Source organism: Pseudomonas sp. PDM13, assembly GCF_025685765.1.
In the GTDB taxonomy this organism is placed as follows: domain Bacteria; phylum Pseudomonadota; class Gammaproteobacteria; order Pseudomonadales; family Pseudomonadaceae; genus Metapseudomonas; species Metapseudomonas solani.
Map to the genome: position 1 here is coordinate 1 of NZ_JAOTQU010000012.1, position 57,671 is coordinate 57,671.

At 65.5% G+C, this 57,671-nt stretch carries 52 protein-coding genes (1 of these 52 running past the window's edge); 42 read left to right on the plus strand and 10 right to left on the minus strand.

Annotation, left to right across the window (positions count from 1 at the left end):
- Positions 1–604 precede the first annotated feature (604 nt).
- The 5 genes from OEJ36_RS13980 to OEJ36_RS14000 form a co-directional block, all read right to left on the minus strand.
- On the minus strand, positions 605–1,702 hold the full coding sequence (locus OEJ36_RS13980; RefSeq protein ID WP_263402008.1) for an LLM class flavin-dependent oxidoreductase: 1,098 nt from the start codon (positions 1,700–1,702) through the stop codon (positions 605–607).
- Between the two features lie 77 nt (positions 1,703–1,779).
- Entirely contained in the window at positions 1,780–4,431 is a 2,652-nt protein-coding gene (locus OEJ36_RS13985) for a TonB-dependent receptor (RefSeq protein WP_263402009.1), read from the minus strand.
- 409 nt (positions 4,432–4,840) lie between these two features.
- On the minus strand, positions 4,841–6,409 hold the full coding sequence (locus OEJ36_RS13990) for an ABC transporter substrate-binding protein (RefSeq protein WP_263402010.1): 1,569 nt from the start codon (positions 6,407–6,409) through the stop codon (positions 4,841–4,843).
- Positions 6,410–6,526: 117 nt separating this feature from the next.
- Positions 6,527–7,738, minus strand: coding sequence for an LLM class flavin-dependent oxidoreductase (locus tag OEJ36_RS13995; RefSeq protein WP_263402011.1), 1,212 nt, complete (start codon positions 7,736–7,738; stop codon positions 6,527–6,529).
- A 17-nt stretch (positions 7,739–7,755) separates the two neighbouring features.
- Positions 7,756–8,829 (minus strand): PhnD/SsuA/transferrin family substrate-binding protein, encoded by a 1,074-nt coding sequence (locus tag OEJ36_RS14000; protein WP_263402012.1) that lies wholly within the window; start codon positions 8,827–8,829, stop codon positions 7,756–7,758.
- Positions 8,830–9,135: 306 nt separating this feature from the next.
- On the opposite strand from OEJ36_RS14000, the gene OEJ36_RS14005 reads away from it, so the two are divergent.
- From OEJ36_RS14005 to OEJ36_RS14015, 3 genes are all read left to right on the plus strand, one after another.
- Positions 9,136–10,215 carry a sigma-54 interaction domain-containing protein gene (locus OEJ36_RS14005; RefSeq protein WP_263402013.1) on the plus strand — a complete coding sequence of 360 codons (1,080 nt, stop codon included), beginning with the start codon at positions 9,136–9,138 and terminating at the stop codon, positions 10,213–10,215.
- 331 nt (positions 10,216–10,546) lie between these two features.
- Entirely contained in the window at positions 10,547–11,788 is a 1,242-nt protein-coding gene (locus OEJ36_RS14010; protein WP_263402121.1) for a glutamine synthetase family protein, read from the plus strand.
- 58 nt (positions 11,789–11,846) lie between these two features.
- Positions 11,847–13,151 carry an MFS transporter gene (locus OEJ36_RS14015; RefSeq protein ID WP_263402014.1) on the plus strand — a complete coding sequence of 435 codons (1,305 nt, stop codon included), beginning with the start codon at positions 11,847–11,849 and terminating at the stop codon, positions 13,149–13,151.
- A 215-nt stretch (positions 13,152–13,366) separates the two neighbouring features.
- Here OEJ36_RS14015 and OEJ36_RS14020 read toward each other — a convergent pair whose 3' ends face one another.
- The 4 genes from OEJ36_RS14020 to flgA all read right to left on the minus strand — a co-directional run bounded on the left by OEJ36_RS14020 (position 13,367) and on the right by flgA (position 15,988).
- Positions 13,367–14,116 (minus strand): flagellar brake protein, encoded by a 750-nt coding sequence (locus tag OEJ36_RS14020; protein ID WP_263402015.1) that lies wholly within the window; start codon positions 14,114–14,116, stop codon positions 13,367–13,369.
- A gap of 84 nt (positions 14,117–14,200) precedes the next feature.
- Entirely contained in the window at positions 14,201–14,668 is a 468-nt protein-coding gene (locus OEJ36_RS14025; RefSeq protein WP_043245560.1) for a flagella synthesis protein FlgN, read from the minus strand.
- A gap of 49 nt (positions 14,669–14,717) precedes the next feature.
- Positions 14,718–15,062, minus strand: a complete 345-nt coding sequence (flgM, locus tag OEJ36_RS14030; protein ID WP_263402016.1) for a flagellar biosynthesis anti-sigma factor FlgM — start codon at positions 15,060–15,062, stop codon at positions 14,718–14,720.
- 164 nt (positions 15,063–15,226) lie between these two features.
- Positions 15,227–15,988, minus strand: coding sequence for a flagellar basal body P-ring formation chaperone FlgA (gene flgA, locus OEJ36_RS14035; RefSeq protein ID WP_411861007.1), 762 nt, complete (start codon positions 15,986–15,988; stop codon positions 15,227–15,229).
- An 80-nt stretch (positions 15,989–16,068) separates the two neighbouring features.
- On the opposite strand from flgA, the gene OEJ36_RS14040 reads away from it, so the two are divergent.
- A complete protein-coding gene (locus OEJ36_RS14040; RefSeq protein ID WP_263402017.1) occupies positions 16,069–17,001 on the plus strand; it encodes a chemotaxis protein CheV in 933 nt (310 codons plus the stop codon).
- Positions 17,002–17,044: 43 nt separating this feature from the next.
- Positions 17,045–17,872, plus strand: a complete 828-nt coding sequence (gene cheR, locus OEJ36_RS14045) for a protein-glutamate O-methyltransferase CheR (RefSeq protein WP_263402018.1) — start codon at positions 17,045–17,047, stop codon at positions 17,870–17,872.
- A gap of 76 nt (positions 17,873–17,948) precedes the next feature.
- Here cheR and OEJ36_RS14050 read toward each other — a convergent pair whose 3' ends face one another.
- Positions 17,949–18,374, minus strand: a complete 426-nt coding sequence (locus OEJ36_RS14050; RefSeq protein WP_263402019.1) for an organic hydroperoxide resistance protein — start codon at positions 18,372–18,374, stop codon at positions 17,949–17,951.
- A 328-nt stretch (positions 18,375–18,702) separates the two neighbouring features.
- Here OEJ36_RS14050 and flgB point away from each other — a divergent pair, with 328 nt between their 5' ends.
- The 37 genes from flgB to fliH form a co-directional block, all read left to right on the plus strand.
- Positions 18,703–19,107, plus strand: a complete 405-nt coding sequence (gene flgB, locus OEJ36_RS14055) for a flagellar basal body rod protein FlgB (protein ID WP_043245562.1) — start codon at positions 18,703–18,705, stop codon at positions 19,105–19,107.
- Positions 19,108–19,121: 14 nt separating this feature from the next.
- The gene (gene flgC, locus OEJ36_RS14060; protein WP_021220627.1) at positions 19,122–19,577 is read left to right on the plus strand and encodes a flagellar basal body rod protein FlgC; all 456 of its coding nucleotides are present in this window, start codon (positions 19,122–19,124) and stop codon (positions 19,575–19,577) included.
- Positions 19,578–19,597: 20 nt separating this feature from the next.
- Complete coding sequence (flgD, locus tag OEJ36_RS14065) at positions 19,598–20,275, plus strand: flagellar hook assembly protein FlgD (protein WP_263402020.1); 678 nt, start codon at positions 19,598–19,600, stop codon at positions 20,273–20,275.
- A gap of 33 nt (positions 20,276–20,308) precedes the next feature.
- Positions 20,309–21,622, plus strand: coding sequence for a flagellar hook protein FlgE (flgE, locus tag OEJ36_RS14070; RefSeq protein WP_263402021.1), 1,314 nt, complete (start codon positions 20,309–20,311; stop codon positions 21,620–21,622).
- Between the two features lie 218 nt (positions 21,623–21,840).
- Positions 21,841–22,581, plus strand: coding sequence for a flagellar basal body rod protein FlgF (locus tag OEJ36_RS14075; protein WP_263402022.1), 741 nt, complete (start codon positions 21,841–21,843; stop codon positions 22,579–22,581).
- Positions 22,582–22,627: 46 nt separating this feature from the next.
- The gene (flgG, locus tag OEJ36_RS14080; protein WP_021220623.1) at positions 22,628–23,413 is read left to right on the plus strand and encodes a flagellar basal-body rod protein FlgG; all 786 of its coding nucleotides are present in this window, start codon (positions 22,628–22,630) and stop codon (positions 23,411–23,413) included.
- 20 nt (positions 23,414–23,433) lie between these two features.
- The gene (gene flgH / locus OEJ36_RS14085; protein ID WP_184488951.1) at positions 23,434–24,147 is read left to right on the plus strand and encodes a flagellar basal body L-ring protein FlgH; all 714 of its coding nucleotides are present in this window, start codon (positions 23,434–23,436) and stop codon (positions 24,145–24,147) included.
- A 7-nt stretch (positions 24,148–24,154) separates the two neighbouring features.
- On the plus strand, positions 24,155–25,264 hold the full coding sequence (locus tag OEJ36_RS14090) for a flagellar basal body P-ring protein FlgI (RefSeq protein ID WP_411861011.1): 1,110 nt from the start codon (positions 24,155–24,157) through the stop codon (positions 25,262–25,264).
- Between the two features lie 10 nt (positions 25,265–25,274).
- A complete protein-coding gene (flgJ, locus tag OEJ36_RS14095) occupies positions 25,275–26,489 on the plus strand; it encodes a flagellar assembly peptidoglycan hydrolase FlgJ (RefSeq protein ID WP_263402024.1) in 1,215 nt (404 codons plus the stop codon).
- 9 nt (positions 26,490–26,498) lie between these two features.
- Complete coding sequence (gene flgK / locus OEJ36_RS14100; protein ID WP_263402025.1) at positions 26,499–28,523, plus strand: flagellar hook-associated protein FlgK; 2,025 nt, start codon at positions 26,499–26,501, stop codon at positions 28,521–28,523.
- Positions 28,524–28,536: 13 nt separating this feature from the next.
- Positions 28,537–29,841, plus strand: a complete 1,305-nt coding sequence (gene flgL / locus OEJ36_RS14105; RefSeq protein ID WP_263402026.1) for a flagellar hook-associated protein FlgL — start codon at positions 28,537–28,539, stop codon at positions 29,839–29,841.
- 195 nt (positions 29,842–30,036) lie between these two features.
- Positions 30,037–31,032, plus strand: a complete 996-nt coding sequence (gene pseB / locus OEJ36_RS14110) for a UDP-N-acetylglucosamine 4,6-dehydratase (inverting) (protein WP_263402027.1) — start codon at positions 30,037–30,039, stop codon at positions 31,030–31,032.
- Between the two features lie 2 nt (positions 31,033–31,034).
- Complete coding sequence (gene pseC, locus OEJ36_RS14115) at positions 31,035–32,192, plus strand: UDP-4-amino-4,6-dideoxy-N-acetyl-beta-L-altrosamine transaminase (RefSeq protein ID WP_263402028.1); 1,158 nt, start codon at positions 31,035–31,037, stop codon at positions 32,190–32,192.
- A gap of 12 nt (positions 32,193–32,204) precedes the next feature.
- On the plus strand, positions 32,205–32,825 hold the full coding sequence (locus OEJ36_RS14120; RefSeq protein WP_263402029.1) for a pseudaminic acid biosynthesis-associated methylase: 621 nt from the start codon (positions 32,205–32,207) through the stop codon (positions 32,823–32,825).
- Positions 32,822–33,526 carry a pseudaminic acid cytidylyltransferase gene (gene pseF, locus OEJ36_RS14125; RefSeq protein WP_263402030.1) on the plus strand — a complete coding sequence of 235 codons (705 nt, stop codon included), beginning with the start codon at positions 32,822–32,824 and terminating at the stop codon, positions 33,524–33,526. Before OEJ36_RS14120 ends, pseF begins: the two co-directional genes overlap by 4 nt.
- A 1-nt stretch (position 33,527) precedes the next feature.
- Positions 33,528–34,607 (plus strand): UDP-2,4-diacetamido-2,4,6-trideoxy-beta-L-altropyranose hydrolase, encoded by a 1,080-nt coding sequence (gene pseG / locus OEJ36_RS14130; RefSeq protein WP_263402031.1) that lies wholly within the window; start codon positions 33,528–33,530, stop codon positions 34,605–34,607.
- Entirely contained in the window at positions 34,597–35,229 is a 633-nt protein-coding gene (locus OEJ36_RS14135; protein WP_263402032.1) for a formyltransferase family protein, read from the plus strand. The genes pseG and OEJ36_RS14135 overlap by 11 nt, the downstream gene beginning before the upstream one ends.
- Positions 35,226–36,290: a pseudaminic acid synthase gene (pseI, locus tag OEJ36_RS14140; RefSeq protein ID WP_263402033.1), complete on the plus strand. Its 1,065-nt coding sequence runs from the start codon at positions 35,226–35,228 to the stop codon at positions 36,288–36,290. The genes OEJ36_RS14135 and pseI overlap by 4 nt, the downstream gene beginning before the upstream one ends.
- Positions 36,287–36,898 carry an imidazole glycerol phosphate synthase subunit HisH gene (hisH, locus tag OEJ36_RS14145; protein ID WP_263402034.1) on the plus strand — a complete coding sequence of 204 codons (612 nt, stop codon included), beginning with the start codon at positions 36,287–36,289 and terminating at the stop codon, positions 36,896–36,898. Before pseI ends, hisH begins: the two co-directional genes overlap by 4 nt.
- Positions 36,895–37,701 (plus strand): imidazole glycerol phosphate synthase subunit HisF, encoded by an 807-nt coding sequence (gene hisF / locus OEJ36_RS14150; RefSeq protein WP_263402035.1) that lies wholly within the window; start codon positions 36,895–36,897, stop codon positions 37,699–37,701. Before hisH ends, hisF begins: the two co-directional genes overlap by 4 nt.
- Before the next feature lie 9 nt (positions 37,702–37,710).
- The gene (locus tag OEJ36_RS14155) at positions 37,711–38,904 is read left to right on the plus strand and encodes an N-acetyl sugar amidotransferase (RefSeq protein WP_263402036.1); all 1,194 of its coding nucleotides are present in this window, start codon (positions 37,711–37,713) and stop codon (positions 38,902–38,904) included.
- A gap of 18 nt (positions 38,905–38,922) precedes the next feature.
- Positions 38,923–39,933 (plus strand): class I SAM-dependent methyltransferase, encoded by a 1,011-nt coding sequence (locus OEJ36_RS14160; protein ID WP_263402037.1) that lies wholly within the window; start codon positions 38,923–38,925, stop codon positions 39,931–39,933.
- Positions 39,926–40,696 (plus strand): phytanoyl-CoA dioxygenase family protein, encoded by a 771-nt coding sequence (locus tag OEJ36_RS14165; RefSeq protein WP_263402038.1) that lies wholly within the window; start codon positions 39,926–39,928, stop codon positions 40,694–40,696. The genes OEJ36_RS14160 and OEJ36_RS14165 overlap by 8 nt, the downstream gene beginning before the upstream one ends.
- Positions 40,697–40,825: 129 nt before the next feature.
- Positions 40,826–41,338, plus strand: coding sequence for a hypothetical protein (locus OEJ36_RS14170; protein ID WP_263402039.1), 513 nt, complete (start codon positions 40,826–40,828; stop codon positions 41,336–41,338).
- Positions 41,339–41,343: 5 nt separating this feature from the next.
- On the plus strand, positions 41,344–45,276 hold the full coding sequence (locus OEJ36_RS14175) for a glycosyltransferase (protein ID WP_263402040.1): 3,933 nt from the start codon (positions 41,344–41,346) through the stop codon (positions 45,274–45,276).
- Positions 45,277–45,524: 248 nt separating this feature from the next.
- Positions 45,525–46,991, plus strand: a complete 1,467-nt coding sequence (locus tag OEJ36_RS14180; RefSeq protein ID WP_263402041.1) for a flagellin — start codon at positions 45,525–45,527, stop codon at positions 46,989–46,991.
- Between the two features lie 77 nt (positions 46,992–47,068).
- A complete protein-coding gene (locus OEJ36_RS14185; protein ID WP_263402042.1) occupies positions 47,069–47,446 on the plus strand; it encodes a flagellar protein FlaG in 378 nt (125 codons plus the stop codon).
- Between the two features lie 79 nt (positions 47,447–47,525).
- Positions 47,526–48,977, plus strand: a complete 1,452-nt coding sequence (gene fliD, locus OEJ36_RS14190) for a flagellar filament capping protein FliD (RefSeq protein WP_263402043.1) — start codon at positions 47,526–47,528, stop codon at positions 48,975–48,977.
- 127 nt (positions 48,978–49,104) lie between these two features.
- Positions 49,105–49,485, plus strand: coding sequence for a flagellar export chaperone FliS (gene fliS, locus OEJ36_RS14195; protein WP_263402044.1), 381 nt, complete (start codon positions 49,105–49,107; stop codon positions 49,483–49,485).
- A gap of 13 nt (positions 49,486–49,498) precedes the next feature.
- Entirely contained in the window at positions 49,499–49,798 is a 300-nt protein-coding gene (locus tag OEJ36_RS14200) for a flagellar protein FliT (RefSeq protein WP_184488937.1), read from the plus strand.
- Positions 49,799–50,020: 222 nt separating this feature from the next.
- A complete protein-coding gene (locus OEJ36_RS14205; RefSeq protein WP_263402045.1) occupies positions 50,021–51,493 on the plus strand; it encodes a sigma-54 dependent transcriptional regulator in 1,473 nt (490 codons plus the stop codon).
- A 109-nt stretch (positions 51,494–51,602) separates the two neighbouring features.
- Positions 51,603–52,817, plus strand: coding sequence for a sensor histidine kinase (locus tag OEJ36_RS14210; protein ID WP_263402046.1), 1,215 nt, complete (start codon positions 51,603–51,605; stop codon positions 52,815–52,817).
- Between the two features lie 4 nt (positions 52,818–52,821).
- Positions 52,822–54,249 carry a sigma-54-dependent response regulator transcription factor FleR gene (gene fleR, locus OEJ36_RS14215; protein WP_263402047.1) on the plus strand — a complete coding sequence of 476 codons (1,428 nt, stop codon included), beginning with the start codon at positions 52,822–52,824 and terminating at the stop codon, positions 54,247–54,249.
- A 233-nt stretch (positions 54,250–54,482) separates the two neighbouring features.
- Positions 54,483–54,815: a flagellar hook-basal body complex protein FliE gene (gene fliE, locus OEJ36_RS14220; RefSeq protein ID WP_021220596.1), complete on the plus strand. Its 333-nt coding sequence runs from the start codon at positions 54,483–54,485 to the stop codon at positions 54,813–54,815.
- 15 nt (positions 54,816–54,830) lie between these two features.
- Positions 54,831–56,624, plus strand: coding sequence for a flagellar basal-body MS-ring/collar protein FliF (gene fliF, locus OEJ36_RS14225; protein WP_263402048.1), 1,794 nt, complete (start codon positions 54,831–54,833; stop codon positions 56,622–56,624).
- Complete coding sequence (gene fliG / locus OEJ36_RS14230) at positions 56,617–57,633, plus strand: flagellar motor switch protein FliG (protein ID WP_263402049.1); 1,017 nt, start codon at positions 56,617–56,619, stop codon at positions 57,631–57,633. The genes fliF and fliG overlap by 8 nt, the downstream gene beginning before the upstream one ends.
- A gap of 10 nt (positions 57,634–57,643) precedes the next feature.
- Positions 57,644–57,671, plus strand: partial view of a flagellar assembly protein FliH gene (gene fliH / locus OEJ36_RS14235; RefSeq protein WP_263402050.1) — the start only. 797 nt of this gene lie beyond the right edge of the window; the window shows 28 of its 825 coding nt (coding positions 1–28); it begins with the start codon at positions 57,644–57,646; the stop codon falls past the right edge of the window.

Here is a 57,671-nt window from a genome sequence, read left to right on the forward strand (position 1 = left end):
GGCTGGCGTTCCAGCGATTGGAAAAGGGACTCGCCCGGGTGGGCGAAACCAGAAGCACCAACAAAACTCGGCAATCAGCTTGGCTCAAATCCTCTAGCAACACTTAACGCAGACAGAGCCACTTCAATCGCCAAGCAGCCCGCAGGGCTGCCATGCCTCGCGGTACTTCCGGGCTGAAGGTAAAAGCGGGCGAATGAATTCGCCCCTACACCCATTCCCCATCCTTGGTGTCTTGTGGTGGCACGTCTGTAGGGTGGATGACGCTTTTTTCATCCACCAGCGGAGTGGCCGGCGGGCACGAAAGGTGGACCGGTGGAGCGGGGTCCACCCTACGTGGCGAGGGCATCAGGAGTCGGTCGGTGGCAGGGCATCGCGAATGAATTCGCTCCCACAGGGACGCCGTCCTCCATCCGCGCCGTAGGGTGGATGGCGCTTTTTTCATCCACCAGCGGAGTGGCCGGCGGGCACGAAAGGTGGACCGATGGAGCGGGGTCCACCCGTGGCGAGGGTGTCCGGAGTTGGCCGGTGGAGAAGCATCGCGAATGAATTCGTAAGGGCGAGTGAGCTCGCCCCTACAGCCATTCCCATCTTTCGTGTCGTGGCCCTATGCGCTGGCCGCCTGGCGTTGCAGTTCACGGCGGCGGGCTTCTTCGCGGACGGCGGGGATGATCCAACGGCCGTAGTCGACGGTGTCGAAGTAGGGGTCGTAGCCGCGGTTGAGGAAGGTGGTGATGCCGAGGTCGACGTAGTCGAGCAGGGCCTGGGCGACGGTTTCCGGGGTGCCGACCAGGGCGGTGGTGTCGCCGTAGGCGCCGACGGCGGTGGCGGTGGGCATCCACAGGGCGCGGTCGTGGCGGTCTCCGGCGGCGGCTGCAGCGAGCAGGCGTTCGGAGCCGGTGCCCTTGATGCGCTTCTGCCAGGGGCTGCCTTCGGCGAACTGCGGGTTGGCCTTGATCTGCGCGAGGATCTGCTCGGCGCGCTGCCAGGCCAGCTCTTCGGTGGCGCCGAGGATCAGCCGCACCGAGAGGCTGACCCGGGGCGCGGTGACGCCAGCGTCCTTGGCGGCGGCCTTGAGCTTGGCGATCTGCTCGGCGACGCCGCTCAGGGGTTCGCCCCAGAGGGCGTAGAGGTCGGCGTGCTTGACCGCGATCTGGTAGGCGATGTCGGAAGAGCCACCGAAGGAGATGGGGATGTGCGGCTGCTGCAGCGGCTTGACCGGGCTGAAGGCGCCCTTGATCTGGAAGTATTTGCCGTCGAAGTCGAAGGGCTCTTCGGCGGTCCAGGTGCGGCGGACGATCTCCAGGTATTCGTCGGTGCGTTGGTAGCGCTCGGTCTTGTCCAGCAGGGTGTCGCCTTCCTGGGGCTCGGCGGTGATGCCGGTGATGGCGTGCAGGCGGATGCGCCCGCCACCAGTGGTGTGGTCGAGGGTGGCGAAGGCGCGGGCGGCGACGGTGGGCGCGGTGAGGGCCGGGCGGTGGGCGATCATGAAACCCAGGCGCTCGGTCTGGGCGGCGGCGTAGGCGGCGATCTGCAGGCTGTCGGCGCCGCCGGGGCCGCTGGCGATGAGCACCCGGTCGAAGCCGGCGTGCTCGTGGGCGCGGGCGTGGTTGCGGAGAAACTCCAGGTCGAAATCCCCGGTGCGCGGGCCGCGTGTCTCGGACCACTGGCGGGGGAAGATCATGCCGACGAATTCGATGGACATCGTCCACTCCTTAATTGCGTTGCGGGTTGAGGGCTGCGTTGCAGGTTGAGGGTTGCGCGGGCCAGGCCCGCGCGGGTTCAGAACTGGTAGTCCACCTGGGCCATGAGGCTGCGACCGGGCATGGGCTGCAGGAAGGTGTTGGTGGAGCCGGCGAGGCCGCTGACGAAGTTCAGCTCGTCGGTGAGGTTGAGCACGCGCACCGTGGCGCTCCATTGCGGCTGGCGGTAGTAGAGGGCGAGGTCGAGGTTGTATTCGTCGGGCACCTTCACCGTCTTGCTGAGGTTCAGGTACCAGCTGCTGGTCCACCAGCCGGAGAGCTCGGCGCCGAAGCCGGAGTCGAAGCTGTAGTCGACGAAGCCGCTGACGCTGTACTCGGGGACCTGCACCGCGTCGTAGCGCCCGGAGGGCCGCTGGTTGAGGGCGTTGTTGTCGCCGAAGACGGTGCCGTTGTCGGCGATGAAGCCGGCCGAGGCGAAGCCGGTCTGGGTGGTGAATTCGTTGTAGGCGGTGAGGCGGGTGAGGTTGAGCCCGCTGCGCAGGTGTTCGTCCGGTTGGTAGCGCGCGGTGGCTTCGACGCCCTTGATGATCAGCCGGGCGATGTTGTTGTTGCTGTCCGGCGCCTGGTCGCGTTCCTGCTTGAAGGCGGCGACGGAGAGGAACAGCCGGTCGGGAATGGCGTCGACCTTGAGGCCGACTTCGTGGAGCACGCTGAGGCTTTCGAACGACAGCGGGTTGAGCAGGTTGGCGCCGGCGCCGCTGCCCCAGCCGATGCCGTTGGAGAAGAAGCCGGTGTTGACCGCCAGGGAGCGGTCGAAGGTGTAGTAGAGGGTGCTGTTCTCGGTGGGCTTGATGTAGGGGCTGACCTGCACGGAGAACAGGCGGTAGCTGTCGCTGTCCTGGCGCTCGGTGCCGGCGCGCAGGACGAAGGGGTTTTCGATGCGAGCGTCGATCCAGCTGCGGCTGGCGCCGATGTTGAGGCCGTAGCGCTCGGCGAAGCGCAGGTTGTGCTGGGTGAACAGGGTCTTGGTGGTCCACACGCTTTCGGCGGTGTAGGGCGCCAGGGATTCGGCATAGAGGCCGTGCCCGGCGGGGTACATGGCGGCGAGGTTGAGCCAGCCGTAGTAGCTGGAGAACTGCGGCACGCCGGGCTGGCCGATCCAGGCGCCGTTGCCGCCGGCGGGGTTGGAGCCGGTGAGGCCGAGCAGGTCGCCGGGGTTCTTGGTGGACGGGTCCTGGGTCAGGTCGTAGGCGTTGATGGTGGAGCCGAAGCTGTTGTTGGCGGCGATGGACTGGTTGCTTTCGCGGCGGTAGATCAGGCCGCTGTTGCTTTCGTCGCGCAGCACCTGGCCGAACAGGCTGGCTTCGTTGCGCGAGCGGAATTCGAAGCGGTTGTCGAAGATGTTGTCTTTCGATTGCACCTGGAAGGCGCCGACCGCGTCCACCGTGTCTTCGGAGCGCTGGTAGAAGGCGCTGTTGGCCAGGGTGATGCTGGGGCTGAGGTCGAGCTCGGCGCGCAACTGGGTGGTGAAGCGGGTGGAGGTGCTCTTGTCTTCGGCGCGGTGGCCGGTCTGCGGGTCGAGGGAGACCAGGCCGTTGCCGGCCAGGCTGGGGTCGTAGACCCAGCCGCGCAGGGTGCCGGGGCTGCCCTGGGTGTTGGGCGAGGTGGCCTGGAAGCTGTTGTTGACCACCGCGTACTGGCCCTGGGCGTTGCGCTGGCGCTGCACCCAGCCGAGCACGGCGGAGTCGGCGGCGCCGGATTCGAACACCGGTGACCACAGGGTGCCGCCGTTCTGGATGATCGGCGTGGCGCGGCCGGCATGGTACTTGCCGCTGTCGGCCAGTTGCTGGGTGGCGCGGTTCCAGCCGTGGGCGATGTTCCAGTCGAAGTAGTCGTCGTAGGCGGCGTTCCAGTCCACGCGGATGCCGTCGCCACGCCAGGCGAAGGCGCCGTAGAAGGCATCGAAGTTGTTTTCGACGTTGTCGTAGTAATCCTCCTGGCGCTGGCGGGTGATGCTCACGCGGTAGGCCAGGCTCTCGCTGATGGGGCCGGTGTTGTCGACGGTGAAGCGGGTGGAGTCGCGGGATTCGCCATCGGGTATCCAGGTGCCGAGCTGGCCGCTGAGGCGGGTGCGGAACTGGTCGAAGTCGGGCTTCTTGCTCAGGTAGTTGACGTAGCCGCCACTGCCGCTGACCGAGCCGTACACCACCGAGGAGGGGCCGGCGACGATGTCGGCGCCCTCGACGGCGTTGAAGTTGGCCGGGTGGCGCACGGCGTAGGCGCGCTGGCCGTCCTGGAACACTTCCGAGTTCTGCGCGCGGAACTGCGGGGCGATGCCGGCGTTCTGGCCGCCACCGCGGGTGATGCCGGGGGCGTACTTGACCAGGTCGTCGGAGCTGCGGATGGGGTCGTTGGCGAGCTGCTCGGCATTGACCTGGGTGACCGAGCGCGGGGTGTCCAGCACGCTGGCGGCGGTGCCGCCGTACACCGAGCTGGGCGGGCGCACCGGCACCACCGAGGTGGCGGCATCGACGCGCTTGCCCTGCACCTGGACCACGCCGAGCAGCGGCGTATCGGCCTTGTCCTGCTGCTTCTGTTCCTGGCTGGCTTCCGCCTCGGGCTCGACGGGTTTTTCCTCGGCCCAGGCGGCGCTGGAGATCAGGGCCAGGATGGCCAGTGACAGGGTGTTGCGACGCAGGGCGGCGGCGGGTGGTGGCGCGAGGCTGAACATGCTGGGTGACTCTCCGGGCTGTGACTTTTCCAGCGCGCGGGGCTGCCGCGCACCTGTGCCAGTGGCTGATGGGGTTCCAGGCAGGGGTGGAAAAGCCCGGGCGCTTGGGCTCGGGAGTGGCAGTTGCCGATGCGCGCCAGGCGGCTTCGGCTGGTTCTCGTTATGGATGTATCGAGGTGGATACAGCACGGGGCATGCCAGCCATGAATGGGTGGCGAGAATTAATGGGTGGATGTTTTATATGGTTGATAAATAAGGAATTTATTTTCGGTATTGGCCGGCTTTCGACAGGCGATCGGCGGCCCGCGAACGCAGGCGGCGCGTGGGGGCGGAAGGGGGCGGGAAGGCTGCTGGGGGATACGCAGCGGGTTGTTGCCGGAGTGCTGGTGGGGCAGCACCCCGGGCGCGGTCAGGCGGTGCCGTTCAGCCAGAGGCTTTCGAAGCGCCAGGTGCTGAACAGGGTCTGTTCCTCGTGGGCGCCGCCGACCCGGGTGGAGAAGCCGTCGAGCAGGTCGGCGTAGCCCCAGATGAGCATGCCGCCGCGCTCGTACTGGACCTGCTGGGCGCGGTGCACCAGGGCCTTGCGCTGCTCCAGGTCGGGCTGGGCCATGGCCTGGAGGAACAGCTCGGAGAATTCGGCGTCGTTGAAGTTGGTTTTGTTGGCCACGGCGAAGGGGGCGTCGCTGTGCATGCCGCTGGCGAGGAAGGGCGCGCCGATGCTGCCGCCGGTGCTCAGGGCCCATTCGGTGCGCTGGGGCCCCTGGAAGGTGGCGAGGTCGACCTGGCGCACCTTGAGGGTGACGCCGATGCGCTTGGCCTGTTCGGCCAGCACCAGGGCCGAGGCGAGGCCGGGGCCGACGGTGGTGACCAGCTCCAGTTCGAGGTTTTCGTGGCCGGCTTCGCGCAGCAGTTCGCGGGCGCGTTGCGGGTCGTGGGGGCGCGGCGCGAGGGCGTGGTTGAAGGTGGGGTCGAAGGGCGCGTAGAGGTCGTTGGCGACGCGGCCCTGGCCGTTGAGGGCGCGGCGTACCAGCTCGTTACGGTCGGCCAGCAGGCGGAAGGCCTGGCGCACGCGCGGGTCGTCGAAGGGCGCCTTGGCGGTGTTCATGTCGAAGGACAGCCAGTTGCCGGTGACCGAGGTGACCAGCTTGATGCGCGGGTCGTTGCGCAGCAGGTCGAGCTGTTCGCTGGGCATGCCGTTGGCCATGTCGATCTGCCCGGCGCGCAAGGCGGCGAGGCGCGAGACCTGGTCCTTGAAGTCGATGATTTCCAGCTCGTCGGCGTAGGGCTTGCCGCTCTTGTAGTAGTTCTCGAAGCGGGTGAACAGCGAGCGCCGGCCGGGGGTGAAGCTTTTCAGCCGATAGGGCCCGGCGCCCACGGGGTTGGTGACGGGGTGGTAGTCCACCGGGACGATGCCGCCGAAGTTGACCCAGGTTTCCGCCAGGGGGAAGAAGCCGCGGCCTTCCTTGAAGCTGAGGCGGATGGTGCGGTCGTCGAGCTTGACCAGGTTGTCGCGGTCCACCCAGTGCAGCAGGGCGGCGTAGGGCGAAGCGAGTTCCGGGTCGGTGAGGCGGCGCACGGAGAAGATCAGGTCGTCGGCGTCGATGGTCTTGCCATGGTGGAACTCCAGGCCCTGGCGCAGGCGCAGGGTCCAGGTGCGGGCGTCGGGGCTGACCTCGGCCTCTTCGGCCAGGGCCAGGCGCGGCTGCATCTGCTCGTCCCATTCCCACAGCTTGGCGTAGAGGGCGAAGCCGCGGACGATGCCGCTGCCGATGGGCTTGTGGGCGTCGAGGTTGCCGCTCTGGTTGCCGTCGAGGATGCCCAGGCGCAGGCGCCCGCCGTGGCTGGGGGTGAGCAGGGCGGTGGCGGGGGCGGCGGCCTGCTGGTCACAGCCGGCGAGCAGGCCACCGCCCAGCAGCAGGCCGCTGCCGAGGGCGAGGCTGCCGCCGAGGAAGCGGCGGCGGGTCAGTTCATCGTGCATCGGTTCACTCCTTCGAGCCGGGGCGGGGGTCAGGCCAGGCCCAGCAGCGGCAGCCAGGAAAACAGCAGGACCAGGGCCAGGCTGGTGTCGATCAGGTAGCGCTGCTCGGCCATGGCGTCAGGCTCCGGCCGGGCCGCCGTTGACGGCGCGCAGTTCGATGGGGGCGTCGGTGCTTTTCACCAGGGCCGCGCGTTCGCCACGGAAGTGCGGCAGCACGTGTTCGCCCAGGCGGTAGGCCTCTTCCAGGTGCGGGTAGCCGGCGAGGAAGAACAGGCCGATGCCCAGTTCGTTGTACTCGCGGATGCGCGCCACGACGTTGGCGTAGCTGCCCACCAGGGCGCAGCCCGGGGGGATGCCGATGTAGCCGAAGCCGGCCCAGACGTTGGGGTGGATGAAGAAGTCGTCGAACTCCGGGGCGGCGTCCTTCTCGGCGTAGCCGTGCTCGTAGCTGAGCTTGCGCGCGGTGCGCAGGCCGGCGTGGGCGGCGACGGCCTTGACCGCGCCACGGGCGACGCCTTCGTCGAAGAAGCGCTTGGCTTCGGCCTGGGCTTCTTCCTCGGTCTCGCGGGTGATGACGTCGATGGACAGGCCGAAGCGGATGTCGCGGCGGCCGTACTTGAGGGCGCGCTCGCGCACGTCGGCGATCAGCGCGCGGACCTCGTCCGGGTGCTCGGCGCGCATCAGGTAGTAGTCGGCGTGCTTGGCGGCGAATTCACGGGCGGGGATGGACGAGCCGGCGGTGCAGATCAGCGGCAGCTCGGCCTTTTTCAGCGGGCCGCGCAGGCCACCGCCGTCGGCCTTGTAGTAGACGCCGTCGTAGTGGAAGTTTTCGTTGTGCCAGTAGCCCTTGACCACGTCCATGAATTCGATGGCGCGGGCGTAGCGGTCGTCGTGGCCGCTGTAGTCGCCGACCTGGCGCTGGATGGCGTCGGAGCCGCCGTTGATGATGTTCCACACCAGGCGGTTGCCGGTGGCGCGCTGGTAGGTGGCGGCCTGCTGCACGGCGACCCAGGGCGTGTAGTGGTAGGGCTGGAAGGCGGTGACGAACTTCAGCGTGCGGGTTTCGCGGGCCAGCAGCGAGCAGACCGTCCAGGGCTCTTCGCCGGTGGGGGCGTTGACCATCAGCGCGCCGCCGAAGCCGTTGATTTCGGCGGCGCGGGCGATCTGGCCGAGGTAGTCGATGTAGGTGAAGTGGTCGCCGACGGCGAAGCTGGAGACCGCCCCGGTGCTGGGACCGCCGCGGTGCCAGTCGCCGCGGTTGCGCGGGTCGCCCGGCAGGTACTGGGTTTCGCCGTGCAGCGGCAGGCGGGTGAAGAATTCGATGCTCATGGGGTTCCTCCTTGGATTCAGTCGCGGGCGCTGATCTGGCCCTTGAGGCTGGGCCAGTAGTCTTCGAGGTGCAGGTCGATCAGGGCCTGGTTGGTGAAGCGAGTGGCGAGGGACTGGCCGATGTCGACGTCCTCGCGGATCAGGCGGTTGTCCAGGGCGTAGCGGGTGAGGGCCTGGTAGTGGGCCTTGAGCTGCTGGTCGCTCTTGGGGGCCCAGCGGTCCTTCCAGGCCACGGGGTCGCCCTGGTCGTCGCGGCGCAGGACGCTTTCCGGGGTGCCGGCGCGGGAGGAGATGAGGTAGTAGGCGTCCTGGTTCTGCTCCTGGGAGATCCACCAGGCGGCCTTGACCCAGGCGGTGGCGAGCAGCTGGGTGACCTCGGGGTAGCGCTGGATGAAGTCGTCGGTGCCCCAGAGGTCGGAGACCAGGCGCCAGTCGTTGGAGCCCTGCTTGGTGGACCAGATGATGCGGCCTACGCCCTTGTCTTCCAGCAGGTAGGACTCGCTGAGCAGCACGGCGGCGTCGACCTTGCCGGCGGAGACGGCGGCGGCGCCGACCTGGGGGTTGAGGTTGGCGATCTTGAAGTCGGTGAGGGCCAGGTTCTTGCTGGCGAGGAAGTTGCTGAAGGCGAACTCCCAGGGGCGGCCACGGTGCAGGGCGATGCGCTTGCCCTTGAGGTCTTCGATGCTCTTGGCTTCGGAGTTGGCCGGTACCACGAGGTAGACGTTGTTGCCGTTGCCGCCGGGGACGATCAGCTTGCCGGGCACGCCACCGGCGGCGCCGATGACAGAGGGCAGGTCGCCGCGCACGGCGAAGTCGATGCTGTTGTTGGAGAAGCCTTCGTTGATCTGCGGGCCGGCGCCGGCGTGGGGGAGGGCGATCCAGTCGAGCTTGATGCCGCGCTTGTCGAGCTCCGCGGCGAGCCAGCCGTCTTCGATGACGCGCCCGGGGATGCCGCCGAATACCGGCTTGCCGCCCTGGGTGTAGGCGACGATGGCGATCTTCACCGAGGCGGGGGCCTCGCTGGCGAACGCGCCGAGGCTGAAGGCCAGGGCGGCGAGGGCCACCAGGCTGCTGCGCCAGATTCTGTTCATGGTTCCACTCCTTGCAATACGGGCCGGTGAGCCCGGCTGATGGAGCGGCGGGAGCAGGATGCATGCCATGGAATGGGCGATTGGCGTTGGCGCCAGTGGTGGCGCGGGATTCGCCGTGCAGGCGGTGTGGCGGGGCGGCCGCTGCATTGCTGGTGTCGACGCAGGGGGCTGCTGACGCGTTGCTGCTGCAGCAGCAATCCGCCGCCTTATATCTTTTATGGAATATATAAATGCTAATTAATAATTTTTTAGTCTATTCGGATTGATGCACTATGGCGGCGCGCCCATCTCTGCCAGGAATGCATCATGTCGCTGCTCACCCACCCCAATGCTCGCGAGCTGACCAAGTCCGTGCGTGCCACGGTGCTGGTCTTCAAGGACCCGCGCTCGCAGGAGCTGCTCAACCGTATCGAGCGGCTGGCGCCGAGTGAGGCCAATGCCCTGATCATCGGCGAGACCGGTACCGGCAAGGAGCTGGTGGCCCGCCATATCCATCACCTCAGCCGACGCGGCAAGGAGCCCTTCGTGGCGGTGAACTGCGGCGCCTTTCCCGAATCCCTGGTGGAGAGCGAGCTGTTCGGCCACGAGAAGGGCGCCTTCACCGGTGCCACCAACAGCAAGGCCGGCTGGTTCGAGGCGGCCAATGGCGGGACGCTGTTCCTCGACGAGATTGGCGACCTGCCGCTGAACATGCAGGTGAAGCTGCTGCGCGTGCTGCAGGAGCGCGAGGTGGTGCGCCTGGGTTCGCGCACGCCGATCCCGATCAATGTGCGCCTGGTGGCGGCGACCAACGTCAACCTGGCCGACGCGGTGGTGGCGGGGCATTTCCGCGAGGACCTGTTCTACCGCCTGCACGTGGCGACCATCCGCCTGCCCCCGCTGCGCGAGCGGCCGGGCGATATCCTGCCGCTGGCCGAGTTCTTCCTCGAGGAGCATTGCCAGCGCCTGGGCTACAACCGCGCCTCCCTGAGCGTGGAGGCCGAGCGCAAGCTGCTGACCCACAGCTGGCCAGGCAACATCCGCGAGCTGGAGAACGCCATCCACCATGCGCTGCTGGTGTGCCGCAACCAGCAGGTGCAACCCAATGACCTGCACCTGGTGGACATGCGTCCCGCCGGCGTGCGCCACGACGCACCCCAGGGCGTGCTGCCCGGTCCGGCCGCGCCGGTGGACCTGGAGGCGGCGCTGACGGCGCTGTTCGAACAGAACCGCCCGGACCTTTACGAGCACATCGAGGAGACGGTGTTCCGCACCGCCTACCGCTTCTGCCACGGCAACCAGTTGCAGACCGGGCGCCTGTTGGGCATCAGCCGCAATATCGTGCGGGCGCGGCTGGAGAAGATCGGCGAGCTGGAGGTGAGCCCGAGGAGTGCGCGTATCGCCTGAGTGGCGGCAGGAATTCCCGGGCTGAAGCCCGGGCTACGGACGGATGGACGAGAAAGGGGCGCAACGAAGGTTGTGCCCCTTTTTTATGGCGGTGTGGGTAGCGCGCAGCGAAACCCATGCGGAGATCCAGTGCGGTTTAGTGGTGGTGCTTGAAATATCGAACAGTCGGTGCGTATTTTGTGCACGCCGCCATTTCGGCGTGACCGCAGTACCCACAAGGATAATAAGCATGACTACCGACGTCCCAGGTTCCCTCGCAGAACGACTGGCAGGCATCGACGAGATCGAGTGCGTCACCCCCGACCTGAACGGGGTGATGCGGGGCAAGGTGATGACCGGCGAGGGCTTCCTTTCCGGCCGCCGCTTGCAGCTGGCGCGTGGCGTGCTGCTGCAATGCATCATGGGTGGCTACCCGGCGGCGAAGTATTACGGCAGCGATGACGGCGACCTGGCCCTGGTGGCCGAGCCGAGCCAGGTGCACCGCCTGCCCTGGAGCTCCAACCCCCGTGCCCTGGCCATCTGCGATGCCCAGGAGCTGGATGGCCGCCCCTCCGGCCTGTCGACCCGCGGCCTGCTGCGCCGCGTGCTGGAACGCTACGCCGCCCATGGCTGGGCGCCGGTGGTGGCGACCGAGCTGGAGTTCTTCGTCTTCGCGCCCAACCCCGATCCGCACCAGCCGTTCCTGCCGCCGCTGGGCCTGGACGGGCGCCGCGAGGACGGTTGCTCGGCCTTCAGCGTGACCTCCAACAATGGCCTGCGGCCGTTCTTCGAGGAGGTGTATGCCTGCATGGAGCTGTTGGGCATGCCCCGCGATACCTTCATGCACGAGATGGGCGTGAGCCAGTTCGAGATCAACCTGCTGCACGGCGATGCGCTGCTGCTGGCGGACCAGACCTTCCTGTTCAAGCACATGCTCAAGGAGGTGGCGCTCAAGCACGGGGTGACGGTGGTGTGCATGGCCAAGCCGCTGGCGCATACGCCGGGCAGCTCGATGCACATCCACCAGAGCGTGGTGGAGATCGACGGCGGGCGGAATATTTTCAGCGATGGGGCGGGCGAGGCGACCGATGCCTTCTACCATTTCATTGGCGGACAGCAGGCGGCGATGGCGGATTTCACCGGGCTGTTCGCGCCGAACGTGAACTCCTACCAGCGTCTCTGTCATCCTTACGCGTCGCCGAACAATGCCTGCTGGTCCCACGACAACCGTGCGGCGGGGTTGCGCATTCCGGCCAGCGCACCGGTGGCACGGCGGGTGGAGAACCGCCTGCCCGGCGCCGACGCCAACCCGTACCTGGCCATTGCGGCCAGCCTGGCGGCGGGACTGCATGGCCTGGAGCAGCGGATTGCGCCGAGCGCGCCGATGCAGGGCGAGTTCGATATTCCCGACTCCCTGGTCCTGCCCTGTACCCTGCACGCGGCGTTGGAGCGTCTGAAACGCAGTGATCTGGCCCGGGAACTGTTCGGGGAGGAGTTCATCGAAGGCTACATCGCCACCAAGACGATGGAGCTGACCAGCTTCTTCGATCAGATCACCCCCTGGGAGCGGCGCGTATTGGCCTCCCAGGCGTAGCACCCCCTTGCGGGCCGCGCGTTGCGGCCCGCCCTGTTCTAGGAGCGCATGGAAAGCAATGGGTCGTGTCTTGAAGTCGTTTCGTGCCCTTTACTTCGCCACGCTGTTGATGCTGATCGGCTCCGGCCTGCTGAGTACCTACCTGGGCCTGCGCCTGGCCGCCGACAAGGTGGACGGGCTCTGGGTCGGTGCGCTGATGGCGGCGAACTACCTGGGCCTGATCCTCGGCGGCAAGCTGGGGCATCGGCTGATCGCGCGGGTGGGGCACATCCGTGCCTATGTCACCTGCGCCGGGCTGGTGACGGCGGCGGTGCTGGGACACGGCCTGGTGGATTGGCTGCCGGCCTGGCTGTTCATGCGCATGCTGGTGGGCCTGGGGATGATGTGCCAGTACATGGTCATCGAGAGCTGGCTGACCGAGCAGGCGGAGGCCGGCCAGCGTGGCCAGGTGTTCGCCGGCTATATGGTGGCGTCCTACCTCGGCCTGGTGCTGGGCCAACTGGTGCTGGTGCTGCACCCGGGGCTGGGCCCGGAGCTGCTGATGCTGGTGGCGATGTGCTTCGCGCTGTGCCTGGTGCCGGTGGCGGTGACCCGCAAGATCCACCCGGCGCCCTTGCACCCGGCGCCCCTGGAGCCGCGCTTCTTCATCAAGCGGGTGCCGCAGTCGATGACCACGGTGCTGATCTCCGGCCTGATGCTGGGCTCCTTCTATGGCCTGGCACCGCTCTATGCCACGCGCCAGGGGCTGAGCACCGAGCAGATCGGCCTGTTCATGGGCTTCTGCATCCTCGCCGGGCTGCTGGTGCAATGGCCGCTGGGCTGGCTGTCGGACCGCCATGACCGCGCCATGTTGATCCGCACCATCGCCGCGCTGCTGGTGCTGGCGGCGCTGCCCCTGGCGCTGATGCCGCAGGTGCCGATGGAGATGCTGTTCCCCATGGGCTTCCTAGTGTGCATGCTGCAGTTCACCCTCTACCCGCTGGCGGTGGCCTTCTCCAACGACCATATCGAGGCGGAGCGGCGGGTCTCGCTGACCGCCATGCTGCTGATCACCTTCGGCGTGGGCGCGAGCATCGGCCCGCTGGTGACCGGCGCGCTGATGAAGCAGGTGGGGCCGAACATGTTTTATGCCTTCGCCAGCGTCTGCGCCCTGGTACTGGTGCTGCGGGTGCGGCCCGACAAGGTCACCGGCCTGCACCGCGTCGACGAGGCGCCGTTGCACCACGTGGCGACCCCGGAAGTCAGTTCGCCCCTGGTGGCCGCCCTCGATCCACGCGTGGACGAGCAGGTGGTGCACGACCAGATGGGTGGCGACAGCTTCACCCCGCCACCTCCCGCACCCGAGGAGCCCCGTCCCAGCTGAGGGTGACGGGGACCCCTGCGGCCCCGTTCGTACCTTGGGGCCGCCATTCGAATCGTTACAGGCAGACGCCATGATCCACGGGCAGATCCCGGGGGCGTGGTTGCCTGCGCCTCATGACAACGGTTGCCAGTGTTGGGACGCTGGGTCGGCTGGAGGCTTGCAGGGGTGTGTGGAGAGGGGGGGCGCCGGTCGCGGAGGCGAGCGGCGCGGGGGGGCTAGAACAGGTCGTCCTTGTCGAAGCGGCGGGCTTCGCGCTGCAGCTGGTAGACGAAGCGTTCGATCAGGCGTTGCTCCTGGCCGCTGGAGCGGTAGAAGCGCATGCCGACGAAGGTCATGTCGAGCTTCTCGTCATAGCTGGCGTGGCGCAGTTCGACGGCGGCGAGCAGGGTGCCCACCGGCAGCTGGGCGCTGAAGCGTTCGTAGACCTGGCCGGGTTGCAGGCGGCTGGAGAGGTCACCGGAGAAGCGCAGTTTGCAGCCGGTGGCGGAGATATCCAGCATGTGCCCGGGCAGGCCCTTGGGCAGCTTGTCGCCAGCCAGTTCGATGACCACCAGCTGGCTGAGCATCAGCGGTGCGCGGAAGGCGTTGCGGCGCTGGTGGTAGATCACCTCTTCGGGCAGCGGGCACCAGTAGCAGGCGTCGCCTTCGAACTCACCGACACGGACCGGCTGCGGGCATTCCCAGGCGATACGCACGCCGTCGCGGAAGCCTTCCAGGCGGAAGCTTTCGCCGTTGCGCAGGAAACGCTCGCCATCGTTGGGGATCATTTCGTCGAGGGCCAGCAGCTTCTTGTCCTTGTCGATTTCGACGAGGTAGGTCTGGAAGCGCTGGCTGCGCTCGTGAAAGGTGATGATCAGCGGGTCGTGGTTTTGCTGCAGCAGACGAAGATTGGCCTGAATCTCCACCGGTGCCTTCAGCACCTTGGGCGGTTGCGGCCCATCTTCTTCGATAAACGCATTGGACACGGTCCAGGACTCTCCAAGCACGAAAGACTTCCGGCACTAGCATACTGGCAATATGCCGGTAATGTCGTCGTGCCGTTGTTGTTATCAGGCCTGGCTGAGCGGGCGCTGTCGCTGGATTTTAGCGGCACCGCCACGGCTGTCATAGAGGCTGGGCGCATCCTGACCGCGGAGAATCGCCAAGGTGCTGCCAACCGAGGCCTGGTTCGCACGAATCAGCCGGCCATTGCGCTGGTTGGCGTTCTGGCACTGCTCGAGCACGGCGCTCAGTTCTTCGCTGCGGGCGATGAGATCGGCCCCCAGTGGCGAGGTTTCGGCGAGGGTGTGCAGGCCGGTGCGGTCGGCGCTGAGGCCAAGGGCCACGAGTGCTTCGGTGCGCTGCTTGCCATGGGCATCGAGCAGGGCGAGCAGGGGCTGCTTGTCGGCGAGGATTTTTTCGAGGTGGCCCAGGTCACGCTCGGTGAGGGCCTTGAATTCGGTATCGATCAGCTCAAGCAACTGCTGGGCGTGGCCGATATCGTGGGTGAACAGGTCGAGCAGGATAGTGTCTTGCATCGCGGGCTCTGGGGATTGGGCGTCCAATATCCCCAGCGCTGCCCTGAGACTAGCGCTGGGATTCGAAGTCGAGCAATTTGCTGGCCACGCGCTGACTGTCTACCTGATAGGAGCCGTCGGCAATGGCCTGTTTCAGTTTTTCGACGCGTTCCTTGTCCACGGTGGGCAGGTCACGCAGCTTGTCGGTGACTTTCTGCAGGTTCTGCGCATCGCTGCTCAGCTGCACGTTTTCACCGGTCTTGGCGGTCTTGGCCGCATCGACGCTGGCCGCCTGCGACGGAGTCGTGGTCGAGCTTGCGACGGCTTCGTTCTTGCCGCCGGACTGGGCATTGCTCGTACGGCCCGTACCGGGCGGCGTAGCGGCGTTATTCAGCCGGTTGAAGTCGATGACCATGATGCAAAACCTCTGGGTGTTTGGACGCTTACCGACGCTATCGGCCATACGGAAATAAACTTTAGGGCAGATTTCCGATTTTTTTCCGGCCCCCGGAAGCGACGTTGGAACGGCACTCTACACGAGATGGCGTATTTGCATACAAGACTCGTGCCTATATACAGCTACATGGCCACTTCGACCTGGCCCGGGCCGGTGACCCGCGCCTTGACCACCCGTTTGGACTGCAGGTTGCGCACCCTGATCTGCTGCCCGGGGGAGCCGTCGGAGAGCGCTTCGCCGGGCATGCGCACGCTGATGCTGGAGCTCTTGGCGATGATCACCACCTGGTCGCCCTTGCGGATCACCTCGGCCATTTCCAGGTGCACCGGTGCCAGCACCTGGTCGGCGACCACGGCGCGGGTGAGCTTGTAGCCTTCGGCCTGCGCCGGGTCGGTGAGGTAGCCCTGGTTTAGCAGGCCGACCTCGCGTTCCACCAGGTTGTAGTCATCCGCACTGACGACTGCCCCACGCCGCAGCGGACGGGCTACTACTATTACTTCGCGGAACAGCCGGACCTGCGCGGGGACGTAGACGCTCCATGGCGTGCTGCCTTCACAGCGCACGCCGACGGTGACCCGACCGATGGGTTGTGCCGGGCTTTCGAGTGTGACCGTCAATTCCCTGTCGCAAGCCGCCAGGCGCAACCTCGGGTCGAGCCGGTTGATCTGAATGTCGTAACGACCGGGGATATTGTTGGTCTGCAGATAATCCTCCACCGTGAACTCAAGAAAGCCTTGGGTGGAGCCGATAAGGACTTCGGGCGATGTGAGTTCCTCCGCCGAGGCGCCGTTGTGGCCGAGGCAGAACAAAATAGGTAAAACGGCCTTAAAAAGATGGCGGCGTTGTGCCATCGTGTGTCGGAAAATCGTCGTCATAGCGTTCATATCAAGATCAAAAGCAAGGCCCGTGCCGCCTGCTACTCTAAGGCGAAGCGTGCTGAAGCTAATAACGGGAGAGTCCTGGCATGGCCGGTGTATTGGATTCGGTTAACCAGCGTACGCAACTGGTCGGTCAGAACCGATTGGAGTTGCTGCTGTTCCGGCTGGATGGGACCCAGCTATACGGGATCAACGTGTTCAAGGTGAAGGAGGTGCTGCAGTGCCCCAAGCTCACCATCATGCCCAAGTCGAGCCCTGTGGTTCGCGGCGTGGCCAATATCCGCGGGGGCACCATCCCGATTCTCGACCTGGCCATGGCCACCGGTCGACGCGGCCTCGATGACCTGAAGAACAGCTTCGTCATCATTACGGAATACAACACCAAGGTGCAGGGCTTCCTGGTGCGCTCGGTGGAGCGCATCGTCAACATGAACTGGGAGGAGATCCATCCGCCACCCAAGGGCACCGGCCGTGAGCATTACCTGACCGCAGTTACCCGGGTCGACAAGAACCTGGTGGAGATCATCGACGTGGAGAAGATCCTCGCCGAGGTCGCACCGACTTCCGAAGTGATTTCCGAGGGCGTGATCGACCAGAACACGCAAGCCAGTGCCGTGACCAAGCGGGTGCTGATCGTCGACGACTCGTCGGTGGCCCGCAAGCAACTGATCCGTTGTCTGGAGACCGTCGGCGTCGAGGTCACCGCGCTCAACGATGGCCGGCAGGCGTACAACTACCTGCATGACCTGGTGGAGCAGGGCAAGGCACCTGAGAAGGAGCTGCTGATGCTCATTTCCGACATCGAAATGCCGGAAATGGACGGGTATACGCTGACGGCGGAGATCCGAGGCGATGCGAGAATGCAGAAACTGCACATCCTCCTGCATACTTCGCTCTCCGGCGTGTTCAACCAGGCGATGGTGAAGAAGGTCGGCGCGGATGATTTTCTCGCCAAGTTCCGACCCGACGACCTGGCTGCACGTGTGATCGAGCGGATCAGAATCGCGGATGGCGGCTGAGGGATGATTCCCCCAGGAAACAGATATGAATGAGGCGGGCCTAGTGTCTTCAGGTAACTTGGATTTCGAGCAGTTCCGGATCTTCCTGGAAAAAACCTGCGGCATCCTGCTGGGAAGCAACAAGCAGTACCTGGTATCCAGCCGCCTTAACAAGCTGATGGAACAGAACGGCATCAAGTCGCTGGGTGAGCTGATACAGAAGATCCAGGGTTCCCCGCGTGGCGGCCTGCGCGAGCAGGTCGTCGATGCCATGACCACCAACGAGACCTTGTGGTTTCGCGACACCTATCCCTTCGAGGTGCTGAAGAGCCGGGTGTTGCCGGAAATGATCAAGGCCTCGCCGAACCAGCCGCTGCGCATCTGGTCGGCCGCCAGTTCTTCCGGGCAGGAGCCGTTTTCCCTGTCCATGGCGATCGACGAGTTCGAGAAGGTCAACCTCGGCCAGCTCAAGGCCGGGGTGCGCATCGTCGCCACCGACCTGTCCAGCTCGATGCTTGCCGCCTGCAAGGCCGGTGAGTACGACAGCCTGGCGATGGGGCGCGGACTTTCCCAGGACCGCCTGACCCGCTACTTCGACCCCAAGGGGCCGGGGCGCTGGGTGGTCAAGCCGGCGATCCGCAACCGTGTCGAGTTCCGCGCGCTGAACCTGCTGGACAGCTACGCGGCGCTGGGCAAGTTCGACATCGTGTTCTGCCGCAACGTGCTGATCTACTTCTCCGCCGAGGTGAAGAAGGACATCCTCACGCGCATCCACGCCACGCTGAAACCTGGCGGCTATCTGTTCCTCGGTGCTTCCGAGGCGCTCAATGGCCTGCCGGAGCTGTACCAGATGGTGCAGTGCAGCCCGGGGATCATCTACAAGGTCAAATGACCGGGTAGCGCGACACGAGAAAGGGAGGCGAAAGCCTCCCTTTTTATTGGCCTGCTTTATTTGCCTGCGGGCGGGCTCAAACCAGCGTGCGGGTGACCTTGATGTTGCCCTGAGTGGCGTTGGAATAGGGGCAGACCACGTGGGCCTTGTCGACCAGGTCCTGGGCCACGGCCTTGTCGATGCCGGGCAGGGAGATGCGCAGCTCCACTTCGATGCCGAAGCCGGTGGGCAGGGTGCCGATGCCGACTATGCCTTCGATGGAGGCATCGTCCGGCAGGCTGACCTTCTGCTTGCCGGCGACGAACTTGATGGCGCCGAGGAAGCACGCCGAGTAGCCGGCGGCGAACAGCTGCTCCGGGTTGGTCCCTTCGCCGCCTGCGCCACCCAGCTCCTTGGGCGTGGTGAGTTTCACATCCAATACCCCGTCGGACGATACGGCGCGGCCTTCACGGCCGCCGTAGGCTTCGGCGTAGGCGCGATACAGGGCTTTTTCGATGGGCATTTCGATCTCCTCGGGTTCGTCGATTCAAGGGGTGATGGCGGCGTTGCGCAGCGGCTGCCGCCAAACGGAAACCAAAGCCTAGACCACACAGATGAAGGAGAGGGCAGGGCGGCAATCACCGCTGCCGGCCATTGCCGCTCAGCGGCAACACCGCTCGTCCGCGTTGCCGCCGGCACCGGCAAAAGCGGTAACGCCTTGCCGTTGCCGCCTCGGTTGCGCTGCGGATTTATCGCAAGCTATTGAAAATAAAGGGATTTAAAAGTTGGCACAGCCTTTGCTGAATATCATGCAGGTAAACCGACATTGCCAGCCGGCAAAGGTTAGAGACATGAGCATCAGCTTCGAAAGCGCCCTCGGCATCCATGAAAAGGCCCTCAGCTTCCGCACCCAGCGTGCCGAAGTGCTGGCCAACAACATCGCCAACGCCGACACGCCCAACTACAAGGCGCGTGACCTGGACTTCAAGGCTGTGCTCCAGCAGCAGGTGGAGAACAGCAAGGGCACCTTCCATGCCAACCTGACCAACCAGCGTCACATCGCTGCCGAAGGCGCCAGCCTGTTCGACGAAAGCCTGAAGTACCGGATTCCGTTCCAGCCCTCGATCGACCAGAACACCGTCGACCTGCAGCAGGAGCAATCGACCTACACCGAGAACTCCATGCAGTTCCAGGCCAGCTTCACCATGCTCAATAGCAAATTCAAAGGGCTGGTCGCTGCCCTGCGCGGCGAATAAGGGAGAACACCACCATGTCACTGTCCAGCGTCTTCAACATTGCCGGCACCGGGATGAGCGCCCAGAGCACTCGCCTGAACACCATCTCCAGCAACATCGCCAACGCCGAGACGGTGTCCTCCAGCCTCAATCAGACCTACCGTGCCCGCCACCCGGTGTTCGCCACCATGTTCCAGAGCCAGCTCAACAGCGAGAGCGGCAGTGGCAGCAGCTCGCTGTTCGCCGGCGAGGACGAATCCGGCCGTGGCGTGCAGGTGCTGGGCGTGATCGAAGACCAGAGCGCGCTCACCCCGCGCTACGAGCCGAACCACCCGGCTGCCAACGCCGACGGCTACGTGTACTACCCCAACGTCAACGTGGTGGAGGAGATGGCCGACATGATTTCTGCCAGCCGTGCCTTCCAGACCAACGTCGAAATGATGAACACCGCCAAACAGATGATGCAGCGCGTGCTGACCCTGGGTCAGTGAGTGCGTGAGGGAGCGACCAGATGAGCGTTGACGTAGGCGCCACTACCAGTACCTCGGTACTGGACCAGTACAAACTCAAGGACACCGCCAAGTCCAAGGAGCTGGGCAAGGACCAGTTCCTTCAATTGCTGGTGGCACAGATGAATAACCAGAACCCGCTGGACCCGCAGACCAACAGCGAATTCGTGGCGCAGCTCGCCCAGTTCAGTACGGTCGAGGGGTTGGACAACTTGAACAAGAGTGTGAACACCATTCTTTCCAGCACCCAATCTTCCCAGGCGCTGCAGGCTTCGTCCCTGGTCGGTCGCAAGGTCATCGTCACCACCAACAAGGCGGTGGTGGACACCAGCGAGACCATGAAGGGCAGCGTCAACCTCACCGGCGCCAGCACCAACGTCTACGTCAACGTGCTGGACAGCAAGGGCAACGCCGTCAACCGCATCAACCTGGGCGCCCAGAGCGCCGGCCAGGTCAGCTTCATGTGGGACGGCAAGGATTCGAGCGGCAAGGTCGCGCCCAATGGCACCTACACCTTCCAGGCCGAAGCGGCCATCGACGGCAAGACGGTGGCGATGTCCACCAACCTGCCGGCGAACGTGGACAGCGTCACCCTCGGCCTGAACGGCGGCGAGATGACGCTCAACCTCGCCGGGCTGGGCAGCGTCGCACTCTCCAAGGTCAAGGTCATCGGTCAATAATCGTCGGCGGCGCCGGCGTTACAGGAGCATCCCATGTCTTTCAATATCGGACTCAGCGGCATCCGCGCCGCCTCCAGTGACCTCAATATCACTGGCAACAACATCGCCAACGCCGGCACCGTGGGCTTCAAGCAGTCCCGTGGCGAGTTCCAGGACCTGTACTCGGCGTCCGTGCTCGGCTCCGGCAGCAAGACCATCGGCAGCGGCGTGCTGCTGGGCAACGTCGCCCAGCTCTACAACCAGGGCACCATCGACTACACCGAGAACGCCCTGGACCTGGCGGTGAACGGCAACGGCTTCTTCATCACCAGCAACAACGGCGCCATCAGCTACACCCGTGCCGGCTACTTCGGCACCGACAAGAACGGCAATATCGTCGACAACAACGGCTATCGCCTGCAGGGCTACTCGGTGGATGCCAACGGTGCGCTGCAAAGCGGCGTGGTGGGCGATCTGGTGATCCAGACCAACAACCAGCAGCCCAAGGCCACCACCACCATCACCCAGCCGTTCAACCTGAACTCCACCAACACGGTGCCCACCAAGACGCCGTTCGACCCGGCCGACCCGACCACCTACAACTCGTCGACCTCGGTGAACATCTATGACGCCCAGGGCAACGCCCACGTCATGACCCAGTACTTCGTCAAGTCGGCCACCCCGGCCAACACCTGGACCATGAACGTGCTGATCGATGGCCGCAGCCCGACCAACCCGGCCAGCGCCGCGCCGATGAGCACCACCGTGGGCTTCACCAGCTCCGGCCAGCTCGACACCAGCACCTTCACCGGTACTGGCGGCTTCACCGTCAACACCGACGGCACCCTGGGCATCACCGGCTGGGTGCCGGCGCAGTCCAACGGCGCCACCCCGCCGGTATGGAGCGCCAACGGTGCCGCCGCCGCGCCGACCATCAGCTTCGATATCCGCGGCTCGACCCAGTTTTCCAGCGCCTTCGCGGTGACCAAGGTCGCCCAGGACGGCTACACCACCGGCCAGCTGTCGGGCCTGGAGATCGACGACGAGGGCAACATCTTCGCCCGCTACACCAACGGCCAGTCGAAGATCCAGGGCCAGGTGGTGCTGGCCAACTTCGCCAACGTCCAGGGCCTCACCCCGGTGGGCAAGACGTCCTGGGTGCAGTCGTCGGAATCCGGCGAGCCGGTGATCGGCACCCCGCGTTCCGGCACCCTGGGCGCGCTGCAGTCCGGCGCCCTGGAGGCGTCCAACGTGGACATCTCCACCGAGCTGGTCGACCTGATCGTGGCGCAGCGCAACTACCAGGCCAACGCCAAGACCATCGAGACCGAGAACGCGGTCACCCAGACCATCATCAACCTGCGTTGAGTGGTGTTTGCCGCCCGGCTCATCGGGCGGCAAAGACCTTGCCGCTGGCGGCAGCCCCTCGCCGCCGCGGCATTCGAAGGCCCTTTGCTCGGGCCTTTTTCTTTTCTGTTTTTCCTTTGTAATCAGTGTCTTGTGGTTGTTTTTCGGGTTCTGGCACAGCAATTGCTGAATAGCCTGCAAAGAGTCAGCGGGCGTCAAAAGCCCACTCGGAGAACCCCATGGACAAGATGCTGTACGTCTCCATGACAGGCGCCAGCCAGAACACCCTGGCCCAGCGTGCCCACGCCAACAACCTGGCGAACATTTCCACCACCGGCTTTCGTCGCGACTACGAACAGGCGCGCTCGATGCCCGTGTTCGGCGAAACCTTCCCGGCGCGGGTCTACGCCATGAGCGAGCGCCCCGGCACCGACTTCACCCCCGGCCCCATGCAGGAGACCGGTCGTGACATGGACATCGCCATCGGCGGCCAGGGCTGGATCGCCGTGCAGTCCGCCAATGGCAGCGAAGCCTATGTGCGCACCGCCAGCCTGCAGGTGGATGCCCTCGGCCAGCTGCGCACCGGCAACGGCTTGCCGGTGATCGGCAATGCCGGCCCCATCGCTATTCCCCCGGAGCAGAAGGTGGAGATCGGCGCCGACGGCACCATCAGCATCCGCGCCCTGGGCGAGGCCCCCAATGTGATGGCCGAGGTCGACCGCATCAAGCTGGTCAACCCCGATCCCAAGCAGCTGGAGAAAGGCACCGACGGCCTGATCCGCCTGAAGAGCGGCCAGCCGGCCGGCGTGGACGGCACCGTCCAGGTCACCTCCGGCTTCCTCGAAGGCAGCAACGTCAATGCCGTGGAAGAGATGACCGCGATCCTCTCGCTGTCCCGCCAGTTCGAACTGCACGTGAAGATGATGCGCACCGCCGAAGATGATGCTTCGGCGATGGCACGGGTCATGCAACTCAGCTAATTACCAGTACGCGGCGCCATGAAACCGGCGCCCGAGGAGAACGAAGATGCTTCCGGCACTCTGGGTCAGCAAGACGGGCCTCGCGGCTCAGGACATGAACCTGACCACCATTTCCAACAACCTGGCGAACGTGTCGACCACCGGCTTCAAGCGTGATCGCGCCGAGTTCGAGGACCTGCTGTACCAGATCCGCCGTCAACCCGGCGCCCAGAGCAGCCAGGACAGCGAACTGCCCACCGGCCTGCAACTGGGTACCGGTGTGCGCATCGCCGGCACCCAGAAGATCTTCACCCAGGGCAGCCTGCAGACCACCGAGCAGCCCCTGGACCTGGCGGTGAACGGCCGCGGCTTCTTCCAGATCCTGATGCCGGACGGCACCGTCGCCTATACCCGTGACGGCAGCTTCCACCTGAACTCCGACGGCCAGGTCGTCACCTCCCAGGGCTATGCCCTGGAGCCAGCCATCGTGCTCCCGGCGGAGGTGCAGACCTTCACCGTGGGCGAGGACGGCACTGCGTCGGTCACCACCTTCGGCAACCCCACGCCCCAGGTGATCGGCAACATCCAGACCGCCGACTTCGTCAACTACGGCGGCCTGCAGGCCATCGGCAACAACCTGTTCCTGGAGACCGCCTCCAGCGGCGCTCCGCAAGTCGGTACCCCGGGCCTGACCGGCCTGGGCAACGTGCTCCAGAACACCCTGGAAAACTCCAACGTCAGCGTGGTCGAGGAGCTGGTGAATATGATCACCACCCAGCGCGCCTACGAGATGAACTCCAAGGTCATCTCCACGGCCGATTCCATGCTTGGTTTCCTCTCGCAGAACCTGTAATACCCCCGAGGTAAGTTGTCATGAACCGGCTGATCCTTCCTGTCTCGCTGCTCGCCGCCCACCTGCTCACCGGGTGCGTCGCGCCGGCCGCCAAACCGAACGATCCCTACTACGCCCCTGTCCTGCCGCGCACGCCCATGCCCGCCGCGCAGAACAACGGCTCCATTTATCAGGCCGGCTTCGAAACCAACCTCTACGACGACCGCAAGGCGTATCGTGTGGGTGACATCATCACCATCACCCTCAACGAGCGCACCCAGGCCAGCAAGAACGCCACCTCGCAGATCCAGAAGGACAGCACCGCCAACCTCGGGCTGACCTCGCTGTTCGGCGGCGGCGTGCGGGTCGACAACCCCAGCACCGGCCTCAATCCGCTCAAGGCGGAGAACCTGTCCATGGACGTCGGCTACAGCGGCAGCCGCGACACCAGCGGCAACTCCCAGGCGGGGCAGAGCAACAGCCTCAGCGGCTCGATCACCGTCACCGTCTCCGAAGTGCTGCCCAACGGCATCCTCGCCGTGCGTGGCGAGAAGTGGATGACCCTCAATACCGGCGACGAGCTGGTGCGCATCGCCGGCCTGGTCCGCGCCGATGACATCGGCACCGACAACAGCGTCTCCTCCAACCGCATCGCCGATGCGCGCATCACCTATTCCGGCACCGGCGCCTTCGCCGATGCCAGCCAGCCAGGATGGTTCGACCGCTTCTTCATGAGCCCCCTGTGGCCGTTCTGAGCAGGTAATTGCGAAGATGAAACGACTGACCGCTGCCCTTTGCCTGTTGCTCGCCGCCACGGCCGTTCATGCCGAACGCCTGAAGGATCTGGCGAGCATTCAGGGCGTGCGTAACAACCAGTTGATCGGCTACGGCCTGGTGGTGGGCCTCAACGGCACCGGCGACCAGACCACCCAGACGCCCTTCACCCTGCAGACTTTCAACAACATGCTGGCGCAGTTCGGCATCAAGGTGCCGGCCGGCTCCGGCAACGTGCAGCTGAAGAACGTCGCGGCGGTGTCCATCCACGCCGACCTGCCGCCCTTCGCCAAGCCGGGCCAGGCCATCGACGTGACCATCTCCTCCATCGGCAACGCCAAGAGCCTGCGCGGCGGCAGCCTGCTGATGGCGCCGATGAAAGGCATCGACGGCAACGTCTACGCCATCGCCCAGGGCAACCTGGTGGTGGGCGGCTTCGACGCCGAGGGCAGCGACGGCTCGAAGATCACCGTCAACGTTCCGTCGTCCGGCCGCATTCCCGCCGGCGCCACGGTCGAGCGCCCGGTACCCAGCGGCTTCGACCAGGGCAACTACCTGACCCTGAACCTCAATCGCCCGGACTTCACCACCGCCAAGAACATCGTCGACAAGCTCAACGAACTGCTCGGCCCGGGCGTCGCCCAGGCCCTGGATGGCGGTTCGGTGCGCGTCACCGCGCCCATGGACCCGAGCCAGCGCGTCGACTACATGGCGGTGCTGGAGAACCTCGAGGTGGAAGCCGGCCAGGCGGTGGCCAAGGTCATCATCAACTCGCGTACCGGCACCATCGTCATCGGCCAGAACGTCAAGGTGCAGCCGGCCGCCGTCACCCACGGCAGCCTGACTGTGACCATCACCGAAGACCCGATCGTCAGCCAGCCCGGCGCCCTGTCCGGCGGGCAGACCGCCGTGGTGCCGCGTTCCAAGGTCAATGCCGACCAGGAGGCCAAGCCGATGTTCAAGTTCGGCCCCGGCACCACGCTGGACGAGATCGTCCGCGCGGTGAACCAGGTGGGCGCGGCCCCGTCCGACCTCATGGCCATCCTCGAGGCGCTGAAGCAAGCCGGCGCTCTCCAGGCCGACCTGATCGTGATCTGAGGAGGCGACCATGGACTCCAAGTTTTCTGCCGGCCTCGGGGGCTCCAGCCCCGTCGACTCGGGCGCGTACACCGACCTCAACCGCATGGCCCAATTCAAGGTGGGCAAGGGCCGGGACAGCGACGAGAACATCAAGAAGGTCGCCCAGGAGTTCGAGTCGCTGTTCCTCAACGAAATGATGAAGGCCATGCGCTCGGCCAACGAGGTGTTCGCCGAAGGCAACTTCCTCAACAGCAACGAGAGCAAGACCTACCAGGACATGTACGACCAGCAGCTGGCCGTGACCATTTCCAAGGGACAGGGCATCGGCCTGTCCGACGTGCTCACCCGCCAGTTGTCGAAGAACAAGGGCGCATCCAAGGCCACCGGGCCCAACCCTTTCGCCCAGGTGGCCGAGACCAACGGCATCAGCTGGCCGCAGAAAGGCAGCAAGCTCGAAGCACCGGCCGACGGTCGCGACGACTCCAAGCTGCTGGCCATGCGCCGCATCAGCCTGCCGGGCAAGCTCACCGACCGGCTGCTGGCCGGCATCGTGCCGTCCGCCAGCGCCGGAGAGGGCGCGGCGGCCCAGGCGGCCGTCGCGCAGAACCAGGCCCTGGCGGGTGCCGACTGGGTGCCGGCCAAATCCTATGGTGCGCCGGAGAGCGGTGCCACGCGGGTGGACGGCAATGACGCGGTGATCGGCCGGCGCATCGCCCAGCCGCCGCTGGCGCCGGGCAAGTCGGCCTTCCGTTCGCCCCAGGAATTCATCGACACCATGCTGCCCATGGCCCAGGAAGCGGCGAAGAGCATCGGCGTCGACCCGCGCTACCTGGTGGCCCAGGCCGCCCTGGAGACCGGCTGGGGCAAGTCGATCATCCGCCAGCAGGACGGCAGCAGCAGCCACAACCTGTTCGGCATCAAGTCCCACGGTTGGGACGGCCAGTCGGCCCGCGCCCTGACCACCGAATTCAAGGACGGCCAAGCCGTCAAGGAAGCGGCATCGTTCCGCGCATACGACTCCTATCAGCAGAGCTTCCACGATTATGTGAACTTTCTGCAGGGGAACGATCGATATCAAGAGGCACTGGAAGTAACCGACAAGCCTGAGCGATTCGTCCGCGAACTGCAGCAGGCCGGCTACGCGACCGACCCGCAGTACGCGCGCAAGGTCGCCCAGATCGCCCGGCAGATGCAGACCTATCAGGCTGTAGCGGCGGGCGATGCGGTGGTGCCGCGTTCATGAGGATGAGACATGGCTGACCTGTTATCCATCGGACTGTCGGGCCTGCGTACGTCGCAGACCGCCCTGACGGTGACCGGACACAACATCAGCAACGTGAACACCCCCGGCTACTCGCGGCAGCAGGCGGTGCAGCAGACCAACGTCCCGCAGTTCACCGGTGGCGGCTACATCGGCTCCGGCAGTCAGGTGGTCGACGTGCGCCGGCTGGCCAGTGAATTCCTTACCTCGCAGTTGCGAACCGCCACCAGCCAGAACAGCGAGCTGCAGACCTTCAAGAGCCAGATCGAACAGCTCGACGGGCTGCTGTCCAACACCACCACCGGCATCAGCCCGGCGTTGAAGAGCTTCTTCACCTCGCTGCAGACCGCCTCCCAGGACCCGTCCTCGGTGGCCGCACGCGAGGCGGTGCTGTCCCAGGCCAAGGGCCTGGAAGACGCTTTCAACACGCTCTATGACCAACTGGACAAGCAGAACAGCCAGATCAACGACCAGCTCGGCGCGTTGACCACCCAGGTCAATTCCCTGGCGGCCAACGTCGCCAACTACAACGATGCCATCGCCAAGGCGCGCGCCAGTGGCGCCGAGCCCAACGACCTGCTGGACGCCCGCGAAGAAACCATCCGCAAGATCTCCGAGATGATCGGCGTCAAGACCCTGGAGCAGAGCGACGGCAGCGTCAGCCTCTTCGTCGGCACCGGCCAGCCCCTGGTGGTGGGCAACACCGCCTCCACGCTGCGCGCCAAGCCCGGCGTCGACGACCCGTCGCGCTACCAGATCGACCTGGTCACCGGCGGTGTGTCGCAAACCATCACCACGCAGATCTCCGGCGGCGAGATGGGCGGCCTGCTGGCCTACCGCGATACCACGCTGGACCAGTCGTACAACAGCCTCGGCCAACTGGCGATCACCATCTCCGACACCATCAACAAGCAGCTGGGGCAGGGCCTGGACTCTGCCGGTCGCGCCGGCAGCCCGCTGTTCGGCAACATCAACGACCCCCAGGACGCCTCGCTGCGGGTGCTGCCGAACGTCAACAACACCGGCACCGCCAGCGCGGCGCTGAATATCACCGATACCAGCAAGCTGGGCACCAGCGACTACCGACTGGATTACGACGGCACCAACTTCACCGCCACGCGCCTGTCCGACAACGCGCCGATGACCGTCTCGGTGACCGGTACCGGGCCGTACACCCTGAGCTTCGCCGATGCGGCGGGTAACAGCCAGGGCTTCCAGGTGCAGATGAGCACCCTGCCGGCGGCCAACGATCGCTTCACCCTGCAACCCACCCGGCGCGGCGCCACGGATTTCGAGAGCACGCTGAAGGCCTCCGACCAGCTGGCCTTCTCCGGCTCCGCACGGGCCGAGGCCACCACCAATAACCGTGGCTCCGGCACCATCAGCCAGCCCAGCCTCACCAGCGGGCCGTCACCCATCAATATCACCGACCTGCAGGACCTGTTCGGTACCAACGGCATCGGGCTCACCTTCGATGCCACCACCAACACCCTCAACGGCACCCTGCCGGCCGGCGCGACCCTGAGCTACGTGTCGCCCTCGACCACGGCGCTGACGCCGGGGCAGACCAACACCCTGCGCCTGAACTACACCGATCCGTCGACCAACAACAGCTACACCTACGAATTCACCATGGGTGGCACGCCGCAGAGCGGTGACAGCTTCAGCCTGGCCTTCAACAACAAGGGCACCGGCGACAACCGCAACGCCCTGGCCCTGGTTGGCCTGCAGACCAAGCCGGTGGTCGGCAACGGCACCACCGGCGCCACCTACACCGACGCGTACAGCGGGCTGGTGGAGCGGGTCGGTTCGCTGACCGCCCAGGTGCGGGTCAATGCCGATGCCGGCGAGGCGGTGCTGAAGCAGGCGCAGGAAAACCGTGATTCGCTGTCGGGCGTGAACCTGGACGAAGAGGCGGCGAGCCTGATCCAGTTCCAGCAGTACTACAATGCCAACGCCCAGGTCATTCAAGTTGCGCGCGCGTTGTTCGATACATTGATCGGCGCCTTCAATTAAAGGCTGATGTGACATGAGAATCTCGACTATCCAGGCTTTCAACAACCAGGTCGCGGGCTTGCAGAAGAACTACGGGAACGTGACCCGGACCCAGGAACAGATCAGCACCGGCAAGCGCATCCTTACGCCTGCCGACGATCCGGTGGCCTCGGTGCGTCTGCTGCAATTGAGCCAGGAGGAATCCCTCAATGGGCAGTACAAGTCGAACATCACGGCGGCGAAGAACAGCCTGAACAGCGAGGAGAGCATCCTCAACTCCATCGGCACCGTGATGCAGCGCATCCGCGAAATCGCCGTGCAGGCAGGCGATGGTGCCCAGGACGCCACCGACAAGGCCTCCCTGGGCACCGAGCTGCAGCAGCGCGAAGACGAGCTGATGAGCCTGCTCAACAGCAAGGACGCTAGCGGCAAGTACCTCTTCTCCGGCGCCCAGGCCGACACCCAGCCCTTCGTGCGCAACGCCGACGGCACCTATAGCTATCAGGGCGACGAAGGTCGCCGCGAGGTCCAGGTGGCGAGCAGCACCTTCCTGGCCCTGGGCGACAACGGCAAGGACCTGTTCGAGAACGTGTTCAACGCCAACCGTGTGACCACCTCGAAGAGCGCGACCGGCACCGGCAGCACCGCGAGCATTTCCCAGGGCCTGGTGATCGACAAGACCGCCTACGACACCACGTTCCCCGCCAGCAATCCGCCGGCGGCGACCGATGCCATCGGCATCCACTTCCTCGATTCCCAGCGCTATGTGGTCTACGACCCGGCGACCCTGCCGGTGGGCTACGACTGGAACACCTACAACCCCGCCACGCCGCCCGCCGGGCAACTGGCCACCGGGGCCCTGGACACCAACTCGCAGACCTCCGACTTCATCACCTACGGCGGCGTCAAGGTGCAGATCGATGGCGCGCCCGCTGCGGGCGACGACTTCGCCGTCAACCGCAAGCCGGACACCGAGAAGCGCAGCCTGCTCAACGTGGTGTCCGACCTGCGCAAGGCGCTGCAGTCCTCCTCGGACACCCCCGAGGGCAACCGGCAGATCCGTGATGCCGTGGCGATTGCCACCTCCAACCTCGACGCGGTCAACACCAAGGTGCTGGGCGTGCAGGGTTCGGTGGGCGCGCGCCTCAACACCCTGGACACCACCGAGGGCTTCGTCGATGACGTGAGCCTGGTGAACAAGTCGGTGCAATCCTCCCTGGAAGACCTCGACTACGCCGAGGCTCTGTCGCGCCTGACCATGCAATCCACCATCCTCCAGGCGGCGCAGCAGAGCTACGTGAAGATCAGCGGCCTGAGCCTGTTCAACTTCCTCAACTGATCCCGCCACCGCGCGCCTGGCGCGTGGTGGCCCGCCGTCGCCTAGCCCCTTGCCGACCCGCCTTGCATTTCAACGGGTTGGCACCATGCTTGCTTTGGGTCTCGACATCAAAAGCGAGTGCCATAAAACTGTCGGCAATAAAGGCAGCGCGCTCATCCGGCGCAGGGCCGGCTGACATGGGCAGGGGAGAGCAGCATGTTCGATGGCAAGTCCGTTTTCGTTTCCGGGGGCACCGGCTCGTTCGGTCGCGCGTTCATTCGCACCCTGCTGGCGAACTACCAGCCCAAGCGGGTGGTGGTGTTCTCCCGCGATGAGCTCAAGCAGTACGAGATGCAGCAGGAGTTCAACGCCCCCTGCATGCGCTACTTCCTGGGGGACGTACGCGACGCCGAGCGCTTGCAGCAGGCCATGCGCGGCATCGACCTGGTGGTCCACGCCGCGGCCCTGAAGCAGGTGCCCGCCGCCGAATACAACCCCACCGAATGCATCCGCACCAACGTCAGCGGTGCCGAGAACATCATCAACGCCGCCCTGGCCAACGGCGTGCAGAAGGTGGTGGCGCTGTCCACCGACAAGGCCTCCAGCCCGGTCAACCTCTATGGCGCCACCAAGCTGCTGAGCGACAAGCTGTTCGTCGCCGCCAACAACATCACCGGTGACCACCAGACCCGATTCGCCGTGGTGCGCTACGGCAACGTGGTCGGCTCGCGTGGCTCGGTGCTGCCCTTCTTCCGCCGCCTGCTCGCCGATGGCGCCCGTGAGCTGCCGATCACCGACCCGCGCATGACCCGCTTCTGGATCACCCTCGACGAGGGCGTCGATTTCGTCCTGCGCAGCTTCGAGCGCATGCACGGTGGCGAGCTGTTCGTGCCGAAGATCCCCTCCGCGCGCATCACCGACATGGCCGAGGCCCTGGCGCCCGGCATGCCGCACAAGCTGGTGGGCATCCGTCCCGGCGAGAAGCTGCACGAGATGATGATCTCCCGCGATGACAGCACCCACACCTTCGAATTCGACCGGCACTTCGTCATCGCCCCGTCGATCACCTTCAATACCGAATACGACTACACCCGTGATGGCCTGGGTTGCCAGGGCGTGGCGGTGGAAGAGGGCTTCGAGTACGTCTCCGACAGCAACCCCCACTACCTGAGCGTGCCCGAGCTGCGCCAGTTGGCGGACACCTGGGCCTGACCATGATTCCTTATGGTCGGCAGAACATCTCCCAGGCGGACATCGACGCGGTGGTGGACACCCTGCGCTCCGACTGGCTCACCCAGGGGCCGGCGATCGAGCGCTTCGAACAGGCCGTCGCCCAGCACTGCCAGGCTGGTCATGGCGTGGCCGTGAGCAACGCCACTGCGGCGCTGCACATCGCCTGCCTGGCCCTCGACCTGGGGCCGGGCGACCGGCTCTGGACCAGCCCCAACACCTTCGTCGCCAGCGCCAACTGCGGCCTGTACTGCGGCGCGCAGGTGGACTTCGTCGACATCGACCCGGCTACGCTCAACCTCGACGTTAGCCAATTGGAAGCCCGCCTGGAGCGCGCCGAGCGCGACGGCACCCTGCCCAAGGTGGTCATCCCCGTGGCCTTCGCCGGGCAGAGCTGCGATATGGCGCGCATCGGCGAGCTGGCGCGGCGCTACGGCTTCCGGGTGATCGAGGATGCTTCCCACGCCATCGGCGCCAGCTATGGCGGCCGGCCGGTGGGTTGCTGCGAGCATGCCGATATCACCGTGTTCAGCTTCCACCCGGTGAAGATCATCACCACGGCGGAGGGCGGCCTGCTCACCACCAACGACCCGCAGCTGGCCGAGCGCCTGCGCCGCCTGCGCAGCCACGGCATCACCCGGGACCCGGCCGCCATGACCGGCCCCAGCGAAGGCCCCTGGTACTACCAGCAGCTGGAGCTGGGCTTCAACTACCGCATGACCGACCTGCAAGCCGCCCTCGGCCTGTCCCAGTTGCAGCGCCTGGATGCCTTCGTCGCCCGTCGCCGGCAACTGGTGGCCCGTTACGGCGACCTGCTGGCCGACTTGCCCCTGGGCCTGCCGCAGCTGCAGGCACGCGCCGAACCGGCCTGGCACCTGTACCCGGTGCGCCTGCGCCTGGAGCGCCTGCAACGCAGCCACCGTGAGATATTCGAAGCCCTGCGCGGCGCCGGTATCGGCGTCAACCTGCACTACATCCCGGTGCACCTGCAGCCCTATTACCAGCAGCTGGGCTTCGCCCCGGGCGACTTCCCCGAGGCCGAGCGCTACTACGCCGAGGCCCTGAGCCTGCCGCTGTTCCCCGACCTGACCGACGATCAGCAGGACCAGGTGGCGAGCACCCTCGCCAGCGTCCTGCAGTGACTGGAGAAACCCGTGCGTGAGCTGACCGAGCAAGAACGATTCTGGCAGGGCGAGTTCGGCGACCAGTACGTCGACCGCAATGACGGTGATGTGCCCGTGGCCAGCGCCACGGCCTTCTTCGCCCAGGCCCTGCGCCGGGCGGGGCGCATCGACAGCCTGCTGGAGCTGGGCACCAACCGGGGCCTCAACCTGCGTGCGCTCAACCGCCTGTTGCCCCAGGCGACGCTGCTGGGCGTCGAGCTCAACGCCAAGGCCCGGGATATCGCCCAGGGCCTGGGTATCGCCGAGGTGTGGCACGGCTCGCTGTTCGACTACCCGGTGCAACAGCAGGTGGACCTGGCCTTCACCCGTGGCGTGCTCATCCATCTGTCGCCGGAACTGCTGCCCCAGGCCTATGCCAAACTCCATGAGGCCAGCCGCCGCCATGTGCTGATCGCCGAGTACTACAGCCCCTCGCCGGTGGAGATCAGCTACCGCGGCCATGAGGGCAAGCTGTTCAAGCGCGATTTCGCCGGTGAAATGCTCGACCTGTACCCCGACCTGCAGTTGGTCGACTACGGCTTCGTCTATCGGCGCGACGTCAATTTCCCGACCGACGACATCAACTGGTTCCTTCTGGAAAAACGCCCATGAGCAAGGTCGCCATCATCCCCGCGCGCGGCGGTAGCAAGCGGATTCCGCGCAAGAACATCCGGTCCTTCCAGGGCCAGCCGATGATCGCCTACTCCATCCGCGCGGCCCTGGCCTGTTGCCTGTTCGAGCGCGTGGTGGTGAGCACCGATGATGGCGAGATCGCCGATGTGGCTCTGGCCCTGGGCGCCGAGGTGCCCTTCGTGCGCCCGGCCTCCCTGGCCGATGACCATGCCGGCACGGTCGAGGTCATCCAGCACGCCCTGCGCGAGCTGGCCGCCGCCGGCTACCACCCCGACTACGCCTGCTGCCTCTACGCCACCGCGCCCTTCGTTTTGCCGGAGAAGCTCCGCGAAGGCTTCGAGCTGCTGGCTGCGCGCGCGGACAAGGACTACGCCTTCACCGTCAGTGACTATGCCGCGCCGGTGCAGCGCGCCCTGCGGGTGAATGCCGATGGCGGCGTCGAATCGCTCTACCCCGAATACCAGCAAACCCGCTCCCAGGACCTGGAGCGCGCCTACCACGACGCCGGGCAGTTCTACTGGGGCCGGGCTGCCGCCTGGGCCGAGGGCAAGGCGCTGCACGGTTCGCACTCATTGCCGCTGGTGCTGCCGCGTTACCTGGTGCAGGACATCGACAGCCCCGAGGATTGGCACCGCGCCGAACTGATGTACGCCAGCCTCCTGCTGGAGGGGGACATCTGAGATGCGCGTGCTGTTTCGCGCGGATGCCTCACTCAGCCTGGGTTACGGGCACGTGATGCGTTGCCTTACGTTGGCGAAGGCGCTGCGTGAGCTTGGGGCGGACTGCCATTTCGCCAGCCGTGCCCTGCGCGGTGGCCTGGGCGCGCGGATAGCCGAGGATTTTCCACTCCACGAGCTGCCGGCCACCTATGCCGGGGAACAGACCAGCGGCCTGGCCGAGGCGCCGATCCCGGAGAAGGAAGACCTGGACCACCTGGGCACGGTGCTGGAAGGGCAGCGTTTTGACTGGGTCGTGCTTGATCACTACGGCCTGGGCATGCAGTGGGAACGCGCTGCCCGGGCCTTTGCACCACGCCTGCTGGCGATCGATGACCTGCCCCAGCGCCGCCATTGCGTCAATGCGCTGCTGGACCAGAACCTGCTGGCCGATGAGGCCGAGGCGTACCCGCCATCGCGCGGAGAAGAGCTCGCCGTCAGGCTGTTCGGGCCTGGCTACGCACTGTTGCGTCCGGAGTTCGCCCGCTTTCGCCGCAAGCCCCGGCCAGCGGTAGATGGCAAGCCCAGGCTGTTGCTGTTCTTCGGCGGCGGGGAGGGCAGCCGCGCGTTGCCCGGCGTCGTGCGCGAGCTGCTGTCGTTGCCGGTTTCCATCGACGTGGTGGTGGGCGGAGCTTCGGCTGCGCTGGCCGAGTTGCGCGCGCTGGCGGCGGTCGAGCCGGCCTTGCGTCTGCACGTCGACACGCAGGAGATGGCGGCGCTCATGTGGCACGCCGATCTCTATCTGGGCGCGGGTGGTTCCGTCACCTGGGAGCGCGCCTGCCTGGGCTTGCCCGGTGTGGTGGCCGCCTTCAGTGAGAACCAGGTGTCGATCGGGTTGGCGGGCGAGCGAGCGGGTATCCAGCGCTACCTGGGAATGGCCGATGCACTGCCTGGCAGCGCCTGGCGTGATGCCGCAGCTGACTTGCTCGCCGACACCGGGGTTCTGCACGGCATGCGCACCCGTGCCGCGGCCCTGTGCGATGGCGCCGGTGCCGAGCGGGTGGCCCGCATGATGTTCGAAGCCGGAGGCGCCGATGCGCATTGATGTCCTGTGTTCCGACCCGCGACACCCCATTCTGCCGGGGCTCGTCCAATGGTGTGATGCCCATGGCGCGACCCTGCACAGCGACATGGGCACCCTGGAGGGCGGCGAGTTCCTCTTTCTGATTTCATGCCAGCAGCTGATAGGCCCGGCCTTGCGCGCGCGTTATCGCCACACGCTGGTGCTGCATGCCAGCGACCTGCCGGCGGGGAGGGGCATGTCCCCCCATGTATGGCAGGTACTGGAAGGGGCAGGGCGGATCACGGTCACCCTGCTGGATGCGGCCGACCCGGTCGACTCCGGCGATATCTGGCAGCAGCTGGCGTTCACCCTGGATGGGCACGAGCTGTGCGACGAGATCAACGCCCGCCTGTTCGCTGCCGAGTTCGAGCTGATGGAGTGGGCGCTGGCCCATTGCGACAGCTGTGCCGCACGCCCCCAGGCAGGCGAGCCGAGCCACTACCGTCGGCGCCGGCCCGAAGACAGCCGGATCGACCCCCACAAGCCGCTGGCGGAGCAGTTCAATCTGTTACGGGTCGCCGACCCCGAGCGTTATCCGGCGTTTTTCGAATTGCACGGTCATCGCTACGAGATCGTGCTGCGCAAGGTAGGAGAGGTGGAATGACTTCTTTCATGATTGGTAAGCGTCACATCGGTGAAGGTCATCCGCCGTTCGTCATTGCCGAGATGAGCGGCAACCACAACCAGTCCCTGGAACGCGCGCTGGCGCTGGTCGACGCGGCCGCGGACGCCGGTGCCCACGCCCTGAAGCTGCAGACCTATACCCCGGACACCATGACCCTGGACCTGGACGAGGGCGACTTCCACATCGGCGACCCCGACAGCCCCTGGACCGGTACCTCGCTCTACCGCCTGTATGGCGAGGCCTATACGCCCTGGGAGTGGCACGAGCCGATCTTCCAGCGCGCCCGGGAACGTGGGCTGGAGGCCTTCTCCACCCCGTTCGACGCCTCGTCGGTGGACTTCCTCGAGTCCCTCGGCGTGCCGGCGTACAAGATCGCCAGCTTCGAAAACACCGACCTGCCCCTGATCCGCCGCGTGGCGGCCACCGGCAAGCCGTTGATCATCTCCACCGGCATGGCCTCCCTGGCGGAAATCCAGGATTGCGTCGAGGCGGCGCGTGGCGCGGGTTGCCAGCAACTGATACTGCTCAAGTGCACCAGCACCTACCCGGCCAGCCCGAGCAACACCAACCTGCGCAGTATCCCGCACATGCGCGAGCTGTTCGGCTGCGAGATCGGCCTGAGCGACCACACCCTGGGTGTCGGCGCCTCGGTGGCGGCGGTGGCCCTGGGGGCCCGCGTCGTGGAAAAACACTTCACCCTGAGCCGCGCCGACGGCGGTGTGGATTCGACCTTCTCCCTCGAACCGGCCGAGCTGGCGTCGCTGGTGGCCGAGACCGAGCGGGCCTGGCAGGCCCTCGGTCAGGTTCACTACGGGCCGACGCCGGCCGAGCGCAAGTCGCTGGTATTCCGTCGCTCCCTCTATGTGGTACGCGACATGGCCGCCGGCGAGCCGTTCACCCCCGACACCGTGCGCGCCATCCGACCCGGCTTCGGCCTACCGCCCAAGCACCTGGATGAGGTGCTGAACTGTGTCGCCAGTGAACCGCTCAAGCGTGGCCAGGCCCTGGCATGGCGGCACCTGCTCGGGGGCGATCGATGAGTCGGGTGTGCATCCTCGACTACGGTTCGGGCAACGTGCGTTCGGTCGCCAACCTGTTCGCCACCCTGGCTGAGACCCAGGTGTCCAACGACCCGGCGGCCATCGCCGATGCCACCCACCTGGTGCTGCCCGGCGTGGGTGCCTATGGGGCGGCCATGGCGCGCATCCAGGGCAGCCTGCCGATGGAGGCCGTGCGCGAGGCAGTATTCACCCAGGGCAAGCCCTTCCTCGGCATCTGCGTGGGCATGCAGGTGCTCAGCGACGAGGGCATGGAATTCGGTGCCACCGCCGGGCTGGGCTGGATTCCCGGCAGGGTGGAGCGCCTGGAGGCCCCCGGGCTGCCGCTGCCCCACGTGGGCTGGAACGATATCCGCGAGGCACGGCCGCACCCCTTGCTGGCCGGGCTGGAAGGTACGCCGGACTTCTATTTCGTGCACAGCTACGCCTTCCAGGCGGCGGAGCCTGGCGACGTCATCGCCACGGTGGAATACGGCAGCCGCTTCGCTGCGGTCATCGGCCGGGATAACGTGCTGGGCGTGCAGTTCCACCCGGAGAAGAGCCAGCGTGCCGGTGCGCAGCTGCTGAAGAACTTCCTGGAGCTGGCATGAAGAAGAAACGCCTGATCCCCGTCCTGCTGTTGAAGAACGGCCAACTGGTACAGAGCAAGCGCTTTTCCCGCCACCAGGTTCTGGGCAACCCCTCGGCGGCGGTCAAGCGCCTGAGCGACTGGGCGGCGGACGAGCTGATCTACCTCGACATCAGCCGCGACGACCATTACGACATGGGCCGCGATGATCTGGGCAGCGGCAACCTGCGCGACATCGACGCCATCGTCGCCGAGGTGGCGCGGGCCTCCTTCATGCCCATCACCCTCGGTGGCCGCATCCGCAGCCTCGACGATATCGCCCGGCGTCTGGCCACCGGTGCCGACAAGGTGACGCTGAACACCGCCGCGCTGGATAACCCCGGCCTGATCGAGGCGGCCAGCCGCGAGTACGGCTCCCAGTGCATAGTCGTTTCCGTGGACGTGGCCCGGGAGGAGGGCGGCTATAGGGTGTTTGCCGAAGGCGGCAAGCGCCCCACCGAGCGCTTCGTCGCCGATTGGGCGAGCGAGTTGCAGGCGCGCGGCGCCGGCGAGGTGATGATCAACTCCATCGAACGCGACGGCGCCCGCCAGGGGTACGATCTGCAGCTGCTGGACATCGTCTGCCGGCAGGTGAGCATCCCGGTGATCGCCCTGGGTGGCGTGGGCGAGTGGGAGCACCTGGCCCAGGCCCTGGAGCAGACCGGGGTGGACGCCGTGGCCGCCGCCAACGTCTTTCATTACACCGACCAGAGCGTCTATCTGGCGCGCCAGTACCTATTCGATCGCGGGCTCAATGTGCGCAGCCCGCAATTGCTGAGTCTTTAGGAGAGTTCCGTGGAATATTGCAGCCGCTGCGTGTACCCGAGGGCCAGCGTCAACCTGATGCTGGATGAGCAGGGGGTCTGTTCGGCCTGCCAGGTGGCCGAGCAGTTCGCCCAACTGACGGACAGCTTCTGGGACGAACGCCGCAAGCGCTTCGAACGGGTGCTGGAGGAAACCGGCGCCGGCAAGCGCAACGACAACTACGACTGCATCATCCCCGTCAGCGGTGGCAAGGACAGCTACTACCAGGCCCATGTGATTGCCGCCCAGTACGGCCTCAAGCCGCTGCTGGTGACCTACCACGGCAACAACTACCTGCCCGAGGGCGACTACAACCGCGACCGCATGCGCCATGTGTTCGATGCCGACCACATGGTCTTCGGCCCCAGCGTCGAGGTGCTCAAGCGCCTCAACCGCCTGTGTTTCCGCAAGATGGGCGACATGAACTGGCACGCCCACTGCGGGATCATGACCTACCCCATCCAGATCGCGGTGAAGTTCGACATTCCGCTGATCATCTGGGGCGAGACCGCCTGGGACATCTCCGGGATGTTCGACCCGGACGACTACGTCGAATTCAGCGCGCGGGTCCGTCATGAGCATGCCCTGCGTGGCTTCGAGTGGCACGACATGCTCGACGACCCGGCGGAGCCGCTGCGCGAGAAGGACCTGCTCTGGGCGCGCTACCCGGGCGATGCGGAGATTCTCAAATCCAAGGTGCGTGGCATCTACATCGGCAACTTCTTCCCCTGGGACGCCAACCAGCACACGCGCCTGGTGCAGGAGAACTACGGCTGGAAGATGGCGGACAAGCCCTTCGAGCGCACCTACCGGCAGATGTCGAACCTGGACGACCGTTACGAGAACGGCGTGCACGACCTGCTCAAGTTCATCAAGTTCGGTTACGGCCGGGCCTCCGACCATGCCTCCAAGGACATCCGCGCCGGCTACATGACCCGCGAGGAGGGCGTGGAGATCGTGCGCAAGATGGACCACGTGGTGTCCAGCGACCTGCAGCATTGGCTGGACTACGTGGGCCTGACCGAGCGCGAATTCTGGGAGGTGGCCGACACCTTCCGCTCGCCGCGCGTCTGGTGGATCGAGGACGGCCAGTGGTGGAAGGACAATATCTGGGGTGAAGCCAGCGCCTACGGACCGGTGCACCTGCCGGAAGACCAGCAGCAGAAATACCGCCGGGCCAACTGAGCAACGGGAGGAGGGGACATGAAAGAAGACGACATCCGACCTTCCCGCCTGCAGGCGGGGCAGCGCGTGGCCCTGCTGCGCGACATCGCCATGTTGCTGGCACGCAACGACGAGTTCGTCGAGGCGGCCTGCCCGGCGTGTGGCTCCCGCGAGGCACGCTTCAAGTTCGAGAAGAACGGCTTCCGCTACCAGGACTGCCAGGCCTGCACCACCTTCTACGTCAACCCGCGACCGGGGGAGGCTCTGCTCGGCGACTTCTACCGCAGCAGCGAGAACTACGCCTATTGGGCGCGGCACATCTACCCGGCGTCCGCCGCCGCACGCCACCAGTCGGTGATCGTGCCGCGCGTGGAGCGGGTGCTGGAGCTGTGCCATGAAGTCGGCCTGCCGTTCGGCGAGATGCTGGAGATCGGCGCCGGCTACGGCTCCTTCTGCAGCGAGATGCAGCAGCGCGGGTTGTGGCGGCACATCGTCGGCATCGAGCCCACACCGGACCTGGCGGGCATCTGCCGCGAGCAGGGCTTCGAGGTGGTGGAGTCGCGGGTCGAGGATTTCGCCGCTACGACCGACCGCCGCTTCGACCTGATCGTCGCTTTCGAGGTCATCGAGCACCTGTTCGACCCCGGCCAGGTGGTGGCCAGCCTGGAGTGCCTGCTGCGCCCGGGCGGGGTGCTGATCCTCACCTGCCCCAACGGCGCCGGCTTCGATGTACAGCAGCTCGGCCCCGACAGCCCCTGCGTCGATCACGAGCACCTCAACTACTTCAATACCCGTTCGCTGCCCCTGTTGCTGGAGCGCCACGGCCTGGCCACGCTGAAGTGCATCACCCCCGGCAAGCTGGACGCCGAGCTGGTGCGCAAGGGCATTGCCGCCCAGGGGCGCGAGGGGCAGCTCGAGCCCTTCCTCCATGAGGTGCTGTTCGAGCGCTGGGACGAGCTGGGCGCTGCCTTCCAGCGCTTCATCGCCGATGCCGGCATGTCCTCCCACATGTGGGTGATGGCCCGCAAGCCGGGCGCTGCCGATGTCTGACTACGAGGAGTTCGCCCGCGCCCTGCGTCAGACCTACCAGGACAACGGCTTCGCCCTGATCAAGCAGCTGCTGTCGCCTGAGGTGGCGCAGCGGCTGCGCAAGGAACTGGCGGTGCTGTTCGAGCGGGAGCCGCGCTATGCCGGCGACATCTACGACAACCCCGGCCTGGGCGACATCCGCATCGACGTGTTCAACCGCTATCCCTCGGTGTGGAAGGCGATCTTCGACAGCGAGATCCTCGCCGTGCTGAAGATCCTCCTGGGCGAGGACTTCGTGGTCCTGCCGGAGACCGCGTTGCACCGCAAGGGCTATGGAACCTGGCACAAGGACACCGACTCCCAGCAGAAGGCCGGGCATCGATTCCATTGGGAGCCGGACTGCGACATCGTGCAGATCGCCTTCTATCTCCAGGCTAATACGCCCGAGCACGGTGGCGGCCTGGAGGTGATCCCCGGGTCCCACCGGGTGGACATGCGCTGGTACGAGGAGAGCCAGAAGGGCCTGCGCGTGCTGAGCGAGGCGGGGGACATGGTCATCTTCAACACCCGCCTCGATCACAAGGCCTGCTGGCCGGTGCAGCCGGTGCCCGAGGGCCAGGAAAAGTACGCGGTGTTCTTTATGGCGTCGCGCAACAACGATCACGCGCGGCGCTACATCGACTTCATCCGTGGCCGGCCGGGCTACCTTTTCATGGATGGCTTCAGCTATCCGGCCGCGCTGCAGAGCCTTGCGCGCCAGGCAGGTGTCAACTTGCTGGTGTGAATCTTGCTGCAGCGCGGGATACGTCAATTTTCCGTTCAGGTCGGGCCGCCCGCCGGGCCGCCTGAACCGCTTCCAGACAGGTAGGTTATGGTCGGACTCGTGCTCCCCCCCTCGATGCAAGGCAAGCCCGTGTGGCGCAAGTTGCTGCCCACAGGCTTCAGCGGGTTCGACCCCGAGCAGCCGTGCGGCTACTGGCCCTTGCTCTGGCAGCGCTGGCTGGGCTACCGCGAGAGCGATGCGGCGTTCGGTGATTTCCTGACGTTCCTCGAGTCCCTGCCCAGTGGCCCGGCCCTCGACAGCGAGGCCCTGGCGCAGCAACTGCAGCCGCACCTGGCACGGCCGCGCAACCGCTTCTTCCTGTTCATCCTCTGGTTCTTCCGCGAGGGGCCCCGGCCCACGCCGCTGGCCGAGTTGCCCGACCTCGAGACGTTGCTCGGGGCGGAGCACTGGGCGCACTTCACGCGCTGGCACCGCAAGTACCACACCGACTTCGTGGCGCTGGAGTGCCTGCTCGCCTGGCAGCAGCAGCCGGAGGTTCGTGCTGCCTACCTGTATCGCGGCGTAGAGCTGCAGGGCGTGCTGGATTATCCGGCCTTCCCGCGCATGCTCGATTCGCTGTTCCACGCCTTCACGGACGAGTGATACCCATGTCCCAGCCCTTGCGCGCGATCATTACCCAGCTCTGGACCAAGAACGTTCCATTGCTGGAGCAATACCTGGCCGACTACGGCCCCCGTACCGTCCTGACCTTCCAGGGCTGCGTCACCCCCGAATTCGAAAGCATGCTGGAAAGCCACGGCAGCGACGTGGTGCTCATCGATTCATTGCTGGAAAGCATGGTCACCGCCACCACCGAGACCTTCGATGAGCGGGCCGCGCTGCCCTTCAGCGATACCGTGCGCCAAGGCATCCAGCCGCAGCTCGAGGCCGCCGGCCTGACCTGGGAGGACTGGGTGCGCACCCTGCAGGACGTCGCCACCCGCACGCTGCCGGTGTCCTTCGCCCTGGTGGACGCGCTGGACCGCCTGGCGACCCTGTATGAGATCGAGCTGATCGCCGTCAACGAAGACTGGATGTTCGGTTCCAAGACCCTGGTGGCCTGGGGCAAGGCGCGGGGCATCCCCAGCCTGCACGTCGAGCACAACCCGACCCTGTGCTACCCCTACACCGTCCACGACCAGCAGAACGCCGACCGGATGGTGGTGTGGAGCGAAGACAGCCGCCGCCTGTACGGCGACGCCGGCTACGACACCGAGCGCCTGCAGGTGATGGGCCTGCCGCAGTTCGATGACCTCTTCGCCGTGCGTGGCGAGCGCCAGGCCAGTCGTGAAGCGCTGTGTGCGGAGCTGGGCCTGGACCCGTCCCTGCCCATCGTGGTGCTGGGTACCACCCTGCTGGCCGAGCATGCGCTGCCGCCAGAGCTGAACATCGACGAACAGGTGCTGCGTGCCTACCTCGGCGCGATCGGCACCCTGGGCAAGGGCGTGCAGGTGGTGATCAAGGGGCGCAGGCCCCAGGGCCGTTTCGGCGCCGAGCAGGTGGCCGTGCTGGCTGCCGAGTACGGCCTCACGGCCGCTGACTACCGTTACGCCGATGGCGCGCCGCTGCCGTTCCTGCTGTCGGCAGACGTGCTGGTGGCGGTGGATTCCGGCCTGCAGGTGGAGGCGATGCTGGTGGGCACGCCGGCACTCAACCTGATGACCGAGACCGGCTTCTTCTATGGCCCCGGCCTGGTGCCGGGGCAGGGCGTGGACACGGTGGACGGCGATGAGCTGGCGCCCGCCATCCGCCGACTGCTGGACGACCCGGAGCACCGGCAGCGCATGCTCGAGCGGGCCAATGCCTGCATCGAGCAGTTGCCCCGGGGCTCCACCGCGGCCATCGCGGCATTCATGTCGCAGTTGGCGTTGCGCGCGCCGCGCCGCCTTCAGGCCAGCGACCAGTTGATGGACTGGCTGGAGTCCGCTGCGCCGACCGGCAATGCGCTGAGGATCATCCTCGACCACCTCGCCGCCCACAGCCCCCGGGCACCGCAACTGGGCGTCCTGGTGTTGGACCGCCAGGGCAGCCTTGACGATGTGATCACCACCGTGGGCAGCCTTGCGGAAAGCCGCTACCCGGAGCTCGTGCCGATGCTGGTGAGTGCCAATGCCGAAGTCGTCGGTGAGGCGAACATCCCCGCCCGGCTGGTGCAGGACGGCCGCCATGTCGAGGCGATCAACGAACTGGTGGCGGGCGCGGACCTGGACTGGATACTGGTGGTGGATGCCGGGGTGGCGTTCACCTCCACCGGCCTGCTCGCCATCGCCCAGAAGGTCGCCTCCGACCCGCAGTGCCGCGCGCTCTATGCCGACGAATTCCAGCTGACCGAGCTGGGCGCGCGCGGGGCCTGCTTCAAGCCGGACTTCAACCTGGACCTGCTGCTCAGCTTCCCCCTCAGCCTGTGCCGCTACTGGTTCATCCGTGCCGACGTATTCCGGGCAGAGGGCGGTTTTGACCCGATCTTCGCCGATGCCATGGAGCTGGAGTTCATCCTGCGCCTGGTGGAGCGGGACGGCCTGGTGGGCCTGGAGCATGTCGACGAGGTGCTGCTCACCAGCCGGGTACCGCAGTTGCGTGCCAACCCGGTGGAGCAGGTGGCCATCGAGCGCCACCTCGAACAGCGCGGTTACCAGGCGCGGGTGGAGAGCTTCCTGCCGGGGCGCTACCGCATCGATTACGGCCATGAGGTCGGGCCGAAGGTCTCCATAGTCGTGGCGGTGCGTGACCACCTGCCGCTGCTGCAGCGCTGCGTGGACAGCCTGCTGGAGAAGACCCGCTACGGCCATTACGAGCTGCTGCTGGTGGATTGCGAAAGCCAGGAGCCGGCGACCCGCCAGTGGCTGGATGGCGTCGAGGCGCTGGACAGCGAGCAGGTCAAGGTCTGGCGCTTCGCTGGCGAGCTGAATTATTCGGCGATGGTCAACGCGGTGGCGATGTCGGTGGAATCCGACTACCTGCTGCTGCTCAGCCATGACGTGCGCATCGTGCACGAGGACTGGCTGGAGCAACTGCTCAACCAGGCGCTGCGCCCGGAAGTGGGGGTGGTCGGCGCCAAGGTGCTGGACGCCACGGGCTGCATCGAGCAGGCGGGGATCATCCTCGGCCTGCACGAGGTGGCGGGGCGCACCTTCGTCGGTGAACCGGGCGATGCCGCCGGCTATATGAACCGTTTGCAGGTTCCCCAGAACTACAGCGCGGTGGGCTCGGCCTGCATGATGGTGCGGCGCGAGGCGTTCATCGCGGTGGACGGCATGGATGCGGAACGCCTCGGTGCCTTCTATGGTGATGTCGACCTGTGCCTGCGCATCCGCGCGTCCGGGCTGCTCAACGTGTGGACGCCAGACTGCGTTGTGATGCGCGACGGCATCGACCTGCCGGTGCTGGCCATCGACGGTGCCCTGGCGCGCCAGGCTGCGTTCAAGGCCGAGCGCGAGCAGATGCTGCAGCGCTGGCTGCCGGTGCTGGCCCGCGACCCGGCCTACAACGCCAACCTGTCCCTGTCCGGCCATGGCTTCGGTTTCGAATACGGCACGCGGCGCGTGCGTCATCCGCTGCTGCCCCAGGTGCTCTGCTACCCGGCGGATGCCACCGGCTGCGGCCACTACCGGATTCGCCAGCCACTGGAGGCGCTGCGCGAGGCGGGCCTGGTGGAGGGCACGTTCAGTGGCACCCACCTGACCCCCGTGGAACTGGAGCGCTTCGGTGCACAGACGGTGGTGTTCCAGAGGCAGATCATGGAACCGCAGATAGAAGGCATGCGAGAGGTGAAGGCGTTGTCCGGGGCATTCCGCGTCTACGAGCTGGATGACTACCTGCCCAACCTGCCGCTCAAGAGCCTGCACCGCGATGCGATGCCGCGCGATGTACTCAGGTCATTGCGCCAGGCCGTGGCGCTGACCGATCGCTTCGTCGTCTCCACCGCGCCGTTGGCGGAAGCGCTCGCCGACCTGCACCCGGATATCCGCGTGGTGCCGAACAGCTTGCCCGTGCCCTGGTGGGGCAACCTGCGCAGCCGGCGCCGCCGTGGTCGCAAGCCCCGGGTGGGCTGGGCCGGGGGCATCAGCCACCAGGGTGACCTGGAGCTGATCGCCGATGTGGTCCGCGAGCTGGCGGGGGAGGTGGAGTGGGTGTTCTTCGGCATGTGCCCGGAGAAGCTCAGGCCCTTCGTGCATGAGTTCCACACGGGCGTGCCCATAGACGAGTACCCGGCCAAGCTGGCCAGCCTGGACTTGGACCTGGCCCTGGCGCCGCTGGAGCAGAACCTGTTCAACGACTGCAAGAGCAACCTGCGCCTGCTGGAATACGGCGCCTGTGGCTTCCCGGTGATCTGCAGCGACGTGCTCTGCTACCGCGGCGACCTCACGGCGACGCGGGTGAAGAACCGCTTCAAGGATTGGGTGGACGCCATCCGCATGCATTTGAGCGACCTCAAGGCTACCGCCATCGCCGGCGACACCTTGCGTGCCCAGGTGCTGGGGAACTGGATGCTGGAAGGGGAGAACCTGGCGCGCTGGCGTGCCGCCTGGTTGCCGGATTGACCGTCTGGCGCTCACCGACGAACGGCGTGGCAAAAGGCTAAACCTTCGCTATGCCTGCCGATAACACTGGTACGAACACTGTTCGCGGCTGCTCGGCAAGCCCAAAGAGAAAAAATTTCAAATTTCTCCTAAAGCTCCACCGACAAGCGCCGATAAACAGTTCGAATGCGAATTCTAGGGGCACCTGAGCAGCAGGTCCTGAAGGTCGCAAAGCTCAGGTAAATACTAGGTACTTCGGGAGACGCCAAATGGCACTTACAGTCAATACCAACATTGCTTCGCTCAACACTCAGCGCAACCTGAACGCATCGTCCAACTCGCTGAATACCTCGCTGCAGCGTCTCTCCACCGGTAGCCGTATCAACAGCGCCAAGGACGATGCCGCCGGCCTGCAGATCTCCAACCGTCTGACCAACCAGATCAGCGGCCTGAACCAGGCGACCCGCAACGCCAACGACGGTATCTCCCTGGCGCAGACCGCTGAAGGTGCACTGCAGCAGTCCACCAACATCCTGCAGCGTATCCGCGACCTGTCCATCCAGGCAGCCAGCGGCTCGAACAGCGACGCCGACCGCGCCGCCCTGCAGAAAGAAGTGACCGCGCAGCAGGCCGAACTGTCCCGTATCGCTGAAACCACCACCTTCGGTGGTCGCAAGCTGCTGGACGGCACCTTCGGTACCACCAGCTTCCAGGTCGGTTCCGATGCCTACCAGACCATCGACGTGACCCTGAAGGATGCATCCTCCGCCAAGCTGGGTTCCTACCAGGTCGGTGGCGGTGCTTCCACTTCCGCGGCCGGTGCCTCGGCAGCTGGTACCACCGTTGCAGGTAGCGTGGTTGCAGGTAGCGGTGGTGCGTTCACCTCCGGCACCATCACCGTGGTCGGCAACGGCCAGACCAAGGACGTGGATATCTCGGCGACCGACAGCGCGAAGAGCATCGCCCAGAAGTTCGACGGTTCGATCGCTGGCATGACCGCCACCGCCCGTACCGTGATCGAGGCAGATGTCAACTTCACCTCCGGTGCCGCCACCTTCAACATGACCGTTGGTTCCAACACCGTGCAGATGGTCGGCGTGACCTCCAACGAAGACTTCGCCAACCAGATCAACTCCAACGCCGGTAAGCTTGGCCTCACCGCCAACTACGACTCGAAGAACGACAAGGTCACCATCACTTCGGCAACGGGTGAAACGATCGAGTTCGGCGCCAAGTCCGGTAGTGCCGCGGGTACGATCGATGTCAAGGTACAAGGTAACGACGGCACCTACGGCGCTAGCGCAGACGTGTCGGCAGCAGGTGGCGGCAAGGCCTTCGGTTACGTACAGCTGGACTCCCCGGTGTCCTTCGCAGTGACCGGTGCCACTACCAGTGTGTTCGGTGCGAACTCGTCGACCCTGAACACCGTTGCCAACGTCGATATCTCCACCGCCGATGGTGCCCAGCGCGCCCTGGCAGTGGTCGATAGCGCCCTGGCAGCGATCGACTCCCAGCGTGCCGACCTCGGTGCTGTGCAGAACCGCTTCGATAACACCGTAGCCAACCTGCAGAACATCTCCGAGAACGCCGACGCTGCCCGTAGCCGGATCAAGGACACCGACTTCGCAGCTGAAACTGCGAAACTGTCCAAGAACCAGGTTCTGCAACAGGCGGGTACTGCGATCCTGGCCCAAGCGAACCAGCTGCCGCAGTCGGTTCTCAGCCTGCTGCAATAACGCAGGAAGAGCGCCCAGCAACAATGGGGGGAAGGGGATGACCCTTCCTCCCATTTGGCCATTGTGAGGTATGAAAAATGGATATCTCGAACATTACGTCGGTCGGTGCCCTGCCCAGGTTGGCCAAGGACCCCGTCGCCAACGTAACGCCCGGCCAGGAGGCCGCCAGAAAGGCTGCACCCGCCAGCCCAGCTGTCAGCAACGCTGACGCGGACGCCCAGTCCCAGGCGCAGGGTGGCATCCTGGAGTCGGCAGTCGCTGATATCCAGTCCTTCGTCCAGACCGTCAAGCGCGGCCTGGATTTCAATGTCGATGATTCCAGCGGCGAAGTCGTGGTGAAGGTCATCGATACCGATTCGGGCAAGCTGATCCGGCAGATTCCCTCCGAGGAATTGCTGAAGCTCGCTGAACGGCTGGAAGACATCCGCAGTCTGATGTTCGAGGCCAAGGCTTGAGTTGGTACGTTTCTTGAGTACCAATCTCATGATCGTTCCTGGAAGGGAACTCGGGACGTTTTTTTGACGGAGGTGTGAGATGGCTACCACCATCGGTACGGTTGGATCTGGACTCATCGATATCGATGCCACTGTGAAAGCGCTAGTGGCCAACGCCCGTGCGCCCAAGCAGGGCCAGCTCGATAACCTCGAGACGAAATCCACGACCAAGCTCACCGCCCTCGGCTCCCTCAAGAGCGCCGTCAGTGAATTCCAGAGCGCCATGGCGTTGCTCAACAGCCCCACCAGTTTTCTGGCGCGGACCGCGACCTCGTCCAACACCTCGGCGCTGAACGCCACCGCGACCGCGAGCGCGGTTTCCGGCAGCTACAAGATCAACGTCACCCAACTGGCTGCGGGCAGCAAGATCGCTTCCGCCGCCTTCGGCACCGGCGCCACCACGGCCTTCAACGAAGGCTCGCTGGATATCAAGATCGGGGGGGACGAGGCGCTGACCATTGCCGTCGACAGCACCAACAACACCCTCTCCGGTATCCGTGACGCCATCAACAAGCAGGGCGCGGAGAAGGGCATCAGTGCCACCATCGTGACCGACAGCCAGGGTTCGCGCCTGGTGCTGAGCAGCAGCAAGATGGGTGACGGCAAAGACATCACCATGACCGGCACCAGCACCTCGGGCAGCAACACCGACCTGAGCAAGCTGACGTTCCCCGGTCCGGCCCTGAATCCCTCCGACTTCGGCTCGACTGCCGAGTACGACGCCGCAGTCGCCAAGGCCGGCAAGACCCTGTCCACCGCCCAGAGCGCCAAGCTGACCGTGGACGGTCTGAGCGTGGTGAGTGACTCCAACACCGTCACCACCGCGATCGATGGCCTCACGCTCAACCTCACCGGTGAGACCGAGGCGCTCAAGCCCTTGACGCTGACCGTTGGGCAGAACAGCAGTGCGGTCAAGACCAACGTGCAGAACTTCGTCACCGCGTACAACAAGATGGTCAGCACCATCAGTTCGCTGACCAAGGTCACCCCCGTGGAAGGCAGTGATCCGGTCGTCGCGGCCTTGGCGGGTGACTCCACCGCACGTGCATTGTTGTCCTCCATGCGCAGTGAGCTGGTCACACCCAGTGGCGATGGGTCGGTCAAGGCGCTGGCCAGCCTGGGTATCACCACCAAGCAGGACGGTACCCTGGACCTGAATGCCAGCAAGCTGGACAAGGCCATCGCTACCGATTACCAGGGCCTCTCCGATTTCTTCACCGGTGACAACGGCCTGGCCAACCGCATGACCGCCAGCGCCAAGCCCTATACCGACTCCGCCGGTGTCATCGAGCAGCGCAGCAAGGTGCTGCGCGACACCATCAAGAGCGTCGACAAGCAGCAGGAATCCCTCGACCTGCGCATGAAGTCTCTGCAGACCCGCCTCTACAAGCAGTTCACCACCCTGGACTCGTTGTTGGCGCAGATGCAGGGCACCAGTGACAGCCTCTCCTCTCAGCTCGAAGCCCTGCCTGGCCTGACCAAGAAGAACTGACCGAACCTGAAGTTTGGTCAGCTCGCGTCTTAATGACGAAAAATGCTCAGCAGAAGGCTTAAAGCTCCCGTGAAACCAGCCGATATTATGGATATCGAAGAAACACCGGTTCACGAGGAGTTGCGAAATGAGAGCGATGTTGGCCATGAAGCAGTATCAGCAGGTGAACGTGCAGGCTCAGGTGTCTGACGCCAGCCCGCATCGTTTGATCCAGATGCTGATGGAAGGCGGCCTCGAACGCATGGCGCAGGCCCAGGGTGCGATGATGCGCGAGCAAGGTTCGCTGAAAGGCGAGCTGATCAGCAAATCCATCGGTATCATCGGCGGCCTTCGCGAGGCGCTGGACCCGTCTCGCGGTGGCGAAGTCGCGTCAAACCTCGACCGCCTCTACGAATACATGATCGCGCGCCTTATCCACGCCAACAAAGCCAACGACCCTGCAGTGCTCACCGAAGTGGCCGGCCTGTTGCGTGAAGTGAAGTCCGGCTGGGATGCCATTGCGCCCTGAGTAGGAGAGCAACATGAGCCACATCATGCTCAAGCAGATCGAAGAAACCCGCCTGGCCCTGGTCTCCGCATTCGAGAGCCAGGACTGGGAGAGCGTGAGCCAGCTCGACCGGCAGTGCCGCGATCAGGTGAACGTCGCGATGCTCGATTGCGCCGACATCGAGGAGGGCCTGCGCACACAACTGGAGGCCCTGATTGACGTCTACCGTCGCCTGACCGAGTCCTGCGCTCAGCAGCGCGACCAGGTGGCCAGCGAGCTGAGTAATCTCGTCCGCTCCAACCAGGGTGCCAAGGTCTATCAGCTGTTCGGTTGATGGCACCCCGATGCGGCACTGATGGCATATCGGTGCTGCATCCTCAGTCTCTTAGGCTTTCTGTCGATCTCCTCAAAAAAAGCACGCCATAAATTTGACTCTGTTCGCTTTTTTGACTTTACTAGTGGCCAATTGCCGTTGCCGATCGCGATATTGATGGCACCGGCTGCCCTTGTGCCGCTCTAACGTGGCATCAGTCCTCGAGCAAAGACCAGAACAAGCATGTGGCGTGAAACCAAGATTCTGCTGATTGACGACAACAGCGATCGCCGCCGTGATCTGGCGGTCATTCTGAACTTTCTCGGCGAAGAGCATCTGGCCTGCGCCAGCCGCGACTGGCGTGATGCCGTCGGCGCGCTGAACGCCACCCGTGATGTGCTTTGCATCCTCCTGGGCGATGTCGAGTCCAAGGGCGGCACCACCGAGCTGCTCAAGCAGGTCGCCACCTGGGACGAGTTCCTTCCCGTGCTGCTGATCGACCAGGCGGTTCCGGCCGACTGGTCCGATGAGGTGCGCCGCCGCGTGCTGGCCAGCCTCGAGATGCCGCCCAGCTACAACAAGCTGCTGGATTCCCTGCACCGTGCCCAGGTCTATCGCGAGATGTACGACCAGGCCCGCGAGCGCGGCCGCCAGCGCGAACCGAACCTGTTCCGCAGCCTGGTGGGCACCAGCCGTGCCATCCAGCAGGTGCGGCAGATGATGCAGCAGGTGGCCGATACCGACGCCAGCGTGCTGATCCTCGGCGAGTCGGGCACCGGCAAGGAGGTGGTCGCGCGCAACCTGCACTACCACTCCAAGCGCCGCGATGCGCCCTTCGTGCCGGTCAACTGCGGCGCCATCCCCGCCGAGCTGCTGGAAAGCGAGCTGTTCGGCCATGAGAAGGGCGCCTTCACCGGTGCCATCACCAGCCGTGCCGGGCGCTTCGAGCTGGCCAACGGCGGCACCCTGTTCCTCGACGAGATCGGCGACATGCCGCTGCCGATGCAGGTCAAGCTGCTGCGCGTGCTGCAGGAGCGCACCTTCGAGCGCGTGGGCAGCAACAAGACCCAGAACGTCGATGTACGCATCATCGCCGCCACCCACAAGAACCTCGAGCAGATGATCGAGACCGGTGGCTTCCGCGAAGACCTCTACTACCGCCTCAACGTCTTCCCCATCGAGATGGCCCCGCTGCGCGAGCGTGTGGAGGACATCCCGCTGCTGATGAACGAGCTGATCTCGCGCATGGAGCACGAGAAGCGCGGCTCCATCCGCTTCAACTCCGCCGCCATCATGTCACTGTGCAACCACGACTGGCCGGGCAACGTCCGCGAGCTGGCCAACCTGGTGGAGCGCATGGCGATCATGCATCCCTATGGCGTCATCGGCGTGACCGAGCTGCCGAAGAAATTCCGCCACGTGGACGACGAGGACGAGCAACTGGCCGCCAGCCTGCGCGAAGAGCTCGAAGAGCGCTCCGCCATCGGCGCCGGCCTGCCGGGCGTCAGCAGCCCGGCGATGCTTCCGCCCGAGGGCCTGGACCTCAAGGATTACCTGGGCAACCTGGAGCAGGGGCTGATCCAGCAGGCGCTGGACGACGCCGCCGGTGTCGTGGCCCGTGCCGCCGAACGTTTGCGCATCCGCCGCACCACCCTGGTGGAGAAGATGCGCAAGTACGGCATGAGCCGTCGCGACGACGAAATGGCAGAAGATTGACGCTGATTTCGTAAATACCTGTTTTACAAGGGTATTTTTTTAGGCACGGGTATTGCTATGTCTCTCTCGACTGACCGTCTCCTGACGGTTTGCCGAGCGAGAGAGAATCATGACCGCCAGTGCCAGCCCATCGCAGAAACCTGAGTCCGCCAGTGCGGCGCCCGTAGAAGAGGCCGGCAGAGCCAGCCTCGAACAGGCGTTCGCCATGTTCAACCAGATGTCCAACCAGCTGAGCGAGTCTTACAGCCTGCTGGAGGCACGGGTGACCGAGCTCAAGGGGCAGTTGGCTCTGGTCAGCGCCCAGCGCATGCAGGAACTGGCCGAGAAAGAACGCCTGGCCCTGCGCCTGCAAAGCCTGCTCGACCTGCTGCCCGGTGGCGTTATCGTCATCGACGGCCAGGGCGTGGTCCGTGAAGCCAATCCCGTGGCGCGCAGCCTGCTCGGCAAGCCGCTGGTGGGGATGCTCTGGCGCGAGGTCATCGCGCGCAACTTCGCTCCGCGCAAGGACGACGGCCACGAGATTTCCATGAAGGACGGGCGTCGCCTGTCCATCGCCACCCGTTCCCTGAACGGCGAGCCCGGGCAACTGGTGCTGCTCGCCGACCTCACCGAAACCCGTCTCCTGCAGGATCAACTGGCCCGCCACGAGCGGCTATCAGCCCTGGGGCGCATGGTCGCCTCCCTGGCCCACCAGATTCGTACGCCGCTCTCCGCTGCGCTGCTCTACGCCAGCCACCTCACCGAGCAGGTGCTGCCGGTGGAGCAGCAACAGCGCTTCGCCGGCCGCCTCAAGGAGCGCCTGCACGAGCTGGAACACCAGGTGCGTGACATGCTGATCTTCGCCCGTGGCGACCTGCCGCTGCCGGATCGGCTGAAACCGGTGATGCTCTTCGCCGCGCTGCGCTCGGCCGCCGAATCCCACGTCACCGGCCTTTCGGTGCGCTGGCAATGCGACGCCAGCGGCGGCGAGCTGCTGTGCAACCGCGACACCCTGGTGGGGTCGCTGCTCAACCTCATCGAAAACGCCATCCAGGCCTCCGGCCGCGATGTGCGCCTCAAGATCCACCTGTACAGCCGCGGCGGCACGCTGCGCCTGTGCATCAGTGACAACGGCCCGGGCATGGATGCCGCCACCCTGGCTCGCCTGGGCGAACCCTTCTTCACCACCAAAACCACCGGAACGGGCCTCGGCCTCGCGGTGGTCAAGGCGGTGGCGCGTGCGCACCAGGGCGAGTTGCTGCTCAGCTCCCGTCCGGGTCGTGGCACCTGCGCCACCCTGGTCCTGCCGCTGCTTGGCACGGCACAGCCGGTAATTCAGGAGTAACCCCATGACCGTCAAAGTTCTGTTGGTCGAAGACGACCGTGCCCTGCGCGAAGCGCTTGCCGACACCCTGATGCTCGGCGGCTACGACTTCCGCGAAGCGGACTGCGCCGAGGCCGCCCTGGTGGCCCTGGGCGAAGAGCCCTTCAGCATGGTGATCAGCGACGTCAACATGCCCGGCATGGACGGCCACCAGCTGCTCGCGCTGGTGCGCACCCGCTACCCGCAACTGCCGGTGCTGCTGATGACCGCCTATGGCGCCGTGGAGCGTGCGGTGGATGCCATCCGCCAGGGTGCCGCCGATTATCTGGTGAAGCCCTTCGAGCCCCGTGCGCTGCTGGAGCTGGTCGAGCGCCATGCCCTGGGGCGCGCCACGGCCGTTGAAGGGGAGGGGCCCGTGGCCCAGGAGCCGGCCAGCCTGCAATTGCTGGAACTGGCCGCCCGCGTCGCCCGCAGCGACTCCACCGTATTGATCTCCGGCGAGTCCGGTACCGGCAAGGAAGTGCTCGCGCGCTATATCCACCAGCAATCGCCGCGCGCCAGCAAACCCTTCATTGCCATCAACTGCGCGGCGATCCCCGACAACATGCTCGAGGCCACCCTGTTCGGCCACGAGAAGGGCGCCTTCACCGGCGCCATCGCCGCCCAACCCGGCAAGTTCGAACTGGCCGATGGCGGCACCATCCTTCTCGACGAGATTTCCGAGATGCCCCTAGGCCTGCAGGCCAAGCTCCTGCGCGTGCTGCAGGAGCGCGAGGTGGAGCGGGTCGGCGCACGCAAACCCATCGAACTGGATATCCGCGTGCTGGCCACCACCAACCGTGACCTGGCCGGCGAAGTGGCGGCGGGGCGCTTCCGTGAAGACCTCTACTATCGCCTCTCGGTCTTCCCCCTGGCCTGGCGCGCGCTGCGTGAGCGCCCGGCAGACATTCTTCCCCTGGCCGAGCGCCTGCTGGGCAAGCACGTCAAGAAAATGAACCATGCTCCGGTGCGTTTCTCCGCCGAAGCACGGCATGCGCTGATCAGCCACCCCTGGCCGGGTAACGTGCGCGAGCTGGACAACGCCATCCAGCGGGCGCTGATCCTCCAGCAGGGCGGCCTGATCCAGCCCCACGACCTGTGCCTCACCGCGCCCATCGGCATGGCCGTGGCACCGGTCTCCATGCCCCTGAGCCCGGTCGCCGCCGTGGTCTCGACCCCGGTCGGCATGCCCGTCAGCGCCGCCGCGCCAGCCGCGGTGGACGCCGCCGGCGCCTTGGGCGAAGACCTGCGTCGCCACGAGTTCCAGATGATCATCGACACCCTGCGTTCCGAGCGCGGCCGCCGCAAGGAAGCCGCCGAGCGCCTGGGCATCAGCCCGCGAACCCTGCGCTACAAACTCGCGCAGATGCGTGACGCGGGGATGGATGTGGAGGCGTATTTGTATGCCAGCTGACGCTGGAGTGCGCGCAAGCGCTTGAGCTGCAAGAAATCCGGTCTACCCAGCCTGGGTAGGCCTGCCTGTGCCTGCTACTTGAAGCTTGTAGCTTGACGCTTGCGACTGCTCTTAAGACTTGCCGCTTGAAGCTTGCTGCTTGAAGCTGCCTCATCTCACCTTGGCACCCTTGTTGCAACCTCCCCCACAAAGACCGCTCTAGCGTCAAAAAACTGCGGTCGCGGAGGAATGTGATGAGCCAGGGTGTCGAATTCAATCGCCTGATGTTGGAAATGCGCTCCATGCAGATGGAGGCCATGGCCCGTACCAAGCCCGTGGTCAGCGCTACGCCCGAGGTCAATGCGCCGAGCTTTTCCGACATGCTCGGCCAGGCCGTCAATAAGGTGAATGAAACCCAGCAGGCGTCCAGCCAGCTCGCCACCGCCTTCGAGACGGGCCAGAGCGGCGTCGATATCACCGATGTGATGATCGCCTCGCAGAAGGCCAGCGTGTCGTTCCAGGCCATGACCCAGGTGCGCAACAAGCTGGTCCAGGCGTATCAAGACATCATGCAGATGCCGGTTTAAGGGCAGGGTTGAGAAATGGCAGACGCGGCAACCGCTAACGTTCCGGCTCCGGCGGGCGAGCAGGGCGAGAAGAAACCTCTCTTCGGCCTGGCATTCCTGGAAAACCTTTCGCAGATGAGCATGCTGCGCCAGATCGGCTTGCTGGTCGGTCTTGCCGCCAGCGTGGCGATCGGTTTCGCCGTGGTGCTCTGGTCGCAGCAACCGGACTACCGTCCGCTCTACGGCAGCCTGAGCGGTATGGATGCCAACCAGGTGATGGAGGCCCTTAACGGTGCCGATATCCCCTACAAGATCGAGCCCAACTCCGGCGCCCTGCTGGTCAAGGCCGATGACGTGGCCCGTGCCCGTATCAAGCTGGCCGGCGCCGGCATCGCGCCCAACGACGGCAACGTCGGCTACGAGATCCTCGACCAGGAACAAGGCCTGGGCACCAGCCAGTTCATGGAAGCCACCCGCTACCGTCGTGGCCTGGAAGGCGAGCTGGCGCGCACCGTTTCCAGCCTGAACAACGTCAAGGGTGCTCGCGTGCACCTGGCCATCCCGAAAAGCTCGGTGTTCGTCCGTGACGAGCGCAAGCCCAGCGCCTCGGTGCTGGTCGAGCTGTACCCGGGCCGCTCCCTGGAGCCGAGCCAGGTGATGGCCATCGTCAATCTGGTCGCCACCAGCGTGCCGGAACTGGAGAAGGGCCAGGTCACGGTCGTGGACCAGAAGGGCACCTTGCTGTCCGACCAGCAGGAGCTTTCCGAACTGTCCATGGCGGGTAAGCAGTACGACTACACCCGCCGCATGGAAGGCCTGTTCACCCAGCGCGTGCACAGCATCCTGCAGCCGGTCCTGGGCAATGGCCGCTACAAGGCCGAAGTCTCGGCGGATGTCGACTTCAGCGCGGTGGAATCCACCGCCGAGATGTTCAACCCCGACCAGCCGGCGCTGCGCAGCGAACAGAAACTCAACGAAGAACGCCAGGCCGGCTCCGGCCCGCAGGGCGTTCCCGGCGCGCTGTCCAACCAGCCTCCGGGCCCGGCCAACGCGCCGCAGCAGGCCGCTCCGGCCGCCGCCGCCCCGGCCGTGGCACCCGGCCAGCCGATCCTCGACGACAACGGCCAGCAGATCATCGACCAGGCCACCGGCAAGCCGATGCTGGCGCCGTACCCGACCGACAAGCGTGACCAGACCACGCGCAACTTCGAGCTGGACCGCTCCATCAGCTACACCAAGCAGCAACAGGGTCGCCTGCGCCGGCTTTCCGTCGCCGTGGTGCTGGATGACCAGGTCAAGGTCAACGCCCAGGGCGAGACCACCCATGTGCCCTGGACCACTGACGAGATCGCCCGCTTCACCCGTCTGGTGCAGGACGCCGTGGGCTTCGATGCCAGCCGTGGCGACAGCGTAAGCGTGATCAACACGCCGTTCGTCGGCGGTGGCGACGAGGTGATCGAACTGCCGTGGTACGAGCAGGTCTGGTTCCAGATGCTGACCTCGGGTCTGAAGCAGCTGTTCCCGGCGTTGCTGATACTGATCCTGGTGTGGTTCGTACTGCGCCCGGTGCTCAACAATATCTCCGGCGGCGGCAAGGGCAAGGACCTGGTCGGCGGCGGTCGCGACGGCGACGTCGAGCTGGGCGAAATGGGTGGATTGTCCGGCGAGCTGTCCGATGATCGGGTGAGCCTCGGCGGGCCGCAAAGCATCCTGCTGCCGAGCCCGAGCGAGGGGTATGATGCACAACTGAACGCGATCAAAAGCCTGGTAGCCGAAGACCCGGGCCGCGTGGCCCTGGTAGTCAAAGAGTGGATCAACGCCGATGAGTGATAACCGCGCTCCCATCAAGCTGACCAAGGTGGACAAGGCCGCCATCCTGCTGCTTTCCCTCGGCGAGACCGATGCCGCGCAAGTGCTGCGCCACATGGGCCCGAAGGAAGTGCAAAAGGTCGGCGTGGCGATGGCGCAGATGCGCAACGTGCACCGCGAGCAGGTGGAGCAGGTGATGGGCGAGTTCGTCGAGATCGTCGGCGACCAGACCAGCCTGGGCGTCGGTGCCGACGGCTACATCCGCAAGATGCTCACCCAGGCCCTGGGCGAGGACAAGGCCAACAACCTGATCGACCGTATTCTCCTGGGCGGCAGCACCAGCGGCCTGGACAGCCTGAAGTGGATGGAGCCGCGCGCCGTGGCCGACGTCATCCGCTACGAACACCCGCAGATCCAGGCCATCGTGGTCGCCTACCTCGACCCGGACCAGGCCGGCGAGGTGCTCAGCCATTTCGACCACAAGGTGCGCCTGGACATCATCCTGCGCGTGTCCTCGCTGAACACCGTGCAACCTTCCGCACTCAAGGAGCTCAACCTGATCCTCGAGAAGCAGTTCGCCGGCAACTCCAGCTCCACCCGCACCACCATGGGCGGCGTGAAGCGCGCGGCGGACATCATGAACTTCCTCGACAGCTCGGTGGAGGGCCAGCTCATGGACTCCATCCGCGAGGTGGACGAGGACCTGTCCGGCCAGATCGAAGACCTGATGTTCGTCTTCGACAACCTGGCGGATGTCGACGACCGCGGCATCCAGGCGCTGATGCGCGAGGTGTCTTCCGATGTGCTGGTGCTGGCCCTCAAGGGCTCGGACGAGGCGATCAAGGAGAAGGTCTTCAAGAACATGTCCAAGCGCGCCGCCGAACTGCTGCGCGACGACCTCGAAGCCAAGGGCCCGGTCCGCGTCAGCGACGTGGAGACCGCGCAGAAGGAAATCCTCACCATCGCCCGCCGCATGGCCGAAGCCGGAGAAATCGTGCTCGGTGGCAAGGGCGGCGAAGAAATGATCTGAGGCGCGCCCGATGGCTACCAAGGAAGCACAGAGCGAGC

Bases quoted from the DNA above. Each gene is read 5' to 3' on its own strand.
- OEJ36_RS13980 (WP_263402008.1), bottom strand. From the start codon at position 1,702: ATGTCCATCGAATTCGTCGGCATGATCTTCCCCCGCCAGTGGTCCGAG.
- OEJ36_RS13985 (WP_263402009.1), bottom strand. From the start codon at position 4,431: ATGTTCAGCCTCGCGCCACCACCCGCCGCCGCCCTGCGTCGCAACACC.
- OEJ36_RS13990 (WP_263402010.1), bottom strand. From the start codon at position 6,409: ATGCACGATGAACTGACCCGCCGCCGCTTCCTCGGCGGCAGCCTCGCC.
- OEJ36_RS13995 (WP_263402011.1), bottom strand. From the start codon at position 7,738: ATGAGCATCGAATTCTTCACCCGCCTGCCGCTGCACGGCGAAACCCAG.
- OEJ36_RS14000 (WP_263402012.1), bottom strand. From the start codon at position 8,829: ATGAACAGAATCTGGCGCAGCAGCCTGGTGGCCCTCGCCGCCCTGGCC.
- OEJ36_RS14005 (WP_263402013.1), top strand. From the start codon at position 9,136: ATGTCGCTGCTCACCCACCCCAATGCTCGCGAGCTGACCAAGTCCGTG.
- OEJ36_RS14010 (WP_263402121.1), top strand. From the start codon at position 10,547: ATGACCGGCGAGGGCTTCCTTTCCGGCCGCCGCTTGCAGCTGGCGCGT.
- OEJ36_RS14015 (WP_263402014.1), top strand. From the start codon at position 11,847: ATGGGTCGTGTCTTGAAGTCGTTTCGTGCCCTTTACTTCGCCACGCTG.
- OEJ36_RS14025 (WP_043245560.1), bottom strand. From the start codon at position 14,668: ATGCAAGACACTATCCTGCTCGACCTGTTCACCCACGATATCGGCCAC.
- flgM (WP_263402016.1), bottom strand. From the start codon at position 15,062: ATGGTCATCGACTTCAACCGGCTGAATAACGCCGCTACGCCGCCCGGT.
- flgA (WP_411861007.1), bottom strand. From the start codon at position 15,988: ATGAACGCTATGACGACGATTTTCCGACACACGATGGCACAACGCCGC.
- OEJ36_RS14040 (WP_263402017.1), top strand. From the start codon at position 16,069: ATGGCCGGTGTATTGGATTCGGTTAACCAGCGTACGCAACTGGTCGGT.
- OEJ36_RS14050 (WP_263402019.1), bottom strand. From the start codon at position 18,374: ATGCCCATCGAAAAAGCCCTGTATCGCGCCTACGCCGAAGCCTACGGC.
- flgB (WP_043245562.1), top strand. From the start codon at position 18,703: ATGAGCATCAGCTTCGAAAGCGCCCTCGGCATCCATGAAAAGGCCCTC.
- flgC (WP_021220627.1), top strand. From the start codon at position 19,122: ATGTCACTGTCCAGCGTCTTCAACATTGCCGGCACCGGGATGAGCGCC.
- flgD (WP_263402020.1), top strand. From the start codon at position 19,598: ATGAGCGTTGACGTAGGCGCCACTACCAGTACCTCGGTACTGGACCAG.
- flgE (WP_263402021.1), top strand. From the start codon at position 20,309: ATGTCTTTCAATATCGGACTCAGCGGCATCCGCGCCGCCTCCAGTGAC.
- OEJ36_RS14075 (WP_263402022.1), top strand. From the start codon at position 21,841: ATGGACAAGATGCTGTACGTCTCCATGACAGGCGCCAGCCAGAACACC.
- flgG (WP_021220623.1), top strand. From the start codon at position 22,628: ATGCTTCCGGCACTCTGGGTCAGCAAGACGGGCCTCGCGGCTCAGGAC.
- flgH (WP_184488951.1), top strand. From the start codon at position 23,434: ATGAACCGGCTGATCCTTCCTGTCTCGCTGCTCGCCGCCCACCTGCTC.
- flgJ (WP_263402024.1), top strand. From the start codon at position 25,275: ATGGACTCCAAGTTTTCTGCCGGCCTCGGGGGCTCCAGCCCCGTCGAC.
- flgK (WP_263402025.1), top strand. From the start codon at position 26,499: ATGGCTGACCTGTTATCCATCGGACTGTCGGGCCTGCGTACGTCGCAG.
- flgL (WP_263402026.1), top strand. From the start codon at position 28,537: ATGAGAATCTCGACTATCCAGGCTTTCAACAACCAGGTCGCGGGCTTG.
- pseB (WP_263402027.1), top strand. From the start codon at position 30,037: ATGTTCGATGGCAAGTCCGTTTTCGTTTCCGGGGGCACCGGCTCGTTC.
- pseC (WP_263402028.1), top strand. From the start codon at position 31,035: ATGATTCCTTATGGTCGGCAGAACATCTCCCAGGCGGACATCGACGCG.
- pseF (WP_263402030.1), top strand. From the start codon at position 32,822: ATGAGCAAGGTCGCCATCATCCCCGCGCGCGGCGGTAGCAAGCGGATT.
- pseG (WP_263402031.1), top strand. From the start codon at position 33,528: ATGCGCGTGCTGTTTCGCGCGGATGCCTCACTCAGCCTGGGTTACGGG.
- OEJ36_RS14135 (WP_263402032.1), top strand. From the start codon at position 34,597: ATGCGCATTGATGTCCTGTGTTCCGACCCGCGACACCCCATTCTGCCG.
- pseI (WP_263402033.1), top strand. From the start codon at position 35,226: ATGACTTCTTTCATGATTGGTAAGCGTCACATCGGTGAAGGTCATCCG.
- hisH (WP_263402034.1), top strand. From the start codon at position 36,287: ATGAGTCGGGTGTGCATCCTCGACTACGGTTCGGGCAACGTGCGTTCG.
- hisF (WP_263402035.1), top strand. From the start codon at position 36,895: ATGAAGAAGAAACGCCTGATCCCCGTCCTGCTGTTGAAGAACGGCCAA.
- OEJ36_RS14160 (WP_263402037.1), top strand. From the start codon at position 38,923: ATGAAAGAAGACGACATCCGACCTTCCCGCCTGCAGGCGGGGCAGCGC.
- OEJ36_RS14165 (WP_263402038.1), top strand. From the start codon at position 39,926: ATGTCTGACTACGAGGAGTTCGCCCGCGCCCTGCGTCAGACCTACCAG.
- OEJ36_RS14175 (WP_263402040.1), top strand. From the start codon at position 41,344: ATGTCCCAGCCCTTGCGCGCGATCATTACCCAGCTCTGGACCAAGAAC.
- OEJ36_RS14180 (WP_263402041.1), top strand. From the start codon at position 45,525: ATGGCACTTACAGTCAATACCAACATTGCTTCGCTCAACACTCAGCGC.
- OEJ36_RS14185 (WP_263402042.1), top strand. From the start codon at position 47,069: ATGGATATCTCGAACATTACGTCGGTCGGTGCCCTGCCCAGGTTGGCC.
- fliD (WP_263402043.1), top strand. From the start codon at position 47,526: ATGGCTACCACCATCGGTACGGTTGGATCTGGACTCATCGATATCGAT.
- fliS (WP_263402044.1), top strand. From the start codon at position 49,105: ATGAGAGCGATGTTGGCCATGAAGCAGTATCAGCAGGTGAACGTGCAG.
- OEJ36_RS14200 (WP_184488937.1), top strand. From the start codon at position 49,499: ATGAGCCACATCATGCTCAAGCAGATCGAAGAAACCCGCCTGGCCCTG.
- OEJ36_RS14205 (WP_263402045.1), top strand. From the start codon at position 50,021: ATGTGGCGTGAAACCAAGATTCTGCTGATTGACGACAACAGCGATCGC.
- OEJ36_RS14210 (WP_263402046.1), top strand. From the start codon at position 51,603: ATGACCGCCAGTGCCAGCCCATCGCAGAAACCTGAGTCCGCCAGTGCG.
- fleR (WP_263402047.1), top strand. From the start codon at position 52,822: ATGACCGTCAAAGTTCTGTTGGTCGAAGACGACCGTGCCCTGCGCGAA.
- fliE (WP_021220596.1), top strand. From the start codon at position 54,483: ATGAGCCAGGGTGTCGAATTCAATCGCCTGATGTTGGAAATGCGCTCC.
- fliF (WP_263402048.1), top strand. From the start codon at position 54,831: ATGGCAGACGCGGCAACCGCTAACGTTCCGGCTCCGGCGGGCGAGCAG.
- fliG (WP_263402049.1), top strand. From the start codon at position 56,617: ATGAGTGATAACCGCGCTCCCATCAAGCTGACCAAGGTGGACAAGGCC.